This window comes from Haloarcula sp. Atlit-7R (assembly GCF_003666065.1).
In the GTDB taxonomy this organism is placed as follows: Archaea; Halobacteriota; Halobacteria; order Halobacteriales; family Haloarculaceae; genus Haloarcula; species Haloarcula taiwanensis.
In genome coordinates, this window is sequence record NZ_QXIK01000018.1 from 1 (window position 1) to 46,247 (window position 46,247).

Annotated in this window: 52 protein-coding genes, 1 pseudogene and 1 CRISPR repeat array; of the genes and pseudogenes, 39 read left to right on the forward strand and 14 right to left on the reverse strand. The window is 56.4% G+C overall.

The window, feature by feature from the left end; translation table 11 throughout:
• Window positions 1–5: 5 nt before the first annotated feature.
• From cas6 to D3D01_RS20280, 14 genes are all read left to right on the forward strand, one after another.
• Entirely contained in the window at window positions 6–614 is a 609-nt protein-coding gene (cas6, locus tag D3D01_RS20215; RefSeq protein ID WP_121513566.1) for a CRISPR-associated endoribonuclease Cas6, read from the forward strand.
• A gap of 352 nt (window positions 615–966) precedes the next feature.
• On the forward strand, window positions 967–3,129 hold the full coding sequence (cas8b, locus tag D3D01_RS20220) for a type I-B CRISPR-associated protein Cas8b/Csh1 (RefSeq protein WP_044952751.1): 2,163 nt from the start codon (window positions 967–969) through the stop codon (window positions 3,127–3,129).
• 1 nt (window position 3,130) lies between these two features.
• Window positions 3,131–4,213: a type I-B CRISPR-associated protein Cas7/Csh2 gene (gene cas7b / locus D3D01_RS20225; RefSeq protein ID WP_014030717.1), complete on the forward strand. Its 1,083-nt coding sequence runs from the start codon at window positions 3,131–3,133 to the stop codon at window positions 4,211–4,213.
• 2 nt (window positions 4,214–4,215) lie between these two features.
• A complete protein-coding gene (cas5b, locus tag D3D01_RS20230; RefSeq protein ID WP_121513527.1) occupies window positions 4,216–5,013 on the forward strand; it encodes a type I-B CRISPR-associated protein Cas5b in 798 nt (265 codons plus the stop codon).
• Window positions 5,013–7,643: a CRISPR-associated endonuclease Cas3'' gene (locus tag D3D01_RS20235; RefSeq protein WP_121513528.1), complete on the forward strand. Its 2,631-nt coding sequence runs from the start codon at window positions 5,013–5,015 to the stop codon at window positions 7,641–7,643. The genes cas5b and D3D01_RS20235 overlap by 1 nt, the downstream gene beginning before the upstream one ends.
• Window positions 7,640–8,188, forward strand: coding sequence for a CRISPR-associated protein Cas4 (gene cas4 / locus D3D01_RS20240; RefSeq protein WP_121513529.1), 549 nt, complete (start codon window positions 7,640–7,642; stop codon window positions 8,186–8,188). Before D3D01_RS20235 ends, cas4 begins: the two co-directional genes overlap by 4 nt.
• Window positions 8,189–8,190: 2 nt before the next feature.
• Complete coding sequence (gene cas1b / locus D3D01_RS20245) at window positions 8,191–9,186, forward strand: type I-B CRISPR-associated endonuclease Cas1b (RefSeq protein WP_121513530.1); 996 nt, start codon at window positions 8,191–8,193, stop codon at window positions 9,184–9,186.
• 1 nt (window position 9,187) lies between these two features.
• The gene (cas2, locus tag D3D01_RS20250) at window positions 9,188–9,448 is read left to right on the forward strand and encodes a CRISPR-associated endonuclease Cas2 (RefSeq protein ID WP_014030712.1); all 261 of its coding nucleotides are present in this window, start codon (window positions 9,188–9,190) and stop codon (window positions 9,446–9,448) included.
• Window positions 9,449–9,553: 105 nt separating this feature from the next.
• A CRISPR array of direct repeats spans window positions 9,554–13,061; the repeat unit is 30 nt; unit sequence GTTTCAGACGAACCCTCGTGGGGTTGAAGC.
• Window positions 13,062–13,554: 493 nt separating this feature from the next.
• Window positions 13,555–14,592, forward strand: a complete 1,038-nt coding sequence (locus tag D3D01_RS20255) for a hypothetical protein (protein ID WP_121513531.1) — start codon at window positions 13,555–13,557, stop codon at window positions 14,590–14,592.
• Between the two features lie 56 nt (window positions 14,593–14,648).
• Window positions 14,649–15,521 (forward strand): hypothetical protein, encoded by an 873-nt coding sequence (locus tag D3D01_RS20260; protein ID WP_121513532.1) that lies wholly within the window; start codon window positions 14,649–14,651, stop codon window positions 15,519–15,521.
• A gap of 122 nt (window positions 15,522–15,643) precedes the next feature.
• Complete coding sequence (locus D3D01_RS20265) at window positions 15,644–15,901, forward strand: hypothetical protein (RefSeq protein WP_121513533.1); 258 nt, start codon at window positions 15,644–15,646, stop codon at window positions 15,899–15,901.
• 130 nt (window positions 15,902–16,031) lie between these two features.
• Window positions 16,032–16,580 carry a hypothetical protein gene (locus tag D3D01_RS20270; RefSeq protein ID WP_121513534.1) on the forward strand — a complete coding sequence of 183 codons (549 nt, stop codon included), beginning with the start codon at window positions 16,032–16,034 and terminating at the stop codon, window positions 16,578–16,580.
• Window positions 16,581–16,676: 96 nt separating this feature from the next.
• Window positions 16,677–17,639: an ArdC-like ssDNA-binding domain-containing protein gene (locus tag D3D01_RS20275; RefSeq protein WP_121513535.1), complete on the forward strand. Its 963-nt coding sequence runs from the start codon at window positions 16,677–16,679 to the stop codon at window positions 17,637–17,639.
• Window positions 17,640–17,713: 74 nt separating this feature from the next.
• Window positions 17,714–18,466: a hypothetical protein gene (locus D3D01_RS20280; RefSeq protein WP_233563539.1), complete on the forward strand. Its 753-nt coding sequence runs from the start codon at window positions 17,714–17,716 to the stop codon at window positions 18,464–18,466.
• Here the strand turns inward: D3D01_RS20280 and D3D01_RS20285 are convergent.
• The gene (locus D3D01_RS20285) at window positions 18,431–19,318 is read right to left on the reverse strand and encodes an HNH endonuclease (protein ID WP_121513536.1); all 888 of its coding nucleotides are present in this window, start codon (window positions 19,316–19,318) and stop codon (window positions 18,431–18,433) included. The two genes, D3D01_RS20280 and D3D01_RS20285, sit on opposite strands and share 36 nt — an antisense overlap.
• 100 nt (window positions 19,319–19,418) lie before the next feature.
• On the opposite strand from D3D01_RS20285, the gene D3D01_RS20290 reads away from it, so the two are divergent.
• The 6 genes from D3D01_RS20290 (at window position 19,419) to D3D01_RS20315 (ending at window position 24,177) form a co-directional block, all read left to right on the forward strand.
• Window positions 19,419–20,360, forward strand: coding sequence for a DUF6610 family protein (locus tag D3D01_RS20290; protein WP_121513537.1), 942 nt, complete (start codon window positions 19,419–19,421; stop codon window positions 20,358–20,360).
• Between the two features lie 359 nt (window positions 20,361–20,719).
• Window positions 20,720–21,565, forward strand: coding sequence for a DUF6884 domain-containing protein (locus D3D01_RS20295; protein ID WP_121513538.1), 846 nt, complete (start codon window positions 20,720–20,722; stop codon window positions 21,563–21,565).
• Between the two features lie 101 nt (window positions 21,566–21,666).
• A complete protein-coding gene (locus D3D01_RS20300) occupies window positions 21,667–22,347 on the forward strand; it encodes a hypothetical protein (RefSeq protein WP_121513539.1) in 681 nt (226 codons plus the stop codon).
• 35 nt (window positions 22,348–22,382) lie between these two features.
• Entirely contained in the window at window positions 22,383–22,847 is a 465-nt protein-coding gene (locus D3D01_RS20305) for a hypothetical protein (RefSeq protein ID WP_121513540.1), read from the forward strand.
• A gap of 38 nt (window positions 22,848–22,885) precedes the next feature.
• Window positions 22,886–23,653, forward strand: a complete 768-nt coding sequence (locus tag D3D01_RS20310; RefSeq protein ID WP_121513541.1) for a hypothetical protein — start codon at window positions 22,886–22,888, stop codon at window positions 23,651–23,653.
• Window positions 23,650–24,177 (forward strand): hypothetical protein, encoded by a 528-nt coding sequence (locus tag D3D01_RS20315; RefSeq protein WP_199725531.1) that lies wholly within the window; start codon window positions 23,650–23,652, stop codon window positions 24,175–24,177. The genes D3D01_RS20310 and D3D01_RS20315 overlap by 4 nt, the downstream gene beginning before the upstream one ends.
• 102 nt (window positions 24,178–24,279) lie before the next feature.
• Here D3D01_RS20315 and D3D01_RS20320 read toward each other — a convergent pair whose 3' ends face one another.
• Window positions 24,280–26,793 (reverse strand): PAS domain S-box protein, encoded by a 2,514-nt coding sequence (locus D3D01_RS20320; RefSeq protein ID WP_121513543.1) that lies wholly within the window; start codon window positions 26,791–26,793, stop codon window positions 24,280–24,282.
• Window positions 26,794–27,027: 234 nt separating this feature from the next.
• On the opposite strand from D3D01_RS20320, the gene D3D01_RS20325 reads away from it, so the two are divergent.
• From D3D01_RS20325 to D3D01_RS20375, 10 genes are all read left to right on the forward strand, one after another.
• Window positions 27,028–27,318, forward strand: coding sequence for a hypothetical protein (locus tag D3D01_RS20325; RefSeq protein WP_121513544.1), 291 nt, complete (start codon window positions 27,028–27,030; stop codon window positions 27,316–27,318).
• The gene (locus D3D01_RS20330; RefSeq protein WP_121513545.1) at window positions 27,315–27,629 is read left to right on the forward strand and encodes a hypothetical protein; all 315 of its coding nucleotides are present in this window, start codon (window positions 27,315–27,317) and stop codon (window positions 27,627–27,629) included. The genes D3D01_RS20325 and D3D01_RS20330 overlap by 4 nt, the downstream gene beginning before the upstream one ends.
• Window positions 27,620–27,826, forward strand: coding sequence for a hypothetical protein (locus tag D3D01_RS20335; RefSeq protein WP_121513546.1), 207 nt, complete (start codon window positions 27,620–27,622; stop codon window positions 27,824–27,826). The genes D3D01_RS20330 and D3D01_RS20335 overlap by 10 nt, the downstream gene beginning before the upstream one ends.
• The gene (locus D3D01_RS20340; RefSeq protein ID WP_121513547.1) at window positions 27,823–28,059 is read left to right on the forward strand and encodes a hypothetical protein; all 237 of its coding nucleotides are present in this window, start codon (window positions 27,823–27,825) and stop codon (window positions 28,057–28,059) included. The genes D3D01_RS20335 and D3D01_RS20340 overlap by 4 nt, the downstream gene beginning before the upstream one ends.
• A gap of 58 nt (window positions 28,060–28,117) precedes the next feature.
• The gene (locus D3D01_RS20345; RefSeq protein ID WP_121513548.1) at window positions 28,118–28,483 is read left to right on the forward strand and encodes a hypothetical protein; all 366 of its coding nucleotides are present in this window, start codon (window positions 28,118–28,120) and stop codon (window positions 28,481–28,483) included.
• A gap of 233 nt (window positions 28,484–28,716) precedes the next feature.
• Window positions 28,717–28,920: a hypothetical protein gene (locus tag D3D01_RS20350; RefSeq protein ID WP_121513549.1), complete on the forward strand. Its 204-nt coding sequence runs from the start codon at window positions 28,717–28,719 to the stop codon at window positions 28,918–28,920.
• Window positions 28,913–29,128: a hypothetical protein gene (locus D3D01_RS20355; RefSeq protein ID WP_121513550.1), complete on the forward strand. Its 216-nt coding sequence runs from the start codon at window positions 28,913–28,915 to the stop codon at window positions 29,126–29,128. The genes D3D01_RS20350 and D3D01_RS20355 overlap by 8 nt, the downstream gene beginning before the upstream one ends.
• Before the next feature lie 621 nt (window positions 29,129–29,749).
• Window positions 29,750–30,436 (forward strand): hypothetical protein, encoded by a 687-nt coding sequence (locus D3D01_RS20365; RefSeq protein ID WP_121513552.1) that lies wholly within the window; start codon window positions 29,750–29,752, stop codon window positions 30,434–30,436.
• Between the two features lie 57 nt (window positions 30,437–30,493).
• A complete protein-coding gene (locus D3D01_RS20370; RefSeq protein ID WP_121513568.1) occupies window positions 30,494–31,393 on the forward strand; it encodes a transcription initiation factor IIB family protein in 900 nt (299 codons plus the stop codon).
• Between the two features lie 76 nt (window positions 31,394–31,469).
• Window positions 31,470–31,856 carry a hypothetical protein gene (locus D3D01_RS20375; protein WP_121513553.1) on the forward strand — a complete coding sequence of 129 codons (387 nt, stop codon included), beginning with the start codon at window positions 31,470–31,472 and terminating at the stop codon, window positions 31,854–31,856.
• A gap of 8 nt (window positions 31,857–31,864) precedes the next feature.
• Here D3D01_RS20375 and D3D01_RS20380 read toward each other — a convergent pair whose 3' ends face one another.
• Complete coding sequence (locus tag D3D01_RS20380) at window positions 31,865–32,233, reverse strand: hypothetical protein (protein ID WP_121513554.1); 369 nt, start codon at window positions 32,231–32,233, stop codon at window positions 31,865–31,867.
• Window positions 32,234–32,339: 106 nt separating this feature from the next.
• Between D3D01_RS20380 and D3D01_RS25105 the strand changes: the two genes are divergently transcribed.
• Window positions 32,340–32,780: a hypothetical protein gene (locus D3D01_RS25105; RefSeq protein WP_121513555.1), complete on the forward strand. Its 441-nt coding sequence runs from the start codon at window positions 32,340–32,342 to the stop codon at window positions 32,778–32,780.
• A gap of 64 nt (window positions 32,781–32,844) precedes the next feature.
• Here the strand turns inward: D3D01_RS25105 and D3D01_RS23560 are convergent, their stop codons facing one another.
• The gene (locus D3D01_RS23560) at window positions 32,845–33,093 is read right to left on the reverse strand and encodes a hypothetical protein (protein WP_147439962.1); all 249 of its coding nucleotides are present in this window, start codon (window positions 33,091–33,093) and stop codon (window positions 32,845–32,847) included.
• Window positions 33,094–33,222: 129 nt separating this feature from the next.
• On the opposite strand from D3D01_RS23560, the gene D3D01_RS20390 reads away from it, so the two are divergent.
• The 4 genes from D3D01_RS20390 to D3D01_RS23810 all read left to right on the forward strand — a co-directional run bounded on the left by D3D01_RS20390 (window position 33,223) and on the right by D3D01_RS23810 (window position 35,052).
• Window positions 33,223–34,047, forward strand: coding sequence for an N-6 DNA methylase (locus tag D3D01_RS20390; protein WP_121513556.1), 825 nt, complete (start codon window positions 33,223–33,225; stop codon window positions 34,045–34,047).
• Between the two features lie 63 nt (window positions 34,048–34,110).
• Entirely contained in the window at window positions 34,111–34,377 is a 267-nt protein-coding gene (locus D3D01_RS20395) for a hypothetical protein (RefSeq protein WP_121513557.1), read from the forward strand.
• 127 nt (window positions 34,378–34,504) lie between these two features.
• Window positions 34,505–34,792 (forward strand): helix-turn-helix transcriptional regulator, encoded by a 288-nt coding sequence (locus tag D3D01_RS20400; protein WP_121513558.1) that lies wholly within the window; start codon window positions 34,505–34,507, stop codon window positions 34,790–34,792.
• Window positions 34,789–35,052: a hypothetical protein gene (locus tag D3D01_RS23810; RefSeq protein WP_127015219.1), complete on the forward strand. Its 264-nt coding sequence runs from the start codon at window positions 34,789–34,791 to the stop codon at window positions 35,050–35,052. Before D3D01_RS20400 ends, D3D01_RS23810 begins: the two co-directional genes overlap by 4 nt.
• Before the next feature lie 193 nt (window positions 35,053–35,245).
• On the opposite strand, the gene D3D01_RS20405 is transcribed toward D3D01_RS23810, so the two are convergent.
• Window positions 35,246–37,609, reverse strand: a complete 2,364-nt coding sequence (locus D3D01_RS20405) for a DEAD/DEAH box helicase (RefSeq protein ID WP_158600532.1) — start codon at window positions 37,607–37,609, stop codon at window positions 35,246–35,248.
• A 222-nt stretch (window positions 37,610–37,831) separates the two neighbouring features.
• Entirely contained in the window at window positions 37,832–38,857 is a 1,026-nt protein-coding gene (locus D3D01_RS20410) for a site-specific integrase (RefSeq protein ID WP_121513560.1), read from the reverse strand.
• Window positions 38,858–39,304: 447 nt separating this feature from the next.
• On the opposite strand from D3D01_RS20410, the gene D3D01_RS20415 reads away from it, so the two are divergent.
• The 4 genes from D3D01_RS20415 to D3D01_RS20430 are packed head-to-tail and all read left to right on the forward strand — an operon-like array spanning window position 39,305 to window position 41,478.
• Window positions 39,305–39,790 (forward strand): hypothetical protein, encoded by a 486-nt coding sequence (locus tag D3D01_RS20415; RefSeq protein WP_233563543.1) that lies wholly within the window; start codon window positions 39,305–39,307, stop codon window positions 39,788–39,790.
• A gap of 5 nt (window positions 39,791–39,795) precedes the next feature.
• Entirely contained in the window at window positions 39,796–40,665 is an 870-nt protein-coding gene (locus D3D01_RS20420; RefSeq protein ID WP_121513569.1) for an FAD:protein FMN transferase, read from the forward strand.
• On the forward strand, window positions 40,649–40,936 hold the full coding sequence (locus D3D01_RS20425) for a hypothetical protein (RefSeq protein ID WP_121513561.1): 288 nt from the start codon (window positions 40,649–40,651) through the stop codon (window positions 40,934–40,936). Before D3D01_RS20420 ends, D3D01_RS20425 begins: the two co-directional genes overlap by 17 nt.
• Entirely contained in the window at window positions 40,936–41,478 is a 543-nt protein-coding gene (locus D3D01_RS20430) for a hypothetical protein (RefSeq protein WP_121513562.1), read from the forward strand. Before D3D01_RS20425 ends, D3D01_RS20430 begins: the two co-directional genes overlap by 1 nt.
• Here D3D01_RS20430 and D3D01_RS20435 read toward each other — a convergent pair.
• The 8 genes and pseudogenes from D3D01_RS20435 to D3D01_RS24320 form a co-directional block, all read right to left on the reverse strand.
• Window positions 41,475–41,996, reverse strand: a complete 522-nt coding sequence (locus D3D01_RS20435; RefSeq protein WP_121513563.1) for a metalloregulator ArsR/SmtB family transcription factor — start codon at window positions 41,994–41,996, stop codon at window positions 41,475–41,477. The two genes, D3D01_RS20430 and D3D01_RS20435, sit on opposite strands and share 4 nt — an antisense overlap.
• A gap of 3 nt (window positions 41,997–41,999) precedes the next feature.
• The gene (locus tag D3D01_RS20440) at window positions 42,000–42,287 is read right to left on the reverse strand and encodes a hypothetical protein (protein WP_121513564.1); all 288 of its coding nucleotides are present in this window, start codon (window positions 42,285–42,287) and stop codon (window positions 42,000–42,002) included.
• Window positions 42,288–42,625: 338 nt separating this feature from the next.
• A pseudogene (locus tag D3D01_RS20445) lies at window positions 42,626–43,210 on the reverse strand (transposase); the annotation flags it as partial.
• Window positions 43,211–43,242: 32 nt separating this feature from the next.
• Complete coding sequence (locus D3D01_RS20450) at window positions 43,243–43,749, reverse strand: hypothetical protein (RefSeq protein WP_004966861.1); 507 nt, start codon at window positions 43,747–43,749, stop codon at window positions 43,243–43,245.
• The gene (locus D3D01_RS20455; protein ID WP_004966860.1) at window positions 43,746–44,114 is read right to left on the reverse strand and encodes a UPF0175 family protein; all 369 of its coding nucleotides are present in this window, start codon (window positions 44,112–44,114) and stop codon (window positions 43,746–43,748) included. Before D3D01_RS20455 ends, D3D01_RS20450 begins: the two co-directional genes overlap by 4 nt.
• A gap of 197 nt (window positions 44,115–44,311) precedes the next feature.
• Window positions 44,312–45,046 carry a CBS domain-containing protein gene (locus D3D01_RS20460; protein ID WP_121513565.1) on the reverse strand — a complete coding sequence of 245 codons (735 nt, stop codon included), beginning with the start codon at window positions 45,044–45,046 and terminating at the stop codon, window positions 44,312–44,314.
• A gap of 107 nt (window positions 45,047–45,153) precedes the next feature.
• Window positions 45,154–45,462 (reverse strand): hypothetical protein, encoded by a 309-nt coding sequence (locus D3D01_RS25110; RefSeq protein WP_394343413.1) that lies wholly within the window; start codon window positions 45,460–45,462, stop codon window positions 45,154–45,156.
• A 15-nt stretch (window positions 45,463–45,477) separates the two neighbouring features.
• The gene (locus D3D01_RS24320) at window positions 45,478–46,020 is read right to left on the reverse strand and encodes a transcription initiation factor IIB family protein (RefSeq protein ID WP_199725533.1); all 543 of its coding nucleotides are present in this window, start codon (window positions 46,018–46,020) and stop codon (window positions 45,478–45,480) included.
• Window positions 46,021–46,247 lie beyond the last annotated feature (227 nt).

Genomic DNA, 46,247 nt, shown 5'->3' on the forward strand with positions numbered 1-46,247 from the left:
ACGATATGGAGGCAGGTGATGACCGGAAGCTATTGGTCGCCTCGCCAGAGGAGGAGCTACTGGCACACGTCGCTGCTGACTTGCTGGAGGAACCGGAACTGAACATCGGCGAAATGCCGTTTCGCGTTGACGACGTCACGTCGCTAGCGCCCGATGTCGGCGAACCGGGCACGCGCGGGACGATTGAAACCGGAACCGGTCTACTGGTTCGGATTCCACCGTGGCGGTGCGACGAGTACGGTATCGACCATCCCGGCGGTGACACCGCCGTCTTTTGGCGGCCGGAACATTCGATGGCACCGCTCCGGAAGCAGCTGGAGGACAATCTTGATCAGAAACATGACCGCTTCGCCCACGATCACCTGCCGGGTCCGAGCGATGTTGACGGCGATCTGTTCGACGGCTACGAACTGCTCAAGACGTTCGCCGTCCCCCTGACTGTCACCGAGGGCCAGGAAATGACCTACGTACTGAGCAAGTGGAAATTCGAGTATACAGTTCGGGACGACCACCATCGGCGGCATCTCAACCTCGCGTTGGACTGCGGCCTCGGCGAACGGAACTCTCTGGGGCTCGGATTTATGAACGTCACGGAAAAAACCCAGCCATATTGACTCAACGGAAGTAGTCTGTTAAAATGAACTGGGATCGGGACAATAGCCCAAGGACTTCAACCCAACCTTTGTTCATCTGGAATGTCCCCGACCCAGTAAAACTACATTGTCTCGGGTAGCTATATATGATTGAGGGAGTTCTCCTATACTCCTGATCGTGGCTGGCATGAGTGTTTCCAAGGACAGATGCCAGCCAGAGTATCATCTTCTCATGTGATCACCCTTCTTGTCAACACATTCAACCGGCACTCACAAAATATTTTCCCTTGTGCTATACCCTAGAACTATATATGATGCGACAGAATATATGATTAGACGTCACTATGTGGCCAACCACAAATCAAAAAATAAAATGTTGAAACCAGAGAAATTCCGCGAGGAGTATCCTGAGAATCAATTAACCGATGAGTTGCCAGATTCTCCTATCGGTTCACTTCGGGACCTCCAGTATCTCTACGGGAAACTCTACACCCTCGCTACGACAGGCGGTGGAGAGTATGCTCCGTATCTCACACCCGACGCTGCTGGCGATCTCGTTGACACCAATAATAGCCTAATCGTGGCTCGGGTTGACGTGTCCGGTGATGAGCCACAACTGGCTGACGACAAACTCGGCCCGATACAGGTGACGAGATACACTGACGACCTGATTCAGCAAGTCGGTCACTGTAAGTATCCAGCCGCCCGCGGAATCGATCACAGTGTGACACATCAAGCTGGGCGAAACAGCGATCCGGAGAAATTAGCCCGCTATGCGAAAGAACGGCTAACCAAGTGGGCCACTGACGACGTGGTCACCGAAGCTGCCACCGAACATCCTGACGGCTGGATCATCGACCAGCTTGCCGAATTCAGTGAGAACGAGACCGCACTGGATACGATTACAGAAACACTCACGCGAAAACTGGGTGGTGAGTCGACAACCGCGCTGCTGACAGTGCAAGTGAAGACAGAGCCTGACGGCGAGTACCAATGGCCCGGTGACATAGACGTATTCCGCGAGGCCATGCGGCAGCGGAAACTCTCGAAACTCGTTACCAAAAATAAGGCAGATGACTCGTCCGGAGACGCGACCGATCTCGTCACAGGTTCGCCAGCTCGAACCGTCGGTACGTCCGAGGATCCGCAAAATTACTTCCTCGGCAAGCAGCTTGAGAAGTTTCCGGGACTTGATATCGAAGAAGCTTGGCGGTCACATCCGATTTCGGAAGATGCCGCAATCACGGTAATGAAAGCTGAGACGTTTGTTGAAGCCTGCACTTACCGGACGTTCGGTGCAAAAGTATACTACCTTCCGTACGTATTCGGTCGCTTGGCTCCTGAGAAGGTTTATCGATTATACGAATTGCTCTACCGGACTGTCGAAGACGAAGAGACGACACCAATCGAAGACGCATATGAGGAGGAACGTCGAAAAACCATTGAGGAGCAGGATTTCCGATTCTACGTCTCGGCCGTGATGCCGCATCAGATGTCTCGATACGACGTATTCGGCGAGACGCTGAACGGCCGCCTCCACTATCCTAAACAACTCGCAATCGCACACAACGAGTTCGTCCAAACCGTCTCGGCGTTTAATAGGGACCACTACACGAAGTGGACGGCACCGCTTCCAACCAATCAAAATTGGGGGCTGCTGGAAACGAACGACGAGCAGTTGCACGCGGTCTCGACTGGCTGGTATTTCAGACAGACCTTCGCCGAACGTGATGACGATAACGCTGATGCTGACGATCCGCGAATCGAAGCTCTCGTCAGCGTGCTGAGTGGCAAACAGATAGCCGTCGATGTGTTGCTCGAAGAGTACGTGAACCGAATCATTGACGATCAGACCGATGACAGCGAGCATGAAGGATTCCCCTCGTTCCTCGTTGCCAGTCAGTTCGCACAACTCTGCGTGCTTGCGGATGAAGACCTCAGACTACTGCAGACGACCGATGCGTCAAAAAACCAGATTACACAGCAACCGAGCTATGATACGAAAAGTATGCCATCAGTAGATGAAATCCTAATCGCGGATGGGGGACACCCCGCCGCACCGAAACTCGAATCGTTCATCAACGAAACACCTGCACTGTCTCCCGACCACGACGACGATCCGGACTCCGTAACGAGTCAGCGTCGTGGAGCGTTCCTGCTTGGTGCGCTTGTCGGCGACATCGGTAGCTATCAAGAGTACAGCGAGGATCGGTCGACAACGCTTGTCGATCAGTACCCGGTCAAATCGATCACGCGCTCACGGATCAAGAAGGTGACACAGGAAACCGTCGCCAAGACGCTGACCTACACGCGTCAGGAAAAGAAACAGCAGGGGAACTACCCCGGCACGAAGGCGGATCATATCGTCGACCGACTTCGTGATACGATTCTCAATCCCGATCCAGAAGAGTGGGAGATCGAAACCGACGATCTCCGCTTCTACTACGCCCTTGGCGTGACGTACGGGATGAACGACCACCCGTGGAACCGAGATGAAGCCGACGCTGACGACTCAACTTCCGAGGAGGAACATTAATATGTCCGACACAGTTGACCCCGTAACGAACCGCTCAGAAATCGTCTTTCTGTATGATGCCGTCGATGCCAACCCGAACGGCAATCCGCTGTCCGGTGCCAACCGGCCACGAATCGATCCACAGACACAGCAGGCCATCGTCACTGACGTTCGTCTGAAGCGGTATCTCCGCGATCAACTTGACGACGACGGCCACGGCGTCTACATTCGAAACGTGCAGGAAGACGGCGATCAGTACACGCGCGGCCAGCTCCTCGAAGATCGCCTCGAAGAGGTCGATCCCGACGACTACGATCTTGATGACGATGAGGAAGTCGAAGAGTTCCGCGACGATATCTTCGGCGAGTTTTTGAACCAGAGCGTCGATGTAAGGTACTTCGGCGCGACCATGTCTGTGGATACTGACGAAGCATATGCTAAGCACCTGCCAGATCATTTCACCGGTCCAGTTCAGTTCTCACCCGGCAAATCGATGCACGCGGTCAACGAAAACGAGGAGTACGATAGTCTGACGAGCGTAATCGCCACGCAGGAGAACAAACAACAAGGAGGATTCGATCTCGACGACCATAGGATTCAGTATGGGTTGATCCGGTTCCACGGACTCGTCGACGAACACGGTGCTGCCGATACAAACCTCACCGCAGCGGATGTCGAACGGCTCGACACTCTCTGCTGGCGGGCGATTAAAAACCAGACTATCAGTCGGAGCAAAGTCGGCCAAGAACCGCGACTCTACTGTCGCATTGAGTACGCCGATGAGAGTTTCCACCTCGGCGGCCTCGACCGCGATCTCGAAATCGACGGCGAGCATTCGAAACCCGACGAGGAACTTCGAACGGTTCGTGACCTCACGCTTGACGTGACAGATCTTGTAGACCGACTCGATGGGGCGAGTGACCGAATTAAACGTGTTCGAGTTGTCGCCAGCGACGTGCTCCAGCTCTCCTACGATGGCGAACTCGGAGGACCATCGATACTTTACGGTGCTCTCGAAGACGCAGTGGGAGCGGATGCCGTAGAGGAAATCGATGTCTATGACGAACAGACCGCGACACTCCCGAGTGACGACGACACGGCGTAACGATGTCACAACAATCGCTGGACAGCTGGACGGCAAACGGAAACGACGGCCAGCCTGACCGCTGTCTCTCGTTTACCGTTCGCGGCCCGTGGGGTCACTTCCGACGGATTGAGGGCAATATTGTCAAGCAAACTTATCGAATCATACCCCGGACCACCGTTGCTGGGCTCCTAGCAGCCGTTCTTGGGATTGAACGGGATAGCTACTACGACCTGTTCGCGCCCGATAGCTCGGCAGTCGCCATCGAACCCGTTCGGGAGATTAGGACGGTCAATATGCCGATGAACACACTGTCGACCGCTGATGGGAACTTACAGACGCTGAACAGCTATGGGAAGATCAGTGTAAGACTCCCAGATCCAACCACATTCCGGCAGCAACACAACTATGAGGTACTAGTCGATCCAGCCTACCGAATCGATGTTGCACTTGCCGACGAGCAGTGGTATACCGAACTGCGCGAGACGCTCGCCGCAGGCGAATCACACTACGTACCGAGTCTTGGCCTTTCGGAACATCTCGCTGATATCGAGTATCACGGCGAATTCGATATCGCGGATGGACCGCTGACCGATACTGTGGAAGTCGACTCGGCTGTCCCAAATGCCGTTGACGATGTCGTTCTGGACGCAGGAACACGCTGTCAGATCGAAGAATCACCCGCGTTTATGGAGTCCGATTCCGGTGGTCGGACAACAACTGGATTCACGAACTACGCCTACAATCCTGATGCCGACTCGCTTAACGTGCGAGATACGACAGCAGCCAGTGTCGACGGTCGAACCGTGGTGTTCGTCTGATGACTATGTACTCTCATCCACCCGAAGAGGGCTATGAGGGTGTCTATCTTCAGACGCATCTGGATGATGTTGCCCGACGGGCCAACGAAATCGTTCCCGCTGAAGCGACAACACCTGATGATGAGTCGCTACAGCGAGTCGTTGAGACGCTTGCCTACGTTCACGACTTCGGGAAAGCGACGACGTTCTTTCAGGAGTACCTCCGACACAATACCGAGCCCGAGTACAAGCCGTGTCGGTATCACGCTCCAATCGGCTCGTTCGCCGCCTACTACGCCCTCGATGCACAGGGGTTTGAATCTGAGACCTGTCTGGCCGGCTTCGTCGCGGTCGCCAAACATCACGGCCGGCTTCCAGATGTGACCCAGTATATCCACGACCGTGCGTACAACTCAGAGAACTCAACGGCTGGAGCCCAAACCAACGCCGAACAACAACAGGCAGCAATCGCTATGCAGCTCAACAATATCGAGGAACACGTCCCCGAGCTTGCGGCCGACCTCTTCGTTGCTGCAACTGATAACGATGGATCGTGGGACGGATTTCGGCAGTCGTACAAAGAGCTTCTTGATGAAATTGCCGCTGCCGTTGCCACAGAGAGCGGGACGACAATCAATCGAGAGTCGCTCTCAGACTCTTGTTATGGTCTAGTCCTCGAAATATGGGGATCGCTCGTGCTCGCAGATAAGACGAGTGCAGCAAGTCGCAGTGAGAATACTGCCTCGGAGTCGGCGTACGAAGCAGTGCAGCCGTCACTACAGGTGTTAGACGAATATGTAGGGGATCTGGAAGCGTCCTCGCCTGCTGATCCGGACGGTTCCAGAACGGAGCGACTCAACCACTATCGTTCACGCGCACGGGCAGCTGTTACAGAAAACGCGAAGCAATTTGCGGAGGATGGCGGTGGCGTAGCGACGCTCACACTGCCAACCGGAATGGGGAAAACACTCTCCGGGCTGTCGGCCGCACAGACGGTTCGTGACGAACTCGACGGCGAACGTGTCGTCTATGCACTTCCGTTTACTAGCATCATCGATCAGGTCGTCGATGAAGTCAAAGATATCTACGAGACCGATACATTAGGACGATTACTGACGGCTCACCACCATCTTTCGGAAACCAAGATCGTTGACGAAGATGACGTAGACGCCGACAAAGCGGATAAGAACGACGACGTTGCTGGGATTCTCGCCGAAAGTTGGCGGGCTGGGCTCACAGTTACAACGTTCGTGCAGTTGTTCGAGAGCCTTGCTGGGCCAGCCAACAAACAGTCGATGAAGATTCCCGCTCTCCGTGACAGTGTAGTTATCCTTGATGAGCCACAGAGCTTGCCGCTCGACTGGTGGAAGCTCGTCCCCCGTCTTGTTGCAATACTGACCGAGCGGTACGATGCAACGGTCATCGCTATGACTGCAACGCAACCACAGTTGTTCGATGAAGCAACCGACCGAGGAGAAGAGGTGACTGAATTGGTCGACGAGCCTGATGTGTACTTCGAGGCCACCGAGCGCGTCCAGTACGAACTTGACGAGTCGACTGAGCGGTATATTGAGACCCAAGAAATCCCGAAACCATACGCCGACGCGAGTGCTGAACTGCTGACTGCAGTTGACGCAGGGGCGTCAACGCTTGCGGTCTGTAACACAATCGATAGTGCACGAGCACTCTTTGACGAACTCATCGACATCCAAGACTCGCTTCTTAATGTGGGTGATATCTACGCTGACGAACTCAGCAAAGTTGAATCGACAGCGGACATCGATCCACAAACTCTTGCAACTCGTATCACTAAGCGAAGCGATCAGTCGATTCTCCACCTGTCGACACGACTCCGTCCAGTGGATCGCCTCAAACTGATCGAAACCGCAAAAGAACTCACCGACAACGGACATGGTCTCATCACGGTCTCGACACAGCTCATCGAAGCCGGCGTCGACATCAGCTTCGACCGCGTCTACCGTGATCTGGCTCCAATTGACAGTATTGTCCAAGCAGCCGGTCGCTGTAATCGGTCGTTCGAGCGAGAACAAGGACGTGTTATTGTCTGGTGGCTTGATGTGCCGGATGAGCAGCAAAAAACGCCTGCAGAGGCGGTCTACAATCGAGGGGCGACACTGCTTCCTGTGGCGGCTGAAACGCTCGACACTGTTCGTGAAGCAGATGAATCGCTCTCCGAGACCACTGTTGCCCGCACAGCAGTTACAGAATATTACAAAAAACTACATACTGACAAGAACGTTGGCAAGCAAGAGTACGCCGAGTATGTCGACAATGCACGCGGGGACAAACTGGCGGAGTTGTCGCTGATCAACCAGCGTAACGCTGTGGACATCATCATTTGCCGAACTGAAGCCGAACGGCGGCAAGTAGAACAGGTGCGCGAAGCGTGGAAGCGGTACGAGTTCGACCGTGTCCGTCGGTTGATGGATGAACTCAAGGAGATACGAGTCTCGTTCCCTATCTATCACGGTGAGTCTGATAAAAAAGAAAAGCTGGGGCAATTGAATCCAGTCCACTCCGATACGGATGTACTGTGTCTTGATGTCCGCAAACACGGGTTGAGCCAGTATTTTGACCAGAATACCGGGTTCGTCATACCGGACAGCACTGCTGAGAGGCGGATCTTATGACCGACGCAGATCCAGTCAACCGCTTGCTGGCGACCGCTCGCGGCGAGCCAGTTGACGAGCCGCTCCGCGTGACCGGCGTGATGGTGCAGTACTACTACGTCTGCAAACGCGAACTCTGGTTCGAAAGCCGAAACCTCGAAATTGACCGTGAGAATGCGACCGTCGTCCGTGGCACTCGCGTCGACGAGACTGCCTACAGCGACAAACGTGAGAACCTCCATCTCGGCATGATCTCCCTCGACCTGCTAGACGACGGCCGCGTCGTCGAAGTCAAACCTTCATCAACGCTTACCGAACCCGCTGAAATGCAGTTGTCATACTACCTCTGGTATCTCGACCGCGTCGCCGATATCCAACGAGATGGCGTCTTGGCTCACCCACGCGAGCGGAAGCGTGAGCCGGTCGAACTTACGACGGAGCGGACCGAAAAAGTCGAAACTGCGATCCGCGGAATTCACGATATCGTCAATCAGTCCTCGCCACCGCCAGCCGAGGAGAAACCATTCTGTGACTCCTGTGCGTACCATGACTTCTGTTGGTGTTAACAATGGATAGGAACTACCACGTCTTTTCCGACGGTCGACTCGAACGCAGTGACGACACGCTCAGACTTGTTCCTGACGATGATGAGGACAAGCAATATATTCCAATCGAGAACGCTGAGGCATTCTTCTTACACGGCCAGATCGATTTTAACACGCGACTGATGTCGTTCCTCAACGATCGAACGGTCGCGCTACACGTCTTCGGCTGGGAGGATTACTACGCTGGCTCGGTGATGCCGAAACGTGGCCAAACCTCTGGGAAAACTGTAGTCAACCAAGTTCGAGCATATGAGGACAGTCAACATCGACGACAACTAGCCGCCGCGATTGTGAAGGGAAGTATCCACAATATGCGAACCAATGTGGTCTACTACAACGGCCGAGATCACGATCTCGACAGTGTAATTGAGGACTTGGAAGCCGCAGCAGCACGCGTTGACGAGAGTCTCCCGATTGACGAACTGATGGGTATCGAGGCGACCGCAAAAAAGGCCTACTACCGCAGCTTCAACCAAATTCTACCGAGCGAGTTCCAACTCACCCAACGGGAATACAACCCACCACCGAATGAGATTAATAGCCTCATTTCGTTCGGCAATTCGCTGGTCTACGCCAACTGCGTCTCAGCAATTCGAGCCACTGCACTCGACCCGACGATTAGCTACCTACACGAGCCCGGTGAGCGGCGGTACTCGCTATCTCTTGATATCGCTGACTTATTCAAACCCGTGCTCGCTGACCGGGTACTATTCCGGTTAGTGAATCGGAATCAAATTTCTGAAAGTGATTTCGAGACTGAGCTCGGCTCCTGTCTGTTGAACGAAGCTGGTCGGAAAACGTACACGAAGGCGTTCGAAGAAATGCTCGAACGCACTGTTGAACATCCGACTCTCAACCGAAAAGTTAGTTATCAGTACCTGATGCGTCTCGAAGCATACAAACTGAAAAAGCATCTCCTCACCGGAGAAGCATATGACTCGTTCCAACGGTGGTGGTAAAATGTATGTGGTGATGGTCTACGATTTGGAAGCTGATCGAACACAGAAAGCGCTCAAAATTGGTCGGCGGTATCTGACTCACGTACAGAACTCAGTTCTTGAAGGCGAAATCTCCGAGGGAGACCTTTCTAACCTCAAGAATGAGATTGATGATTTGCTGAAACCAGGTGAATCGACAATTATCTACGAGCTGTCTTCTGATACACTGCTCAACCGGACAGTCTACGGCGACGATCCAACTGAGGATCAGCGGTTTCTATAGTCGGTTTCCGTCGACCCCCCGGGGGGAAGCACCCTATTGATGGTCGACGGAAGGTCTTTACTGTGACCCGCCGTTAGCAGCCTTATGGCCCGTATATCGGGCATGGTTTCAGACGAACCCTCGTGGGGTTGAAGCAGGTATCGACCCTTGGGAGAACACGGAGTTTAGCGTTTCAGACGAACCCTCGTGGGGTTGAAGCGCCTCCTGGGTCAGGAGGACTGTCAGAGCGGATACGTTTCAGACGAACCCTCGTGGGGTTGAAGCCCGCTGACTGCCTGCCGTTCGGAGCACTCCATCAATGTTTCAGACGAACCCTCGTGGGGTTGAAGCCGCGGCATCCCGCTGCTTGGCGCTGGGAGCCACGCGTTTCAGACGAACCCTCGTGGGGTTGAAGCGATCACGGCCCGACGCGAGCCTATCTGCACTCGCGTTTCAGACGAACCCTCGTGGGGTTGAAGCCGGATGAGCGACGGCAAGGCGTTGACCGCTTCGCCGGTTTCAGACGAACCCTCGTGGGGTTGAAGCCCGCCCTCGCCGCTCGACTCCAGGAGGCTGGCTACCGTTTCAGACGAACCCTCGTGGGGTTGAAGCATGTTGATATCTGTCGTGTAGACGCCGAGGACGTCCGTTTCAGACGAACCCTCGTGGGGTTGAAGCGAAGCAGATCACGCCGACGTCTACATCGAAGATCCTGTTTCAGACGAACCCTCGTGGGGTTGAAGCTCCGTCACGCTCGCACAGGCGATCAACGATATCGAGTTTCAGACGAACCCTCGTGGGGTTGAAGCGGTAGGGCTCGATGGCGGCGAATGAATCCCAGTTTCAGACGAACCCTCGTGGGGTTGAAGCCTTCGAGGTTCAGCGAGTCCGACCCGCCAGCCGATAGTTTCAGACGAACCCTCGTGGGGTTGAAGCTCACCCACCCAGCAAGTGCGGCAACGGCAACGGCGAGTTTCAGACGAACCCTCGTGGGGTTGAAGCATGGGGTCTGTCCTCCGGCATATCTAACACTTCTTGTTTCAGACGAACCCTCGTGGGGTTGAAGCGCGCATCAAACGAACCCGCTGACGGCGTCCCCGGTTTCAGACGAACCCTCGTGGGGTTGAAGCATCGAGGACGTGCTGGACCGCCACGGCGACTGGTGGTTTCAGACGAACCCTCGTGGGGTTGAAGCGCTGGCGACGAGTCGCTGGTCGACGCGCTGGGCATCAACAGTTTCAGACGAACCCTCGTGGGGTTGAAGCTGGCCGTCCGGCGGGTCGCCGTCTTCGTAGTCGTGTTTCAGACGAACCCTCGTGGGGTTGAAGCCGTCCAAACGCTGCTTGTATCGCACCTCTGTCCACGGGTTTCAGACGAACCCTCGTGGGGTTGAAGCGCGTTCACGGCAGCCCGTGTCTACTTCGAGTCACAGTTTCAGACGAACCCTCGTGGGGTTGAAGCTGCTTGAGAGCCGGGTCTATCCCTTCCTGTAGTTGCGGTTTCAGACGAACCCTCGTGGGGTTGAAGCCCCCGCCCTACCTCGCAAGCCCGTCAGTCACGCGCGTTTCAGACGAACCCTCGTGGGGTTGAAGCCAGTTGCTTGGTCCGCTCAACTAGATCGTACTGCAACGCGTTTCAGACGAACCCTCGTGGGGTTGAAGCCACTACAGCGTCAATCTTGTACTTACTCGACTCCTGGTTTCAGACGAACCCTCGTGGGGTTGAAGCTCCCCGATGGGGAGGTCCTCCCGTGGCCGACCGCAAGTTTCAGACGAACCCTCGTGGGGTTGAAGCGTCGTCTACGTCCGGGAAGCTACGTCGTCGGACACGGGTTTCAGACGAACCCTCGTGGGGTTGAAGCAGGGACGAGGGGAGAACTACAGGGCATACCGAATCAGTTTCAGACGAACCCTCGTGGGGTTGAAGCGTCTCAGGCGATAGTGCTGCCTCAAAGACAGCCTGTTTCAGACGAACCCTCGTGGGGTTGAAGCGAGCTGGTCCGCAGCGACACGCCGGTCGACGTCGACGTTTCAGACGAACCCTCGTGGGGTTGAAGCCAGAGAGCAGTGCGTCCTCGACGATCTCGACGACCGTTTCAGACGAACCCTCGTGGGGTTGAAGCAGCTGCAGCGGCGATGTGCTCGGAAGGTCAGGCAGTGTTTCAGACGAACCCTCGTGGGGTTGAAGCTTTCAGAATCTCGATGTCCTCGGTCAACTCCTCGTGTTTCAGACGAACCCTCGTGGGGTTGAAGCCTTCGAGACGAGCAGCTGCGTCGATGCTTCGTTTCAGTTTCAGACGAACCCTCGTGGGGTTGAAGCTCCGTAGAAGTCGTCTGTCAGCCGCCCGTAGACGAGTTTCAGACGAACCCTCGTGGGGTTGAAGCCAGCTCTGCCGGACGCTGGCCGAGGAGTTCGACACGCGTTTCAGACGAACCCTCGTGGGGTTGAAGCGGAAATTCGGGGGCGCACTCATTTACATCGCACACGGTTTCAGACGAACCCTCGTGGGGTTGAAGCGGCATGTCGGCGGTGATGACTGATGGCGGGTGAAGCGGTTTCAGACGAACCCTCGTGGGGTTGAAGCGACGGCCAGACGCCGGACAACGTCGATCACATCCAGGTTTCAGACGAACCCTCGTGGGGTTGAAGCGTCACACAAGCCGCACTGCGACGGCCCGGAGTAGAGGTTTCAGACGAACCCTCGTGGGGTTGAAGCCTGGTGTCCGCGCTCGCCGTGGGCTGTGGGCCGGGCGTTTCAGACGAACCCTCGTGGGGTTGAAGCCAATATCGGCGGCCTCTATCATCTCCTCCAGTTTCTGTTTCAGACGAACCCTCGTGGGGTTGAAGCGGGGTGATCGGATGGGGGGCAGTCCCGAACTCAACGTTTCAGACGAACCCTCGTGGGGTTGAAGCTACGTGCTGTGGGATGGGACCCACTCGCGCCGTCGGTTGTTTCAGACGAACCCTCGTGGGGTTGAAGCCGCGACTCGCCCGGTGGCTGTTGGAGTTGGCCGTCGGGTTTCAGACGAACCCTCGTGGGGTTGAAGCGAGCATCAGGACGTCGCGCCCTACGCCCACCTCGTGTTTCAGACGAACCCTCGTGGGGTTGAAGCCGGCCGATTCAGTATCTTATCTTCGAGTACGTCGTTTCAGACGAACCCTCGTGGGGTTGAAGCTTGCACCCCTCGCTTGCGACAACGGTGTTGGTATAGTTTCAGACGAACCCTCGTGGGGTTGAAGCGACAAGATCGTCGAGCTGGCATCAGACTCACCTCGGTTTCAGACGAACCCTCGTGGGGTTGAAGCCGAGCTCGGGATCGCTCCAAGAGCGACGCCGAGTGTTTCAGACGAACCCTCGTGGGGTTGAAGCGCACAGATCCACAGCGGCCCGTCGGATGTCTCAGACAGTTTCAGACGAACCCTCGTAGGGTTGAAGCGCACGACTCGTCGACCGTCCGATCTGTGCTGTTTTGGTTTCAGACGAACCCTCGTGGGGTTGAAGCCCGTCGTGGCCGATAACGATGAGAGAGCCGCCGTAGTTTCAGACGACCCTTGTGGAGTTGAAGCTCGGCACACACAGCCTTACTCCGCGCTGGTCAGTGGAGTTTCAGACGAACTTTTGCGAGGTTGAAACTACGTCAGTAATCCTGCCGTCCAAAGCTAGTGCTTTGTACAGACCCGCGAGAAGGCGGATCAGTTATTTACTCAGAAGCCACCGTACAAAGGGTTCCTGACCAACACTGATGCCCGTGTGTCAGCAACAGACTGTGACTCATGACGACAGCACCGACCCTAGGAGTTTGGTGGAAGCACGATAGGGGAGTACGGAGAATGGAACGCAGGTGGAGGGGAAACGGGGTACGTTGGAGGGCAGCGGGTCGGGCACTTAGCGCTCGCCAACACTGGGGGTCAGTTGGGGAGTGATGGGGCAAGCGTGTCGGATACTTTTCGGGGACCGCCTCCGACCGGCGGCTACCTACACATACTGGCCAGTGGATAATCAAGCCCCACAGAGTGTTTCTGACTCTGAAACACTCCTTCTGGGTCGGCTCTTACCAAGCACAGCGAAACAGCCGTATTGACCGTGAGCCAGTCCAAAATTTTGTGTTCCTCTGTCGGGTGAGAGGATGACTGACCTTTCACTCGGTACGTTCGGAGACGGAGACAGCGCCGACAACGACCTCGATCCAGATGCCGCAAGCATCGCCCGATGTGCGACGACGTGTCGCGCTCCTGACCGCGACGACAGCAGTTGGGCCGCCCCGGACGAGGACTGGGGGCTGACAACGCAGCGGCCGGCGTCGTCAATCAACACGTCGGCTGATCGAGCAACTAAACAGCAAACGCGGTGGGTCGTCGACGGGGACGTCGGAGACTACGTTGAACAGTACGCAACTGGTGACCTACTGCAAATTCCAAACACGTACGGCGAGTTCGACTCCATTGACACCCGAGTCACATTCATCGACGGACTCGCTGACAGCTACGGATACGGCATTGACGCACAGGCCCTGGAAAAGGCATTGCGAGTCCTCACTGGCGGTGGTCGATACACTGCGTCGCAATATACCGCCATCCCGTGCGGGAAGCAGCCGTGGATTCTGACGGGTCCAGAAGGGACGCTCTTGTGCAGCTGTATGCCCGTCGAGCGGCCGGAGAACCCATACACAAGGGAGCTTCGGACGCCAGAGACAACCCTGCAGATCGAGGAGCAGAACCAAACAGTCCGCACGGGAGCCGCTGAGTTTGCTCACTTGCTGTCCGACGCTCTCGGTGTCGATATCGGGGGCGTAGAGCACGCAACAGTACGCGGGCAAACCCAGCACTCGTTCGTCGGCGAGGAGGACAAGTTCCCGATCAAGGCTAGTGACTTAGCACAACTGCATGGGTTGACGAGCAAACCATCTGTCATCCAAGGAGGAGTCAGCCGTGGAGTCCAGCCCCCCAGCGGTGGCGACTCAATCTCGGTTGAGTGGGACGGGCCGGAGCATCCGGTTGGATATCTCGACGAGGGAGACGTGATCGCCGGCTACGAGTTTACGTGGGAACAACCCGAAGAGTCGCTGGAAGACGTTGCAGTCGTTCGCGAGTACCGGATCACACGGAACTACTCGCGATGGACGGTTGACTACCATACCCACCGCCTTGCGTCAGTCGTCCCCTGACCGACGCCGCCAACGGCTCATTTTGTGTGCCCTCCGGCAAGTGGAGGGTAATCCAGATGTCACAGTCCACAGCGGCCAGTAGCACCGAAGCAGCAACTACAGACGCCGAAACGAGCGTGCCAGAGACGGCGACAGACAGTGACGCAGAAATCGACACTACAGACCTCCTGTCGCTTGATGCCCCGCAGCATCTTCGGATCAGCGGCGAGGTCCAGCTGTTTGAGCGGATCTTCGCGGCGGCTGGCACGGTCGCAGACAAGACGCGACTCGGGATTGCAGAGTCGGGAATCGCCATCCGGGCGGCTGACCTGCAGGGACACGCGATGGTCGACTTGCGTGTTTCTGGGAGTTCGTTCACCTCCTTCGATGCAGGGAGGGGGACACTGGGAGTGGACGTCGGACGAGTTCGCGATGCACTCTCGGTCGGCGATGCAGGCGACCTTGCACAGTTCGCACTCGATGCAGCGAATAGCACACTGGAAATCAACATCGACGGGATAACGCGCACCATCGAGCTTGAGGCGGTTGAATCGCTCCGTTACCCTGTCGAGATGCCAGAGATAGACATCCCGGCAACCGTCCATCTGAGTCCAGACGACATCTCGCTCGGTCTTGAGGCAGCGGATATGCTTGCCGACCGGTTTGACCTCTCTGTTGATTCAGAAACCAAAGAGGTGCAGTTTGCTGCAGACGGTGACTCCGACAGTATGACCTACCGATGGGACGACACCGATCTCATCGCCTTCGAGCCTGCGGATGTCGAAGTGAAACTTGACTCGTCGCTCGTTAAATCGGCGAATGCTGGCCTGCCAGACGGCACGAATCGGGTGTTACACATCGGAGACGGGGTGCCGCTCGTGCTGAAATCGGAGTTCCCGGACGCCGATGGAGCGATGCAGTTCGTGATCGCGCCGAAGCTCCCGAACTGACTCGGTTCCCCGTGGTTTTGCGGAAACGGTGGTGTGTCTTAACCAACAGCAACCGCTGTACTTCTCGACTGTTGGTTAGCGCTAATTTTGTGTCTCCCCGGCTGGGTGAGGGATTTTCCTCTATGGACCAGACCGTTCCAGACTACGAGCGCTTCGAGCGCGAACAGATCGCACAGGACCGTGACCGGCAGCGTCCCAATACTGTCGAGATCGACGAGCCACGAGGCCGCGAGGTCGTTACCAGTCTACTCAATGAAGGTGTGGTAGAACCGATTCCAGAACAAAACGTCTTGCAGCACGTTCCCTCCGGACAGTGTTTCGACTCCGACGTGGCGCTGGTGTACTTCCACAAGGGGTGGGAGGCTAGAAGCGAGGAGTAGCCAACTCGAAGGCTAACCAACACAGTGCCCCATATTCCATTCAGTGTTGGTTAGCGGCAACGTCTCTTCTCTGACGCGGCGTATGGGCGCGTCCCGAGAGTTGATACCCTATCAGAATTTTCCAAAGCGTATGGACCGCACCGACTGGCCGACACCCGGCCAGAACGAGCCTGTCCCAGTATGGGACGAGTACCGGCAGCTGCGCGAGGCCGTCCACGACTACCTCGATCACGAGCCAGAGGACCCAACGTGGGCGGACATTTGGAAAGCGCTCGGCGCGATCATGGGCGACTACCAGCGCGATGCGTTCGTGCAAGCCTTCGACCTCGATGCACCTGCCGAGACAGCCTGTATCCGGCGTCTTATCACGGGCGACGACGAGTGCCCCCACTCGCCGCTTGACGTCGACAGCGACCCGAAAGGGCCGCCTCACAGCCCGCCAGCAGACGACCATTCGACGCTCTGGCTAGACGATGGCGAGCCGGCGTTGTACTCGATGCACGTCTATCCGGGAAATATCGAGCGATTGGATTCCACAGAGCCGCCCCACAATCTCTGGTTCGACGTCTTCGAGTTCGCTGCCGAGTGGGGACTAGAAGTCTCTGTCCTCCCGAAATCGTGGTACAACCTTGGCTCGGCTGTCCACATCGTTTTCTACGCGCCGGAGCGGTACAGGTAGCCAACTGCTCTCTCGCCCTGAGCCACACAGCGGATTTTCTGTCCCCCCAGTGGAGGTGCGGGGGCGTGCCCAAGAGCGCGTCCCGAAGATAGACCAATGTCAACGATACAGTCAGACACTCCAGAGCGGTCGTCCAGCCAGCAGACCACTTGCACCTTCGACGATTCGGACTCCCGGGACGAGGAGATGCGCGACCAACTCGATGCGTGGGTCGAGGATCTTGCCGACCTCACCGACGAAGCGCAGGCCAGCGAGCAGTTCCAGCAGTGGCTCGATGTGCAGAGCAAGTTCCACGATTACTCGGCTCGGAACACGCTACTCATCAAGCTCCAGTGTCCCGAAGCAACGCGAGTTGCAGGGTACAATACGTGGCAAGACGAGTTCGACCGGTACGTCCAGCAAGGCGAGGACGCGATCTGGATCTGGGCTCCGATCATCACGAAGAAGTGCCCCGAATGCGGCAATTCACCGTCATACCACGAGAACACGGATTGCGAATACGATGAAACCGACCCCGAACAGTGGCGTCGAGGGCTAGTCGGGTTCCGGCCAACGTCGGTGTTCGATATCTCTCAGACCGAGGGCGAACCGCTTCCCGAACTGGAGACAGAAGCTCATGGCGACCCGGATGGACTTGTCGAGGGCCTGTTGGACGCGACCGACGAGATCGGCGTCGACGCGAGAATCGTCGCTCCAGAAGAGTGGGAGCATGGGTCTGCACGGGGTGTCTGCGAGCGCCGGAACGTCATGACGACAAATCCGATGGTGGAGGCAGTTGACCGAGACAATCGGGCCGCCCTCGCGAGTACACTCATCCACGAGTTCGCCCATGCGGATCTTCACTTCAATGTCGAGGATGAGGCGGAGCGGTCGAAACGCGAGGTCGAAGCCGAGGCAGTTGCTTACGTGGTCAGTCGTCACTTCGGGCTGGACCCCGACAACTCGGCGTTCTACCTCGCAGCGTGGGACGGCGACGCACCAGAGACGTTGCGGGACCGACTGGACCGTATCTCGTCGACTGCGGCGGATCTGATCGACGCCGTCGAAGGTGCCAGCTGAGAGGGAGCGGTATCTTTCCAGACGTGCTTGAGAGGAGTGTTTTGTGACTCCCCTGGTGGGCGAGGGAGTCGAATATGCGTTCCACAGCAGCGTCAGGTGGCAGTCCTGTCGGACAGTTTCTGAGTGTCTTAGCAGAGTTGCGTGACCAGATCGGAGGGCCGTACTACCTCGGGGATGTCAACGGGCGGTTGGAGTGGCCCGACCGAGGAGTGTACTTTTTCTTCTCGCCAGCAAGCGACCTCAGACAGATGCCCTCCACAAAGTGGCGACTCTCCCGAATCGGCACCGTCGGCGTCAGTACCGGCTCGTCGAACACGCTCTGGAACCGGCTCCGGCAACATCGTGGGAACGTTCGCGGGAAGTACGCTGGCGGTGGCAACCACCGTGGTTCGATTTTTCGCTTGCACGTTGGACGGGCGCTGATCGAGAAACACGGCTGGCACGACGAGTATCCCCACTGGGGCGAACCGAATCCCGACGCCGAGACGACTGCTGTTCGCGAGCAGGAACACGAACTTGAACAGCGCGTGTCGGAGTACATCCGGGATTTGCCGTTTCTGTGGGTTGACGTTCCGGGCAACCCCGGACCCGAGTGTGACAGAGCCGAGATTGAGTCACATACCATCGCGATGGTGTCGAGGTATCGTCGATCCGCAGGGCCATCGGACCTCGATTGGCTTGGATATCATTCACCGAAATCCGAGGTGTATCAGTCTGGACTGTGGAACGTGCGACACGTCTCCGACTCGTTCGATCCGTCGGTCGTGGACCAGTTGTCGGCGTATATCCCGTCAACGGAAGCGCTGGACCACCAGTCGCGGATCTGAGGGCAGGTTCCGCAGCGAGAACTCAGTACGCTCGGCTACGACTCCGTAGGCAATCCCAGTCAGCGGCGCAACCACAGGAACCCACGCAAACGGAGTCATGAACAGTTCTGTCGAGATAGACTCCCAGACGGCAGCGTACATCAAAACAACGCAGACGGATGCAATGGCTGTCGACAGCCGCCACCGGACTCCCGCTACGAGCCCGGCCAGCGGGAGGCCGTAGAACGCTACATTACCCGCAATTGAGGACAGGAAGTAGGAGATACCAAACGCACAGAGATATGTCAGGAACATCGCTGTGCCTCCTATGGACGCGACGAATAGCCGTCGCCATCCAGCACGCTCGTCGGTGTCGTCCTGGACGGACTGCTCGTCGCTTTCCTCGGTCGTCGTTTGGTTGAATATCTGAGTCCTCTCCGACTGTGTCTGGATGTGGCTAGACTCCGAACGCGGGGCATTGCGAGACTGCCCGTTGCCCTCCATTTCGCCCTCGACTTCCTCGGTGATCGGGACTTCGCTCTGCAACGCAAGGACCCTGTGAGTGTCCTCTTCTGGACTGCTTGCTGGCTCTTGTTTCGCTGACTCTGGCAGGTTCAGGCGTCCCGTCTGCGTGATGTCTTCTTCGCAGGCCGAACACACTGTCAGGAGGTTCGTGGTTTTATTTGTCCCGCCGTTCTCGGCGGGGATTCGTCGCACGACTTCCAAATCCTCCGCAGGGAACCGCGTCCCGCAGTTGGTGCAAGTGTTGTTGTCCAACTGCTTCCGGAAGACGATCCGGTACGCCCAGTCTGGTGGGTAGTCGCCCCGGTAGTTGTCAGGGTCGTCGTACTGCGATTCGATACCTTCCTTCATTCTGCTCGACACTTCTTCCCGTCTCCGTATTTAAGCCGCGGGGTCGTTTTGTGCCGCGCCTGCCAGCTGGGCGCGCCGCTGGGCGTGCTCGGTGTTATTCATGTCTTCTGAGGCTCGACACTCTTGGTCAGCGGCGGCTGTCGGCGATGCACAGCAGGCTGAGTACATCGGGTTCCTTCACCGGGAACCGTTCGTAATCGATGCTTACCGGCTTGGATTTGCCGTCGGCGTTCGCGAGGATTACTCGTATCAGTCCTCGCTGCGGAACGTCGACGTCCCGATTGAGATTCTGGACAACGATTTTCGGAATCCTGACTTGGACCGGTACATTGAGCGCTTCGAGCAGTACGAGCCGTCGGTCGGGATGCTTGGCGACGCATACGACCAGCAGGAAGCGCGACGGTACAACCAAGCCGCACGGGAACTGAAACGGAAGTTTCCGGGGACGGAGGTCATTATCGTCCCGAAGTGCCGCGACGCAATCGACGTGATCGACGAGGATATCGTCTTGGGATACCCGATGGGCTACTCCGACCAGACCGCCGACGAGTACACGGATATTGTGGACTGGCGGGGACGGCGAGTGCATCTGTTGGGGGCAAGTCCGACAAAGCAGTATCCGGTGATCGAGGAGCTGACACAGCCGCGTGTGACCGGTGAAGAACCAGCCGATATCGTTGGCGTCGACTGGAACGGGGTTCATCTGGCGGCGCTTCACGGCGAGTATTTTTCGCCACACGGCTACGGCAATGCAGACCACCTCTCGATACGGGAGACGGTTCAACAGAGCTTGCGGCACATCCGGTCATACTGGAAATCGCGGGGGGTGTGGCCGACCGTGGAAAAAAACCGGAGCCCGCTAACAGCGGAACCGATGGACCCCGTCTGGGCTGCTGACGGTTCGAGAGCGACTGTGAATGGCCTTGAGGATGCGATTGTCGTTGAGTACGAGAACGGACAGACGCTCGCGTACCGGAGCCAACACGAGCGAGACAGAGTGGAATACCGGGCAGGACTCACTCCCGCTGAAGTTCACGACTAGAGCCGACCGGACAGCCTCAGAGAGTTTTGTGACTCCCCATGAGATGAGGGAGTTCCAGTTATGAGCGCGAAACCGTCACAGGAGACGGCACCACAGTACAGTTGTCCGAATTGCGGTTGCACGAAGGCACGAGACTACGGAAACGACGGTACAAGAGAGTGTTCGGGATGCGGACGCGACGCGACACCAGACCGGAAGAACTACCGTGCAATTTTGGATCCAAGCAAAATTATACCTGAGTCAGTTGACGCACCTGTTCACCATCCAGAGAGACACCTGCCCGAAGCGTTGCCAGACGGCCACAACTACTGATTCTGGCTGTAGTTTTGTGACTCCCTGGTGGGGTGAGGGAGATACAGATGACGACCACACAGACTGAGCGGACTCGTGGCCGCTTCGTACTGATTGGATGCGGCGATGCGAAAACTGACGATCCAGCTGAGGCTCGTGACCTCTATACATCCTCGTACTTCGCGGTCAAGCGATCATATGCTGAGGCGGCTGTCCAGTGGGCTCGAACTGCTGACCGACGAGCGAACACCTGGGCGGTTCTCTCTGCAGAACACGGGATCTTGATGCCCCGGCAGACGGTCGCCCCGTACGATACGACCATTGAGGACCTGCGCGACGACCCCATCGAGGGAGAAGCCAATTATCGGCTGCCGTCAGGGGAACAGGTCGAAACCCGTCTTGACCGCTGGGCGCTCCGTGTCCACTCGTCTCTCGGTGATTGGCTCCGGCGACCCTATGCTGCCGATCAACAGGAGTCGCCCTGTCGGGAGTTGGTCGTTCTGGCCGGCAGCGACTATGTCGACGCGCTGCGTAAGCGCGGCATCTTCGACGGACGACCAACTGCGATTCGGACTGGACGAGAGACGTACACTGCCCTCCCGCCGAAAGCGGCAGTCCGCTTCCCCTTCCAGGAGCGTGACTTCGACGGGATGTTCGACCAGATGAGCTGGCTTTCAGACCGCGTCGAAGAACTCTCGTCAGCAGCGGCTCCAGCCCGACGATCAGAACTCTCGGCCTTTGACGGGGGCTTCGAGCGTGACTCTGCTACGTGGCAAACAGGCCACAGTGGCGTCGACGTCGAGGGGACTGAGCAGGCAGGGCTGGATGCATTCGAGAACGTCCCCGAACGGTTCCTTGCCACGAGACAAACGAGTCTTGCGACCGACGGCGGGGAAGGAGAACAGGGTGGATAGCACGCAAACCCACGATACCGACTGTGTTAACCAACACTCATCGCTTCTGTTGGTTAACACGCTATGTCGGGCAATTTTTTGTTCCTCTGGCGGGTGAGAGGATGACGGAAACTGATCCGACTCAGACGCAGGACGGACAGCCAGATCAGCAAGCCGGCTTCGACTTCAGCAAGCCCAGTCAAGAGCACGAGATCGAGGTGTCGTATTCGTGGGGGTATGTCGACACCATCTACATGGACGATGACGGTGAACTCGTCCGCTCACAGGATACCGACGGCTACTATCGCAACGACGAATCGTTCGAGTGCACCTGTGGAGAGACATTCGGTTGCGAGAGCAAAGCAAAATCCCACATCCGAAGCGAGAGCTTCCGAGGCCCGCCGGTGCTGGTCGCCGGCCATCCAGAAGCATTGCGTTGGGACAACGAGCCGATGACCGACTTTGGAGAGAATGTGGAATTCATTCCAGATGTAACGAACACCGCCGCCAAAGTTGTTGACGGGGCTGACTACCTGATCGCAACGGCCCGGACAACACTGACGCCACCAGCGGACCACGAGTTCGACAGCTGGGACCCACTGCAATCTGGCCGCCTGTCGAACCACAACGGCGACTCACTGTTCTCGGCGCGGATCTTGTCGAAGGCTATCGCGACGCTTTCACCCGGTCACCAGTACGTTCCAGACCGCTACACCATCTACTTCCGGGGGCACACAGCACTGTACTTGGAGGGGCCGAGGGGCGGCATCATCATTGCTGAACGACTCCCCGGCCTCGACTGAGACGGCGGTTTTCTGTTCCTCTGGCGGGTGCAAGGATGACAGAACCAACCTCCAAAGCCCGTGACGGATCAGCCACGAACAGCAGCGAATCGCCCGTCGACGAGCAACCAATTCCAGTCGTCAAGCCACCATCGGCGTTTGTCTGGCAAGATGAAGTGGTCCCCGCGCTCGATGGAGCTATCACCGTGCGCCCGGAGTCTGCCCGGTATCCGATAGCTGCAAAGGTCGTCGACGGTGCTGAGTATCTTGTGGCAACAGCCCGAGAAACGTTCACTCCCCCAGCTGACTACCAGTTCCAGTCGTGGGGGCCACTCCAGTCTGGCCGCCTTGCACTCCGGTCGGGCGAGCCACAGTTCCCGCCAGCCGACGTGAGCCGTGCAATCGCAACGCTTGCGAAGCATCCTGCGTATCAGCCTGAGCGGTTCACGATCTTTTACCGAGGGTGCGAACCAGTGTATATCGAAGGTCCCGACGCAGGCATTGTGATCACCCCGTGGTGACTCGATAGCAGTTTTGTGGTCCTCTGGCGGGTGAGAGGATGTCCACACACTCAGCATCGACGCGAACACAGTCGTTCCAGCATCGCCCGCCAGCAGACACAGGGGAGTGTTCCTGTCCGATTCACGCCAACGGCGACCCGTTCACCGCACCTCTCGGGATTCGATTTGCCGATCATGTCGGCGTGGAGCCAATCGACAGAGAAACAGCGGCCGCCGTGTACGAGGCGCACCACTCCTACATGGGGTCACTGCCGTCGGTCAATCTCGCTCACCACGGGATGTACTTTCAGGACTCGCTAGTCGGGGCCATCACCTACCGCTACCCGCTCATCTCGAAGAAGCGAATCCGGTACGGCGTCGACGGCCAGCTCTGTCCCGAGCCCGTCGAGATCGACAGCCTTCCCACGGAGATCAGAGCAACCGCCCGGCGGGTGCTTCCGTCGACGGACACACCAGTCGTTGACAGTGAGGTGATTTCTGGGGACTCGCTCGTCGAGGCCGCGCGGATTTGCATGGGCGTTCGGATGCCAAACCTCGCGTCGGCAGCGTTAGCCCGCTCACAAGAGCGATTCTTGCAGGCTGACGACCGTGACACTCGCTTCTTGTTGACGTGGGTACGCTCGGACTACGATGGGGCGATGGTTCGGGCGCTGCAAGACAAGGGCTGGACCTGTACGGGCTACCGTGAACCAGGGCAGGCAAGCAACCGCGAGAACAAGCCGATTCGTGAGCGATACAAGTGGCGCTTTGTCTGTCCCGTGGATACTGCTCGCGAGCAGTCAACACTTGCACGGTGGTCTCAGTGACCGACGTCCAGCCCGAGGCAACGGCTGAGTGCTGCCGGTTCTGCGGAGAGAGGGATGATATCTCCGGCGAGGCGTACACGTATGTCCGGTGGCCCAACGAGGTCGACCGAGAAGACGGCGTGTTCCGATTCACGATTTGCCGGGAGTGTGCGCTTCAGGACCGCGACAACGTCGAGCAGGCCGCTTCGCTCTTCCACGAGGCAGATCGAGACCATCTCGTCACCTGCGATGTCTGTGGAGCTGTTGGCTGCCAGTCTGCCAGTACTCGTCGTCCAGCAGCGGAGACGTATCGGATCGTGAGCGTTATCTCCTGGTCGGTGAGTATCAACGGCTTCGACGGGGCAACGCACTCTTGTAGTGAATGTAGTCCTATCCTGCCGGTCGACTGTGTGAAACGTCCCGACCGAACATACGACGACGGGGTACCGCGTCTCGTTGAACCATCGTTTGACTCAGCTGCGAGGACAGCGGACGATGCTCCGGCAGACAGTACACAGGTCGAGATCGGTGGGTGGACTGGGTAGCCGCCGGTAGTTCCACGAAACCGGTTAGGTCTAATCCGCTAATGAGCAGTACAGACAAAGAATTGACTACTCAGAGGTGACCGATATGAGACAGGGACGTTTCTATGTATAAGCTGGTATATGAAGTGAAATGATACTACCGGTGGGTTCAGCATCGTTAAATTGGATATCGCCGTCCAATCGAGACATGATTCGTTTGACTAACCACAGCCCCATCCCACTGCTGTGTGTCAACGGATCAATGTTATCTTTCCCTGAAATCACGCTTCGTTCTTCCGGTGGGATTCCTGGCCCGTTATCTATAATTCGGAGTTCAACCATCGTCGCATGTTCTGTTGCCGTTATCCTCACCGGTGCCGGCGCGTCGCCAGTATGTACAATCGCGTTCTCGACGAGTTCTTCGACACCCCGTTGTAACTCAGGGATCAATAGTAGCTGTACGTCCGCCGGGACTTCGACTGTAATCTCTACGTCTGGATACTCCGTCATCACTCGTTTGACAGCGGTATCCACAATATCGGCGAGGTTGAGGTAGGTTGGATCCGATGGGTTTAAAAGAATTTCAACGATTTCGCGCTGCTTGTCAGTTTGTTCAAGTATGCGATCGGCTACTTTTTCAATCGTCATCGCTAATTCTGCTACCTGATCTGAGCCCTGATCTTGAATCACCTCCGCGTGACCCAGGATCACGTTCAACTCGTTGTGAAGGGTGTGCCGTAGCATCCGATCAAGGGACGCAATATGTTGTTCCCGCTCGATCTGTTCAGTCAGATCATGCATCGTCGCAACGACTCCTTCGATGTGACCAGTGTCGTCTTCAAGCGGGTAATATCGGATGTCAAACGTGCGGTCTGCTCGTGCCGGCCGTGTTCGCGTCATCCGGTATTGGACTCTCTCGCCGTCGAACGCTTGCTGCAAGTATGGTTCGACCGTCTCGTAGATATCTGAGCCAATGCCATCGCTGAGCACCAGCTCGGTCAGCGACTCGGTATCGAGGCCGTGGAACTCGCAGTATGCCTCATTAGCAAAGAGATAGTGTTTTTCTTCATCGATTGCGGCGATCAACTCCTCGGCACCTTCAACCGCAGATTCGTACTGCCGAAGCTTGAACTCCCGCTCCTTACGGTCGGAGATATCCTGCTGAATGGCGACGTACGCCTCGATTTCACCATTGTCGTCAGTCAATGGCGCGATCGTCTGGTGCGCATAGTATACCTGACCTGATTTCCGTTGGTCTTGAATCTCTTCTTCCCAGACGTCTCCACTGGAGATTGTCGACCACAATCGCTCGTAGTACTCGTCGGACATCTCCCCAGATTTGAGTATACGCGGGGTCTGGCCAACGGCCTCCTCGCTTTCGTAGCCGGTGACCCGCTCAAAGGCTGGATTTACGTACGTGATAATGCCATCCGGGTCAGTCATATATATCGAGTGGCCAGCAGATTCGACCGCTCGCTGGAACCGACGAAGCATCTGGTGGTATTCGACGTGTTCGGTCATGTCCTCTTGGAACCCGATGTAGTTTGTGACCTCGCCCGTACCGTCGGTAACCGGCGCAATCGTCACACGATTCCAGAATTCCGTCCCATCTTTACGGTAGTTCTGCAGCTCCACAGTCACGGGTTCTTCAGCGTCGATAGCCTCACGCATCTCGGCGACTGGGCCAGGATCGGTGTTTTCACCTTGGAGAAATCGACAGTTTTGACCAACTATATTTTCTTCCTGATAGCCGGTCAATTCTGAGAACTTGTCGTTTGCGTAGACGAGCGGATTGTCCGGTCGGTTGGCGTCAGCGATTGTGATGCCGACAGGCGCTTCGTCAATGGCCCGATTCGTGAGGCGCAGTTCTTTCTGTTGACTAACATCCTGAAGAATGAGAATGACTGCCGGTTCTTCGGCCCACATCACTCTGGCTGCGGTAATCTCAACTGGGATATGTACTCCATTGGCAGCGATAAGTTTCCCGTTACAGTGGTCGAGAGTCCGAGAACCAGATTGTACCGTATCAAGGAAAGAACTGATAGAAGTGCCGTCGTCTGGGAGGAGAACGTCCGTTACAGAGTCGTTCGATATCTGACCGCGGTTGCCGCCGTAGATGTCAGTTACTCCACTATCGTTGAGATACGCTATTTCGCCGTTCCGAACGATGGCAATGATGTCATGTGCAGCGTTGAGGAGTGTTTTGGCTCGTGCTTCCGTATCGACGATATCACGCTGGTTGCGGTAGTATCTGACTGCATCGGTGATGAGTGTCGCAAGGTCATCCCACGGATTCTCGTGGCGTTCTTTGACCATATAATCGGTGACGCCAGCAGAAATGGCACGACTGGCGACCGCTTCGTTCCCCTCGCTTGTGAATAGTATAAACGGAAATGTCGGAGCCTGTGCACGCACAGCTTCAAGAAACGCGACGCTATCTGTATCTGGCAGCTCGTGATCGCTGACAATGCAATCAACCTGTGTCTCCCCTCCCAATATATCAATAGCCTCTCTGACCGACATTGCGGATATGACCCGGATATCGCCGTGATCTGGAAGCACACATTCACAGGCGGTGGCAAATTCCTTGTCGGCTGTAACTATCAGGACGCGAATTAGATCCACGATTCTATACATTACCAAACCTCTGTATCTCAATCAAGTTGGCTATTCTCTCTTTGGTATCTCTGAGCGTGTCATAGAAACAGCCTCATGAGATTTGTTCCATCGATAGTCGACTGAATCACCAGTTCGGTAAGCAGTTTTATTGAGCAGGTATTTCAGCCAACGCAGTAAGTAGAAAACCTCACCCACAGCAACAGCGAGCCCCAATTTTGTGTTCCTCTGATGGGTGAGAGGATGTCTCGAAATATGTCCTGCCGTCGTTCGGAAGACCTGTCGCAGCCACCCACCTCGCGGTTCGTCGAGTCCATCACGACAACCGTTCGAGGGCAGTCCGGAAGCGACGATGTTGAAGCGGTCGTCCTCCGTGCGGTAGCCCGGCAATCGGACAGCATCGACTTCCCGGACGTACTCGAACTTCGTTCGCTTCTGGACGTCAACGGCGAGCAGGCAGACACGTTAGAGGAACAGGTCACGAGTATCATCAGCGCCATCGACGCTGAACTCGCTGGTTGGGACCGGCGGGAGGCTCTTGCATGACGACAGCGGAAACAGCGACGTTGGGCGATTTCGGCGCTGGTGGTCGCCGGTCGGATGCCATGATCGACACAAAGACCGCAGCACAGGAGGCCGTCGCCGGCGACTGGGAATTTCTCGCCGCCGCGAACGACACGATCGGCTGGCACGTTCCCGACACCGGAGCAACAGTCCTGCTCAAAGGCGGCGACGATGGCTGGAAACTCGAACGCGCAACCAAATTGGTCGGGACCCGAAGCACACTCGATGCCGGGCTGGAACTCGCCCACACCTACATGGCGGATCGACCGGCGGGAGCATCCACATGGCGATGATCGAACGCGACAGCCGGCATCGCGAGGAACGCCATCGGGTTCCGGCCGCGCTGGCACGGGCCCGGTTCTGGCAGTCGGTTGCGCCGCACAAGGTCGGGTTCTGGGACGCCGTCGACGAGACGCTTCTGGCTCACTACCCGGGCTGTCGGTACAAACGCAGGACGACACTCGATGACTTCCGAGAGGAGGATTCATGAGCGACGCCGACTCGATTCTCGACAAGCTCCCGCCAGAGCGGCTGTTGGACGCCGATCATCTCCAGCCCATCGTCGCTGGCATCAACTGTATGCACTCAATGGAGACGGTCCAGCAGTATCTCGCATACGAAAACAAGCACCAGAACCGGACGCCAGTCCAGTCTCGCCTTCGAGAGCGGGCACGCGAGATCCGTCGCGATGAATTGGATGCCGAAGAGCAAGCCATCGTGTGATTTCTGTGCCCCAACGGAGTGAGGGGCGTCCCACAGAGGACGTGCCGCCAAACCGACTATGACCGAGAATAAGACAGATGAGACGGCTGTACAGCAGTGCGACGACCTCGATATCGACCCTGATGCCGTGGATATCGGTGATGGACTGAAAACGACCGAGGGCACGTCTGCACTCGCCGTCGTCGGTGTTGACGCCGAAAAGGAGCGCGTGAAGGTGTATTCCCCGTCCGGTGAGCTGACGGTCAATCGCTGGGTGAGCATGGACCTGTTCAGCGTCCACTCCCCGAACGAGGACATCCAAACCGACGGCGACCGCGAAGCGTGGCTGAACGAGACGCTGCCGAAGAAGGCTACGCATATCGACGGGAACGTGTACCCACTCAGGTATGCCATCGACGAGAACGGGAACGTAATCGCGGAATAATCGAGGAGCCGTACCAGCCACTCTTTCGCTTTCTCTCACGGTCACGGTTCCCGAGCGCAAGCGCTCGGGGGACACGCTCCACCTTGGACCGGCAGGCCGGTCCGGCGGTCCCGCTTCAGGAGGCAGGTAAGGCTCATCGCGATAAATCGGATGGCAGGGAACGAGCCGCCGTGTATTTTCTGTGCCCCAGCGGGGTGAGGGGCGTTCCATAGAGGGCGCTCTGCCGACTGATTATGAGTGGAAACGAGACAGACAAGACGGCTGCACAGCAGTACGACAACTACCCCGATCCCGACGCCATCGTTCACTTTGGCGATGTCTCGGAGGAACTGGTCGAGTTGGTCGAGGAAACGCTGGAAACCTCCGAGTTCCTGTCGACCTCTCGCGACGACCTGCCGGAAACGACGCTGCTTGTTGAGGAGGTCGAAAATGAGTGACGACCACCTGTTCATCGTTGTTGAGGGCGTCGGGCCAGCAGATTTTCCTGAGAACGAGGCGAGTTCCAACAAGCAAGACGAGGCCGTTGCTCTCGCGAACGACATACACGACTTGATCCGGGAGGAGTACGGCAAGGAGGAGATCGATGGCGTCATCCCGGTGGTCAATCCCGACGCCCACGAGCAGATGCAGGCGACCGAACTCTGACCGGGTGAGAAGGCAGTTTCTTCGGCCATGGTGCTGGCTGGAACGCCCGCTCAGTAAGTGTGCGTATTGAGCTCAATCACTGGGAGACGATTGCAGAGTCGATGGTGCTTCGTTATCGGTATTGTCTGAGGACTCGTGTACAAGTGCCACGCCAGCATTAACGCCACCGAGCCAGAGACAACCCAGGAAAACCACTATCGACAGATCATCGGAGAGGAGAGGACTGTTTGGCGTAAGAAGCATCAGCGTGGGTGCCAACACACCGACGAGAGTGTACCAGAATTTCGAGCGGGGACCAGACCATCTGGTTCGATACTGGGGATACGCAAGATAACCGTACCCTGCAATTGACGACGTAACTGCTATACTACCCCCAATCCACAGATCTCCGCGCTGTATACCAAAGACATAGCCAAGTACGGCACCGATTCCGAGACCGACCAAAGCCGAGGGCCAAGACTTCATGACAGACACAACAATTGGATGTGAGATAAATTATTACTCTGCACTGACCACTCCTGTCCGAGAATAGAATCACGCTTTAACCAGCTCTAGTCACCGAATTTTCTGTGCCCCAGCAGGGTGAGGGGCGTCCCACAGAGGGCGTGCCGCCTGTTATTCATGGCTACCACAGAATCCCGTAGCGACGCCAGCAGCATCGACGAGAGCGAACTGGAGGAGGCTGACCCGAACAACCGGACCGTTCGGGCGCTGACCGAAGTCATGACCGTGTTGGACTCGATTGGTCGGGCACGAAACGCCGACGACCTCTTCTTGGTCAACTCTGGCTCCGGCTCAGAGTATCTTGTCGACACTCGAACAGGGAGTTGTGAGTGCAAGTGGAAGCAGTTCAACCCCGGCGAGGAGTGCAAACACCAGAAGCGAGTCGCCTTCGCCACCGGCGAGCGACCTATCCCGCAGTGGGTGGATGACGACGCCCTAGACGACCAGTTCGGGTTGCACGTCGACGGCGAACCACGGAAAGCAGTCGCTGACGGTGGAGTCATGCAGGTCCGGTTCGACGACGGCGGCGTCACGGACCCCAAAGAGGACCCCTTGGCCGTCACCTCCGAAGACGAGCCACGAACGAAACGAGCGAAGCAGGAAGATATCGACGTTTCCTTCCTTGCAAAGCCCGGTCGCTACGAGGTCCATTCGGCGTCGGATAGCCGGTACGAGGTCGATGTGCTTGAGGAGACGTGCAGTTGTCCCGATGTCGCCGAGCGATGCAAGCACCGTCGCCGGGTCGAGATCGAGATCGACGCCCAGCGAGTCCCCCGCCCGGATGGAAAACTGCCAGACGCCTAACCGGGGGCAGCAGCGTGTTTTCTGACCCTCTGGTCAGGTGAGAGGATGTCTCGAAATATGTCTTCACAAACTGTCCAGACAGCGTTGTCTACAGCTACGTCGGGTTGTCCCGAGTGTGGCGGCGAACTCGATACCAGCGGGCGAGAAACGAACTGCGAGGACTGTGGCCTGGTGACCGACCAAGACCAGATTGACCGCAGGCCAGCGTGGCGGACGTACGACAAGGAGGAACAGAAGCGGACGGGCGCACCTCGGACGGTCACTCGCCACGACCGAGGCCTGTCGACGAACATCGGAAGCGTCGATAGTGCAGACATCTCTCCGAGACGGCGTCGACGGCTTGCTCGCCAGCGACGACTCCATGGCCGGTCGAAGTTCACCAGCAAGCGCGACCGGAATCTTGCTCACGGGCTTGGCGAAATCCGACGCATCGCGAGTGCGCTATCTGAGAGCAACGCGGTGAAAGAGCAGGCATCAACGCTCTTCAAGGAAGCCCAAGACAAGGACCTCCTGATCGGACGGTCGATTGAGGGCGGTGCAGCGGCCGCTGTGTACGCCGCCTGCCGGTGCAATGGCCTCGTGACGATGGAGACGGTAGCCGACGTTGCCCGGTGTTCAGACTCTCATATATGGAACTGCTACCGGACGTTCCTGACAGAACTTGACCTCCCAATTCCGGTGTCGCTCCCGGTGGACTGGGTGGCGCGGATTTGTTCGGACCTTCCATTCGACATTGCGCCGGAGATTCGCCAGCGAGCGCTCGAACTCGCAGAGCAGGCGACCGAGTCAACAGCGGTCAACGGGCGACCAGACGGTGTCGCAGCCGGCGCTCTGTACCTCGCCGGGAAAGAGTCAGACATCCGGCTCACGCAAGCGACGATCTGCGAGCCGCTGGATGTGCATATTACCACGGCCCGGCAGTGGTTCCAGGAGATCGAGGAGTATATCGTTGCGTGAGCGCTCGCGACGGCCTGTTTTGCGTGCCCCGGCGAGGGTGCAGGGCGAGCCAACAAGCACGTCCTGAGTGAGACATATGTCAGTTACTGATACTTCAGAATCGGCGGCACAGCACGACTCTTCGAGTGTTTTTGCGTCGGTCCCAGCGCCACGGTCGCCAACGAAAGTCGCATCGTTTGTCGAACGAGTCCTTGTCGAACTTCGCCACGAAGCTGTGGCTGCTCGGTACGTGACTGATCTAGACCAAGCCGGAGCGAAGACGATCTGGTGTCGGGTCGAGCACACGCCGTTGGACGTCGACGCAGAGTACGTCCAGATTCGAGACGACCCCCGGCTAGGGGTTGGCGTCGAGCCGTGTTCGCAGGCAACGGTTCGAGAACGACTGTGCCAGTGTCTTGACCACGACCGGACTGGGCGCGTCGACGTTCGGCCGCTGGCCGACGTTTCGATGGGCGACGACTGAGCTGTGCTTCAGGTCTGGTTCCGCATCGGCAGGTCGAGATCGCCGAGGGCAGCGTGCTGACGGAGAACACAGAGATGCGGGCAGACGGTCGTCGCCTGGAAGACTTCGCAGCTACACCAGCCGGCGTGGGTTCCGTTAGGATGCTCGGCCAGCGAGCAGTTCACAGGACAGTCGCCGTCGACGGAGACGAGAAACAGGTCCGGGCGACCGCCCTTCGTTACGTCGACACTGGCATCGAGGGCAGCGTTCCACGTTGCTGACCGGTCGTCACGAATCCGCTGGAAGTCAAGATCACGGGTGCCACTGGGCTGGCGGGATATCCACTGGTTTGGTGGCGAACACTCGCTAGTCGTAGTGGGGGACTCGGCTGTTTTCATGATGAGTCCTCGTACTAATACATATATTCTCAAACAGCAAAAAAGTTGCTATAGAGGCGATACAGAGCTGATTTTGTGTTTCTCTAATGGCTGAGAGAATCCAACAATGAGTAGTGGATACCGACGAGGGACTACCGGGCCGAAAAAGTTGAAGTGGCGATGGAAAGATGAGACTGACAATCGGTCGCTGCCCCAATCGTGGGCCGACAACGGGCGCACAGAATCTCCCAAGGAGAACGAAGTGCAACTGTATGCAATCCAGTGCCGGGCTGGGCTCTTACTTGAGTGGCTGGTGAATACACGAACTGGAAAGCTACTCAGGGGCCCGCTGAGCGAGAAACCGGGGATTCGTGTTCTGTACGTTACCGCCGACGGTGAGTATGCGGTCATGAAAGAGTCCGAAGCTCGCGAAATTGATGACAGTTGGAAGCCGCCCAAGCAGTTCGCCAGTATCATCGCGAAGGACATAGAGGAGGCTAATCCCGTTCCAGACTCCAGTCAGGACTACTACCGACGGGCAGTCGAGGACCTGTACGACCCGTCGTAGCCGCTGTAGAACGGTTTCTTTACTCATGACAGCGATTGAAACGACCGTTCAGTGAGCGTGCGTCCTAATCGATTTTATACGGGCTACTGCCTCCAAAGTTGGAAACGTCAGCCCAACCTACTGCATAATTCCAAGCAGCTATAGGGTCTTGCTGATTGTATCTCGTCATGATAGATAACCAGTCTTCCGCCGTATTGTTTGAATTGTGTTTACTGTGGTACTGCCTTGCTCTCTTTGCGATCTTTTCTGCAGTAGACTCATCACACCCCGAATATTTGTCACAAATTTCTGACTTGAAATTTTCAAAATCCATATTTCAGGAACGTCATTGTTGGCTAATAACTCTATTCCCTGTACTGACCAGATCATTCCACGAGTAGAATTCCCAGAGCGGTGCCCTCCGGCAGGCCAGATTTTGTGACTCTCTGGTGGCTGAGAGAGCATGGCTTCGCCACAGATCGACGTCGACGAGATTGTTGCAACGCTTGAGCAAATTCGCCAGCGCGGGCACAGCGCCCACACAGTCTTCCGAGACTGGGTCAACCTCATGTTGTTCGCACTGCAGGACCGAGACGATCCGTATCTGGAGATCGTCGACGACTATCGCGAGCGCGGCGACATGGACTATCCAGACGGACAGCGCTCGGTCGACCTCTTCGCCAAGGCGTTCGGCCAGCTCCAAGAACGGATGGCGGCTACCGACGCTGACGTTCTGGGTGCTGTCTACGAGGAATACGGAATGTCCAGCGATGCGTTCGGCCAGCACTTTACACCGCACTCTGTTTGCGAGACGATGGCCGAGATCGCCGGCGTCGGAGACGAGAATGATACTGAGGACCGACAGACGGTCCTTGACCCGGCCTGTGGGAGCGGTCGAACACTGCTGGTCGCCGGTCGAAAGCAGCCAGACGCGCTGTTTGTCGGGCAAGACAAGGACCCACTGTGTGCCCGAATGACGGCGCTGAACTGCTGTTTCCTGAATCTGGACGCCTACGTTATTCAGGGCGACTCACTGACTGTCGAGTTCCAGCGAGCGTGGCAGACCTCGTACTCTTCGCTGGGTGGGAGCGTTCGCGAACTCGACGACGATGAGGTCGAAGAGCTTCACGAGTGGGTGACCGACGCCTTCGAGAATACGGTTGAGGCGGAGAACCGGTGCAGTCCAGCGCAGGGGGCAGATACGGACTCGGAAGATCGAACACCTCCCGTTGCGACATCTGTTCCGAGTGAGCAGGCCAGTCTGGGTGCGTTCGAGGGCAGCGATTGACGGCTGTTTTGTGTGCCCCAGTCGGGTGCGGGGCGGTCCAGTGAGAGCGTCCCGAGAAGACCCATGTCAGAAGAATCAGACACAGAGCCGGATGCGGCTCCAGACTCAGTTGAAAAGGTCGAACGAACGGACTTTGGGTGCAGTATGGAGGCCCGGATGAAACGAGGAACCGGGACGCGAGACGAAGACAGTATGACGGTCAAGTCGAAGGGTGAGACTGCTGCGGAGACGATTGCGGAGTTCTACAAGCTCTTGGAAGAGTACGACCAGGAGATCAGTGGTCGGCTTCGGGATGTTCAGCCCGAGGAGGACGAGGCAGGCGAGGATTAACACTAGTTTACCATCAGATTTCAGCCGTTTTCGAGACTGGTTCTAGCCCTCAAAGTAGCCATTAATGCGTCTGGATTTTGGTCAATTTCATTAGACTTAATGGCGCAAAGTTGTTAGCCAGCCTGAAATGTTTGACCTCACCAGTTTTCAACGTGACCTGCTGTATGTGGTGTACGGTCTAGACGGCCCACATGGCCTCGCTATCAAAGACGAGCTCGAAGACTATTACGAGAAAGAGATCCACCACGGACGGCTCTACCCCAGTCTTGACACACTTGTCGACAAAGGCCTCGTTGAGAAGGCGCACAAAGACAGACGGACCAACATCTATTCAATCACGCAACGTGGCGAGCGAGAGATAGCTGCTCGAAACGAGTGGGAACAACAGTACGGAACGAGTGAGCTTTCTGGATGACTGTCAACGCGCCTGATTTTGATCCGACTCTGAATGGCCACGCCGCAGTCGAGATCGAGAACGTGATTCACGCGGTCGTCTCAAAATACGATGAACAGGGTCACAAGGGGCAATTCACAGAGTGTGGCACCAGATTGGAAGACTTTCCAGACGGCGAAACCATCCGTGGTGATCGCGAGGAGATGGAACATTGCAATGACTGCTGGCCAAAACCTGTAGTTAATGACACACAGTCGGCAGGCGATGACAATCCAAACTAGTCTGCTCTTTCAGAGTGTTTCGGGGCTATGCCCAGTATAGAGGATCCTGTCCTACAATAGATCTCAACAGGCATAATTCACGGTCTCTAGCTTGAACAGAATCGGCGAATAGCGAAACCACGGGACTAAGTTCGAATTGAAGGGTGTATGATTGTCAGGTAGAGGGTGTGAGACGTATTCTATGACACGCTGGTTATATAAAGTCATCAAGCGACGTTCTACGTGTCGTATCACGAGAACCTGACTCAGTAGACTCACCCGCAGTCTGCGGCATATCGATTGTCCCAGACGAATTCCCGAAATTAAGGAAGTTACGACCAGATTCGGCAATCGGCGGCTGAGTTCGTTCTCCGGAGTCGCCGGCTACCCAGTCTTCGACAGCTTCGACAACGGTCGGTGCCGTCGTAGTCGAGATGTGATCGGCACCCCGAACGATATTCTCCTCAAACGTTGATGGAACCCGCTTTTGTTGGAAAGCCAGTTTTTCAATTGTTGCGGCGTGGCCTGGCAGCGTATCCTCATCTAATCCTGACCATGCAGTCTGAATCTGATCTTCGAGTGCCATCACTCGCCCACGAGCGACCCCATTGTAGGACGTCAGATGGAGATCCTTCGCGGTGACACCATCCGCAAGTTGCTGAGCGAACGTCTCAACCCACGTTGGTTCTTGATATTGAGTCGCAGCGTACAACTCACCAATTGCCCGGATCGCTTCAGAGAGATTGTTAGCAGTTGTTGAGAGATGCGCCACGTCGATCTCTGCCCGGGCTTCGATTAAATCGGCATTGATACCCTGACACCAGAGCCACGTCATTACCGCCGCGGTCATTGATGAGTCGGACCGTTCATAGCCGTGTCTCTCTAGCAACTCCCACAGCGGGTTATCGGTATCCGGCGATTCACTGAGATCACATGTGTATGAGACCATCGCAAACTCTTTGACCAGTCGCTCAGGCGAAATTGGGTGGTAGTTTTCGAGCATCTTGACAACTCCCTTGAGTGCGTCTGGTGTGGCCTCAAGACGGGTCGAATGGTCATATTCGAAAACAGCCTCTCCAAGTCCGGTTGGCGTGATCTGGTTGTCCGACCGATAGTTGATGAAGCCTTTCTCATCAAGCTCCTTCGTGAACTGAATGACCTTCTGGGTGACCTCATCAGTATCGAGAGCCGGAGTCGCCGACATCGACGCGGCCTGATAGAACCCGTACAGTGTCATTGAAACAAATTCGATCAGTTTATCGAGTGTATTCCATCCACTGACAACAAGTTCAATCAGCAGCCAGCGGAGATTGGTGTCAGCGTTCTCCGCGTTTGAGATGTATTCATCGCCCGGAAAGTCGTCAGGCACAGGCCCGAAGTGTGACCCAATAGATTCAAGCGATTTCTCTTCGATTGGTGTTCCAAACTCGAAGTATTCTTCAGCCTCTTCGTCGGTGTAGATGGGGTAGGCATACGCCTCATCCATATCTCCACCCCGACCAGCACGACCGATCCATTGTATGTACTCGTACTTCCCAATGAATTGCCCAAAGCGAGCGAGGTCGGCAACAATAACCGACTGTATAGGCGAGTCAAATCCGTATGCGAGAGTAGTTGTACAGGAAATACACTTGATATCGCCGTTTTTTACTCCTTTTTCCACGAGTTCTTTGATAGACTTCTCGAGCCCGGCGTAGTGGAAAGCGACCCCATTCTCCAGACAGTTGATTAAATCATGGTGGGTACTGGTGAGAACAGTATCAATTGCGGCCTCAACCTTTTCTCGATAATCCGTATCCGGTCGCTCGAACCGACAGTTGTCTTTGATCCGCAGAGCCCGAGTCTGTGCATTCGATGTCGAGAAATTGAATATCATAAACGGGCCGACCTCTCGATTATCCATGATCAGATCGCCGATGAACTCGCCATAGGATTTCCGTGAATCATCTTTCATTACCGGCCTTTCGACGATCGGAACGCTTCGTTTCGCAGGGCTGATGACAAGATCGGACTCTAACCAGCGAGCAATTTCATCAGGATTCCCGACCGTCGCACTATTAGCAAAGATCTCGACCCCGTTCTGCCGGGCAATGGTCAGGCATTTTTCAATGGTATCCCCACGGAAGTCTGAGTAAATCTCATGGAAATCATCAAAAATGAGCGTATCAATACCGAGGCCGACACCGCGAATCGCTGCCTCATAATATGAGTCGAAGGTTGCAACGATCACATCGGCATGCTGATAACCGGCTGTCTCACCCCACGTCGCATTCGCGAGGGTATATTCCCCGTCAAGCCACTCGTTGATGGATTCATACTTCCCGTTCGTGAGCGAGACACTTGGGACGAGATACGCAACCGACTTCCCGTTGTCAAGTGCCCGCTGGACTACAGTCTCAGCACAGAACGTCTTCCCATTTCCAGTCTCTGCACAGAGAAGGGTATTCTCCTTATCCATCCCGCCTGCCTCAAGAAACGCCGCTTGTGTCTTGTTTATCGAGTCAAATCCTTTCTTTTGAAGTAATGATTCAACCCGCTCAGCATCAAGCTGGGAGAGACTATCTGGAATATCGACCATTGATGAATTGTGATAATAATACATGCCGTCTGATAAAAATACTATCCCGATTCGTACATCGAACCATACTGCAGTACTGATGCCTGTGCATATTCAAAATAACACCCATCTGTGTCAGTACTTACCCGGCCTGTTGGGCTACCCGCTCCTGAAAAAACTATTTATTTCGAAATAGGATAACAATGATGTCAAGTGCTGTCTTCCGCGAAGTATGTCGCGGCTTTATTCCCCATCGCCGATGATATCGTTCGCTTCATCGCGTGTCCGCTTTGCGGCCTCCTGAGCGTACCCTTCATGGGTCGTTTCGATTGATTTGTGACGGAGTACATCTTGCGCCAGCTGTGGATTCTCACGATAGATCTCCCGCCCGAGGCCACGGCGGGCACCGTGTGGCTTCAGTGGCTCCTCGAACTCGTAGTCGGACCACTCGCAGAGTTTGGCAAGGATATCCCGGGCCGACTGCGTGGTGATCGACGGCGTGGGATCAAGCGCTTTCGCAGCGTTGTCGAGTCTGGGGAACACGGCCTCATTCTCGTCAGGTTCTCGAAGTTGCTTCCAGCGCCGAAGCGGGCGAAGTGCATCGTCGAGGATCGGCGCAGACTCGCGGGAACGGTTCTTGCCGAATACTTGCATTGTACCAGCCTCTAAATCGACGTGACGCCACCGCAGGCCGTTCCGTTCTTCATCATCAGAAACAGCGACGAGCTCCGCGCTGCGAGCACCGGAGTAGGCGAGCAAGAAGACGAGTGCCTGGTCACGGTAGGCCGCTGTGCGGTCGACGTCGTCGCTTTCGCCGGCGTCGTCGACGCGGGCAGTCGCAGTAGCACAGATGGCGTCGCGGTCCCGTGCAGTCCAGTACTGCTGGTCTGTTTCGGTCTCATCGGTCGGGAGCGGACCTTCGGCGTGGTTGGTCTTGGCCGGGTTCGTCGGGATCAAGCCCTCATAGACACCCCACGTTAGAAATGAGCGGACGTAGGCGAAGTAGCGTCGGGCGGTTTCTGGTGAGATATCGTCTCTGTCGTCGGCCCGGGCCAGGTCACGAGCGTACTGCCGACAAAGGTCGTCGTCGATATCCTCGGGACTGGAGATACCGTGCTGGTCCCGGGACCAAGCTGCGAACTTCCGAAGCACGCTCGCGACGTTCGTTCGGTAGCGTCCGGAGTCGATATCGACCAGTCGTTTCTCGATGGCTGTTTCGAGGGCGTCACCCCCGGGAGTAGCGTCGTATGCAGGCGGAAGCCGATCCATGCTTCCCGTACAGCGGCGGTCCGGGTAAAACTGGTGGTGCTTATTATTCTAATACAAACCTATCTACAAAACCAGAATTTCGGTGTTTCAGTACCCTCTATAGTGCAATTATTGGCTCTGTCGGTGTTGATAAAGGATATATTGCTATACGGAATTCTAAAACTGAAGTTGAGACTACACCGAGTTTAGCGGGGCTATAATGCGTGGTTTCGGGAGATTCGTCGAAAGACAATGCGGCGAATCGCCAGACTGCCAGTTGCTCGATAACGAAGTCACATATATACTCAGAACCCACCTCGCGCTCTGAACCGATTCGATAACTGTACGAAGATTCGAGGGTTGGACGCGAACGACTTACTAAGGCTGTCTCAACCCTCTATTTGCAATGGCAAAACGCAACGACCGACACGTCAAAGCTAGCGGTTCTAAACCGAGGGACAGCTAACCATGCGCGTTCCCGTCCCGAAAAACAAACTCGTCGCCTTCACGCTCGTAGGTGCGCTCCTTACAGCTGGTGTCGCCGGGGCCCTTACTCTGCCCGGTGGCGGCCTCGCGCAGGCTGGCGACCAAACTGACTCACCCGGTTCGACGGCGTCGGACGCATCACAACAGGTCGCTGCGGATGCGCCGACGCCGAATCAGGACTTCACGCCAGCAGTCCAGACCCAGTCCGGCTACGAGGACGAGGAACACGAGGAGTACGAAGAAAACGACGACCACGAAGAGGAGGAGGAATACGAAGAGGAGGAGGAATACGAAGAGGAGGAGGAATACGAAGAGGAGGAGGAATACGAAGAGGAGGAGGAATACGAAGAGGAGGAGGAATACGAAGAGGAGGAGGAATACGAAGAGGAGGAGGAATACGAAGAGGAGGAGGAATACGAAGAGGAGGAGGAATACGAAGAGGAGGAGGAATACGAAGAGGACGAGTGACCGAGATGACGAGATCGCTCGCATCAGTGTGCGAACGGTTCGGGGACACCCACCGCGAGTTCGAGTGTTGTGACACGACGTTTCGGATTCAGGCGACAGGCATTCGGGCCGAGACTGCGGCAACCGCGGCCCAAGAAACGGCTGAATCACTCGAAGCACAGCTGAACGCCTTCGATGAGATGAGTGCCGTCAGTCAACTCAACCGTGAAGGGGAAATCGCGAACGAACACATCGCGCGTATCGTCCGGCGTGGGCTCGAATACAACGACCGGACCGACGGGGTGTTCGATATTTATCAAGGCCGCCTCGAACACGAACTCAAAACATTCCTGCGTGGTGACAGCGAAACACCACCAGACGGATTCGATACCGGAACTGTCCGGACCAGCGGGTCCCACGTCACTACTGACATCAAACTCGATCTCAATGGCCTCGCCAAAGGGTACATTGTTGACCGGGCAAGCGAGGCACTCGGCGGTGTTGGTCGACGTGGGTTCGTTAGTGGTGGCGGGGATATGTCTCCACCGACAGGCCCGGTTGCCGTCGAGAGTCCGTACGGCGACGACACACCGCTGAAGATTCTAGACACGGACTGGTACGTCGCAACGTCCGGCGGCTACCGACGATCGCGAAACGGGACTGACCACGTCTACGATCCAACCACTGAATCCCTCGGCTCTCGTCATGAATTGGTCACTGTCGTGGTGCGCCGGGACTGTATGGAAGCCGACGCCCTGGCGACAACCATCGCAGCACTCCCACTTGCTGAGGCACGCGAATTAGCATCAGAATGGGAGGGTCTGGAGGCACTCATCATCCACGACGGCGTCTTTCATCCAACAGAAGGGTTTGAGACACATGTCCTGGACACATAAGCAACGAATTACCGTCGTGGCGATGGTCGTCTTAGTGGTGGCTGTCCCTGCTCTTTGGCAGATCGGAGACGTGCGTGCCGCCCAAGCGACCGAACAAAAACAAAGCGACCTCGTCGACCAGACCGTTTCAACGAGACAGGCCCCAGCTGATTACGACGGCGATAGTATCAACGACTCCGCCGACAAGTGTCCAACACGACCGGAAACGAAAAACGGGTTCCAGGACGCGGACGGCTGTCCTGATGTCGTCGAAACGACGGGGGCATCGTAATGTCACAACTCGTTTGGCTCCTCGACCGAGGTGCCGCACTCGTGACGTATCCGGCGTTGTATCTGGCTGTTCTCACGGGAATCCTCTATAATACGGCGTCGTTCGGTGTGCTCCACGAGGCTGCCCGCCGTATCCATATCGAAGTGTCCGTGTTCGCGATGATCGTCACGCTGCTACACGCGGGACTCGGTGTCCTTGATGCGTGGTTCGTCGTCACCGGACAGGTACCAGAGCCGGCATACTCGATGCCGTACTTCCTCGGTGGCGTCGCCGTGGGTGCGGGGGCACTGCTCATGCTTGTCGTCGCAGTTCTAGGCTTTACTGACGCGAAACGCTTCCAGCGCCCCTGGGGGCCGCGCGTTGTCCACTCGTTCGCGTATGCCGGGTTCGCATTCGGGACAATCCACGCAGCCGCAATCGGGACTGATCTAACGGGACTCGTCCGTCCTCTGCTGGGGCCCTCGGTTGCGTTTCTCGTGTACGTGCTCCTGTTGCGCCTGTTGGTGCTTCACGGGATACCCTCGAACACAACTCCGGGTTAGTAGCTGTCCCAGAGGCCGAGGATACGGTCGACAACTTTGTCTGTAAACGAGCGCCGGTGAACCGTGTAGAGGTATTTGACCCTATCAGGATCGTTGACCTCGTAAACCACGCTTCGACCATCGCGCTCTTTCGTGACGAGGTCAGCCTCGGCGAGCTTTGATAGATGCCACGAGACCGTCGATTGGGCCTTGTCCAAGCGGTCGCTTAGGTCGGTCGTCGAGAGTGGGCCGTCCGTGAGAAGATGTGCGAGGATGCGGCGACTATATTCTCGCCGCAGCGCGTTCATCACTGTCCGATCGGCTTCATCGAACTCGGCAGCCGGATAGTACCGCGTGTACTTGCCGTCGTCCGAGACGTCGATCAGGCCTTTGTCGGCGAGCCACCTGAGCTGGTACTGGAGTGTCCCCTGTGCGTACTTGAGCTCGTCGAGGAGCGCACGAAAGTGAACGCCCGGCGTGTCGGCTATCCGCTGGTAGATTTCCCGCCGAGAGGCCAGTTCGAGATCCGGATCCGACATTGCTCAGTCCCGCGTCAAAGCGACGAAGAACGCCAGGAGGCCACCAAGGATCAGAATCGCACTCCCGTGTTCAAGCAGTTCGAGCGTGGTGTACGGGAAATACGGAAGCAACGGATACTCGAGAAACACGATGAGCCCGTAGACAGCGAACATCACGTACCCGAGCGTGACTATCCGCATACGACCATCGCGTTCCCGTCGCCATGCGAGGAAGCTGAGTACACTCAGGCCTGCCGCGAGGACGAAGATACCCAGACTAACGTATTGTTCGAGGAGTTGAGCGAGGGGCATACGTTGTATCTGTATACACAGCCGGAGCGACGTGCTCGGCAATCGATACAATTCAATCGAAGGGTAGCGGGGAAAACGATTGGCGTCCAACCGTCGAATCCAATCTTATGCATTGAGACGACCAGTCTCAACTTCTGCGCCTGAATGGGGGAGTTAAGACTACAGGGGGTCTAGCGGGACTGTGATGCGTGTTTTTAGCCGATTCAGTCCGCGAGAGCTGCCTCAAATTACTCTCCAGATGGCTATTCTTGGTACGTTGCCAATCAAATGGGCAAATTTTCGAGACTTCCAGCAGTGTAGCCACTCAAACACCGCGCTAACCCGAACCAAGCACCCTGCTACCCGATTCCTGTCTCCTTCTTCAGCAACGTCAGCGTGTTGTCGGCTGTCACAATTGGCGAGTGTTCGTATTCACCGGTCAATTCGACCTGCGCGAGTAGATCCACTGCTCGCCAAATCGAGTACAGCAGGCACGCGAACGCGAAATAAAAGAACCGGAGTCCGAAGTCTTTCGATGTCGTCGCGGCCATGAACCGTTTAATCGACCTGTAGCCGCTTTCTATCTCCCACCGATACCCATACTCGGTGAGAAAAGCACTGCTGGTATTCGTCATAAACACTGAGTACTGACGGTGGTCGCCATGCTCGGAATCTTCCTTTCGCCGATAGAGTAGTGTTGTCTCGTGCCACTCATTCTTCCCGAGATGTAGTTTCCTATCAGTCTCGTATCGGTCTTGACCCCGCTGGAGCAACCGTTTGGCCTGCGCTTTCTCGCTGGTTTGCATCCGCTTCGGCACGACATACGACAGTCCACGCTGGCTGAGCATCTCCAGAATGTGCTGGCTGTCGAACTCCCGGTCCATCAGCACGTTATCGACGTGAACGAGGTTCTCGGCAGAGTTAAGAAGATCTTCGATGATTTCTAATCAGGCGTTTTGAACTTCGAACAAGCCTGTCATCGATACTCCGAAATCGTTCGATACGGGACGTAGTAGCCGATCTCATCGATCCACTTCGACAGCCACTCGTCAGCAGTGGCTTCGTCGATCCTCCCAGCATCGATTGCAGCCAACAGAACGCCAACCGACCCCACAACGGTCACGCCCTGATCTTTCGCAAACGACCGAGCATCTCCGTCGTCTGTCAGCAGTCGACCGTCGTGTGCGTCGGCAAGGGCGAACGCCTGTGCTTCCCCAGGATCGAGATGCTCCCCAACAACGGCTTCTCTGTTTGCGACAGTATCCGAAATCGCCGCAACTGGGATTTCGTCGTCAAGCGCATCGAGTGCTTCCTGAAGATATGGGTGGTTAGCAACGCCGTGTTCGAGCTCCTCACGAACGACTGGTACCGTACAGATTCCAGAAAGGTCAGCTACTATCCACAGCTGATCGATGTACGCAAAATTCGAGAGGACAGTCGTGTTCAAGACGCTCGGGTTCGCTGGGAGATCGTTACCTGTCATTTAGCACGTGGCTCCTCATCAGACGAGTCCTCATCATCGAATTCGAGTTCGCGTGCTGCCTCTACCTCGTAGGCTGCGTCGTCTTCGTCAACGAGTCCGAGGCGAAGTTCAACACCATGCTCACGGAGGATGTCACGCATCGTCCAGCGGTCCACAGCAGCGAGTCTTGCAGCATCACCGAGTGTGATCCGCTCGCGTTCGTAGAGGGCGACCGCAGCTGCAATCCGTTCGTTCTCGTGGTCCTCGAAGTATTCACGCACGAACTCGCGCAACGCATCGCTCTTGCCACCGAACACACCAGCCTCGACAGCACCCTCAATGAGGAGGTCGAGGTCATCTGGGTAAGAACCGGTAATTCGTGCCATCGTTCTCTCCTAGACTACGACTTCATACTATTTATGAACTACGTCAGAATACGATATGCATTGCGACGACTGGTCTCAATTATTACCCTCAAAGAGAAGTTGAGACCAGAGGTCTCAATGCATAGCGCCCAGCCCAGTTGCTCGATTTGTCATCAAGCCGTATGATACTCAGGACACTCCGCGTACGGATTCAACAGTTACACTGAGGAGAAGTACGACTGACCGAAGCGAAGCAGGTCTCGGTCAAATTCGTCTGGGTCGTCGACTCGGAAGTGAAAGAGCTGGTTTCGCATATCTCCTATTTCAAGCACTAACTCGCGAATCACGTCCTGTTGATCATCGAATAGCGATTCAAATTCCTCCCAGTGAATCGAGATGAACTGTGCGTAGTGTGCGTAACTGCAATGCTCGATGGACGCCGGTGTTGGCAGTGGGTGGTCCTCGTCGAACGTTTCGGCCAACTGCTCCGACAGCGAATCCCCGAACACTCGCGTGAAAATCTCGCGCAACTGCATCTCGATGGACTCGATCAACAGAAACGGTTCAAGCATCTGTTTCAGCCGCGTGAGGAGATCGTAGTCGGTCAGGATACGCCACTCGTCATCTCGATCCACGACGAAGTACGTGTACTCTGCGAGTGCATCGAATACGGCGAGAAGGTTCTCGTCCTCGCTGATGGTGTGTGCATCTTCAACTGCGGCCCCGACCGAGACTTTATCGAGCGTTTTGTGCCCGACCTCCAGTTGATGGAATGCAAGGAGCGTCCGGACGACTGACCTGTAGGTGACAATCCCGACGAGCTCGCCGTCACGTTCGACACCGATTTGGGTGTAGCTGTTCTCGAACATCCGACGGAGCGCCGATTCGAGCCCGAGATCGTATTCGACCGTCTGGAGTGTATTCCCGATAGGTAGGTCAGCGATTGTGTACATGGATGCTCAGAAGGTTGGCCCGTAGCTAACTATGCGTTTCCGTCCGTATCCAATTGACCGCTGTGTCCACAGAAGAGAATAATCAATTCCGCATTTCAGTCAATTACTCAAGCACTATCCCTACTATCTAGGCCGGTATCAGCAGTTCCAACGTGCTCGATGAGATCTCGATAGCGGGCACGAATGGTCGACTTACTCACGCCAGTTATATCTGCGAGTTCTGCCACGTTGGCGTCGACATAATGCCTGTTCACTGCGTACAACCACGCTCCAGCGAGAACACACATATGACGCTTCCCCTTTGCCCATTGTGAAGTCCGTGCGTCGGAGAGTAGGTCGTCAACCAACCATGTGGCTTCGGGCGGTGCTGTCGGATATTGAAGTTCGAATAGGTGGCTCCCGGTTGCTTCAAGCAAGTCGTCACGTCTCTCTCAGAGGGAGGCCGTAGATACGCCGAATTGTTCGCCGATGTCGGCTTGGGAGAGATCTGGTTCGGCAGCTGAACTGGCGAGGTAGAGCACAGCTGCTGCATACGAATACGGGGAGACGCCACTGGTGACTCCGGCTTCGACACCCAGTTGTGCTATTTGTTGTGCGCGAACTTCGATGTCGGCGGAGAGCGAAAGGTCCTCGCACGCCTCTTCGAGGATCACAGTTGGATCGTCATTCGGGATCCCGAGATCCAGTGCGTCTGAGACCCGTTGCATTTCAGTGAGGATCTCTGATTTAGTAGCAGCGGAGGTGTCAGCAATTCTGGTCACGCGAATCGGAATCTCTCGCAATCGACACGCAATGAGGTAGCATGCTGCGGCAGTACGGGCTGGGAATCGGATCTGCAGTTCTTGTGCCGTGAGTTCTGAAACCAGCAGTTCACTGTACTGCTGAATGTTCGCTTCCGGATTGAGGGCCTGTTGGATTGACGCCAAATTTTCGAGGACGGCGCCTTCAGATTCCGTGGGCTTCCTTCTGCCCATACTCGTGGCCTGTTACGACCAAATCGGATGGTCCAGTTCTGGCCCAAAAGGTGTGCGGTTCGGGGAGACCGGGCTGCGGTGGTACCGTAGCCACCAACGGGGGAGGGACTGTCCAAGTGACTGATAATAGTGACACACTGGGTGCCACCGAGAAAGAAATCATGTATGCAACGCACCAAGCACTAGTTAAGAGTGGCTACGCTAAACTCTCGATATCGCTCATCTCG

Excerpts from the sequence above, each read along its gene's own strand:
- D3D01_RS24320 (WP_199725533.1), bottom strand. The coding sequence starts at position 46,020 with ATGGGCAGAAGGAAGCCCACGGAATCTGAAGGCGCCGTCCTCGAAAAT.
- D3D01_RS23560 (WP_147439962.1), bottom strand. The coding sequence starts at position 33,093 with ATGGATTTTGAAAATTTCAAGTCAGAAATTTGTGACAAATATTCGGGG.
- D3D01_RS20340 (WP_121513547.1), top strand. The coding sequence starts at position 27,823 with ATGAGCGACGCCGACTCGATTCTCGACAAGCTCCCGCCAGAGCGGCTG.
- cas6 (WP_121513566.1), top strand. The coding sequence starts at position 6 with ATGGAGGCAGGTGATGACCGGAAGCTATTGGTCGCCTCGCCAGAGGAG.
- D3D01_RS20380 (WP_121513554.1), bottom strand. The coding sequence starts at position 32,233 with ATGAAAACAGCCGAGTCCCCCACTACGACTAGCGAGTGTTCGCCACCA.
- D3D01_RS20335 (WP_121513546.1), top strand. The coding sequence starts at position 27,620 with ATGGCGATGATCGAACGCGACAGCCGGCATCGCGAGGAACGCCATCGG.
- D3D01_RS20300 (WP_121513539.1), top strand. The coding sequence starts at position 21,667 with ATGACGGAAACTGATCCGACTCAGACGCAGGACGGACAGCCAGATCAG.
- D3D01_RS20310 (WP_121513541.1), top strand. The coding sequence starts at position 22,886 with ATGTCCACACACTCAGCATCGACGCGAACACAGTCGTTCCAGCATCGC.
- cas5b (WP_121513527.1), top strand. The coding sequence starts at position 4,216 with ATGTCACAACAATCGCTGGACAGCTGGACGGCAAACGGAAACGACGGC.
- D3D01_RS20285 (WP_121513536.1), bottom strand. The coding sequence starts at position 19,318 with ATGAAGGAAGGTATCGAATCGCAGTACGACGACCCTGACAACTACCGG.
- D3D01_RS20410 (WP_121513560.1), bottom strand. The coding sequence starts at position 38,857 with ATGGATCGGCTTCCGCCTGCATACGACGCTACTCCCGGGGGTGACGCC.
- D3D01_RS20355 (WP_121513550.1), top strand. The coding sequence starts at position 28,913 with ATGAGTGACGACCACCTGTTCATCGTTGTTGAGGGCGTCGGGCCAGCA.
- D3D01_RS20415 (WP_233563543.1), top strand. The coding sequence starts at position 39,305 with ATGCGCGTTCCCGTCCCGAAAAACAAACTCGTCGCCTTCACGCTCGTA.
- D3D01_RS20390 (WP_121513556.1), top strand. The coding sequence starts at position 33,223 with ATGGCTTCGCCACAGATCGACGTCGACGAGATTGTTGCAACGCTTGAG.
- D3D01_RS20430 (WP_121513562.1), top strand. The coding sequence starts at position 40,936 with ATGTCACAACTCGTTTGGCTCCTCGACCGAGGTGCCGCACTCGTGACG.
- D3D01_RS20455 (WP_004966860.1), bottom strand. The coding sequence starts at position 44,114 with ATGGCACGAATTACCGGTTCTTACCCAGATGACCTCGACCTCCTCATT.
- D3D01_RS20405 (WP_158600532.1), bottom strand. The coding sequence starts at position 37,609 with ATGGTCGATATTCCAGATAGTCTCTCCCAGCTTGATGCTGAGCGGGTT.
- D3D01_RS20350 (WP_121513549.1), top strand. The coding sequence starts at position 28,717 with ATGAGTGGAAACGAGACAGACAAGACGGCTGCACAGCAGTACGACAAC.
- D3D01_RS20395 (WP_121513557.1), top strand. The coding sequence starts at position 34,111 with ATGTCAGAAGAATCAGACACAGAGCCGGATGCGGCTCCAGACTCAGTT.
- D3D01_RS20435 (WP_121513563.1), bottom strand. The coding sequence starts at position 41,996 with ATGTCGGATCCGGATCTCGAACTGGCCTCTCGGCGGGAAATCTACCAG.
- cas4 (WP_121513529.1), top strand. The coding sequence starts at position 7,640 with ATGACCGACGCAGATCCAGTCAACCGCTTGCTGGCGACCGCTCGCGGC.
- D3D01_RS20460 (WP_121513565.1), bottom strand. The coding sequence starts at position 45,046 with ATGTACACAATCGCTGACCTACCTATCGGGAATACACTCCAGACGGTC.
- D3D01_RS20270 (WP_121513534.1), top strand. The coding sequence starts at position 16,032 with ATGGACCGCACCGACTGGCCGACACCCGGCCAGAACGAGCCTGTCCCA.
- D3D01_RS20290 (WP_121513537.1), top strand. The coding sequence starts at position 19,419 with ATGTCTTCTGAGGCTCGACACTCTTGGTCAGCGGCGGCTGTCGGCGAT.
- cas7b (WP_014030717.1), top strand. The coding sequence starts at position 3,131 with ATGTCCGACACAGTTGACCCCGTAACGAACCGCTCAGAAATCGTCTTT.
- D3D01_RS20320 (WP_121513543.1), bottom strand. The coding sequence starts at position 26,793 with ATGTATAGAATCGTGGATCTAATTCGCGTCCTGATAGTTACAGCCGAC.
- cas2 (WP_014030712.1), top strand. The coding sequence starts at position 9,188 with ATGTATGTGGTGATGGTCTACGATTTGGAAGCTGATCGAACACAGAAA.
- D3D01_RS20425 (WP_121513561.1), top strand. The coding sequence starts at position 40,649 with ATGTCCTGGACACATAAGCAACGAATTACCGTCGTGGCGATGGTCGTC.
- D3D01_RS25105 (WP_121513555.1), top strand. The coding sequence starts at position 32,340 with ATGAGTAGTGGATACCGACGAGGGACTACCGGGCCGAAAAAGTTGAAG.
- D3D01_RS20440 (WP_121513564.1), bottom strand. The coding sequence starts at position 42,287 with ATGCCCCTCGCTCAACTCCTCGAACAATACGTTAGTCTGGGTATCTTC.
- D3D01_RS20375 (WP_121513553.1), top strand. The coding sequence starts at position 31,470 with ATGTCAGTTACTGATACTTCAGAATCGGCGGCACAGCACGACTCTTCG.
- cas8b (WP_044952751.1), top strand. The coding sequence starts at position 967 with ATGTTGAAACCAGAGAAATTCCGCGAGGAGTATCCTGAGAATCAATTA.
- D3D01_RS20265 (WP_121513533.1), top strand. The coding sequence starts at position 15,644 with ATGGACCAGACCGTTCCAGACTACGAGCGCTTCGAGCGCGAACAGATC.
- D3D01_RS20280 (WP_233563539.1), top strand. The coding sequence starts at position 17,714 with ATGCGTTCCACAGCAGCGTCAGGTGGCAGTCCTGTCGGACAGTTTCTG.
- D3D01_RS20260 (WP_121513532.1), top strand. The coding sequence starts at position 14,649 with ATGTCACAGTCCACAGCGGCCAGTAGCACCGAAGCAGCAACTACAGAC.
- D3D01_RS20420 (WP_121513569.1), top strand. The coding sequence starts at position 39,796 with ATGACGAGATCGCTCGCATCAGTGTGCGAACGGTTCGGGGACACCCAC.
- D3D01_RS20305 (WP_121513540.1), top strand. The coding sequence starts at position 22,383 with ATGACAGAACCAACCTCCAAAGCCCGTGACGGATCAGCCACGAACAGC.
- cas1b (WP_121513530.1), top strand. The coding sequence starts at position 8,191 with ATGGATAGGAACTACCACGTCTTTTCCGACGGTCGACTCGAACGCAGT.
- D3D01_RS20330 (WP_121513545.1), top strand. The coding sequence starts at position 27,315 with ATGACGACAGCGGAAACAGCGACGTTGGGCGATTTCGGCGCTGGTGGT.
- D3D01_RS20295 (WP_121513538.1), top strand. The coding sequence starts at position 20,720 with ATGACGACCACACAGACTGAGCGGACTCGTGGCCGCTTCGTACTGATT.
- D3D01_RS20325 (WP_121513544.1), top strand. The coding sequence starts at position 27,028 with ATGTCCTGCCGTCGTTCGGAAGACCTGTCGCAGCCACCCACCTCGCGG.
- D3D01_RS20235 (WP_121513528.1), top strand. The coding sequence starts at position 5,013 with ATGACTATGTACTCTCATCCACCCGAAGAGGGCTATGAGGGTGTCTAT.
- D3D01_RS20365 (WP_121513552.1), top strand. The coding sequence starts at position 29,750 with ATGGCTACCACAGAATCCCGTAGCGACGCCAGCAGCATCGACGAGAGC.
- D3D01_RS20370 (WP_121513568.1), top strand. The coding sequence starts at position 30,494 with ATGTCTTCACAAACTGTCCAGACAGCGTTGTCTACAGCTACGTCGGGT.
- D3D01_RS20400 (WP_121513558.1), top strand. The coding sequence starts at position 34,505 with ATGTTTGACCTCACCAGTTTTCAACGTGACCTGCTGTATGTGGTGTAC.
- D3D01_RS20255 (WP_121513531.1), top strand. The coding sequence starts at position 13,555 with ATGACTGACCTTTCACTCGGTACGTTCGGAGACGGAGACAGCGCCGAC.
- D3D01_RS20450 (WP_004966861.1), bottom strand. The coding sequence starts at position 43,749 with ATGACAGGTAACGATCTCCCAGCGAACCCGAGCGTCTTGAACACGACT.
- D3D01_RS20275 (WP_121513535.1), top strand. The coding sequence starts at position 16,677 with ATGTCAACGATACAGTCAGACACTCCAGAGCGGTCGTCCAGCCAGCAG.
- D3D01_RS20345 (WP_121513548.1), top strand. The coding sequence starts at position 28,118 with ATGACCGAGAATAAGACAGATGAGACGGCTGTACAGCAGTGCGACGAC.
- D3D01_RS23810 (WP_127015219.1), top strand. The coding sequence starts at position 34,789 with ATGACTGTCAACGCGCCTGATTTTGATCCGACTCTGAATGGCCACGCC.